Source organism: Dolichospermum lemmermannii CS-548 (genome assembly GCF_028330815.1).
GTDB lineage: Bacteria > Cyanobacteriota > Cyanobacteriia > Cyanobacteriales > Nostocaceae > Dolichospermum > Dolichospermum lemmermannii.
On record NZ_JAQMTJ010000289.1, the window covers coordinates 1 to 55270 of the forward strand.

A 55270-nucleotide genomic window follows, 5' to 3' on the forward strand; every position below is an offset into this window, starting at 1 on the left:
GACTACTGTACGGGCGAAGCATTTGGAGAAATATTTTTGGCAATGACCGATAATTTATCTTCCAAATGCTTCGCCCCTACTGACAACGGACAACTGTACGGGCGAAGCATTTGGAGAAATATTTTTGGCAATGACCGATAATTTATCTTCCAAATGCTTCGCCCCTACTGACAACTGACAACTGACAACTGACAACTGACCAAAATTGCTATGACCGGAAAGGAATTACGCCAACTGTTGATTGATAAATGGGGACAACCTTATGATGTCCAGTTTCGCCGCACCCAGGGCAAAATATTTCTACAAATCATGTGGAAATATTTTGGACAGGCCTCTTTCCCTTTAAGCGAAACAGATTACCAAGATCATCTTGACAGCATTGCTAATTATCTCAATGCCTTAGGGGGAGTACAACAAGTGCAAACTTTCATTCTAGAAACCAAAGAGCGTCCCCGTCTTGGTAAAGCAGTTAGCATCCCCCTTGACTTAGGTGAACGCGCGTCAGAATGGATTGTTTAAAAATCAGGCAATAGGTAATAAGGTTTTATTCCTAACTCCTGACTCCCAACTCCATAACCTTAAACTGAAGATATAAAAAAATTAACGGAAATGACTAATATATCTGTTACTATCTACACTTATTGTACTAGGTCAACACGGTATTAATCAAGCTATGATTATGGGACGGTTTTAGAAGCCTGGAACGCTCTGGGTAAATTATGTTAATTTTTACGAGATGCTACGAGAACACAGTGCAGGGGACGTAAGCTGTGCGAATTCCGCTTGATTATTACCGAATTCTAGGATTACCGTTGGCGGCAAATGAGGAACAATTGCGACAGGCATACAGCGATCGCATTGTCCAATTGCCCCGACGGGAATATTCGACTACATCTATATCTTCTCGCAAGAAGCTGATTGAAGAAGCTTATATGGTTTTATTAGATACCGACGAGCGCAAAGCCTACGATCAGCTTTATCTAGCTCACGTTTATACTCCTAACAAAACTGCTGATCAAGTTCCACAACAAACCCTAACAGATAATAACTCCAAAGATCAAGATGCTCAAAGTCTCAGCATCGAAATCACCCCAGAGCGATTTGTTGGCTCTTTGTTAATCCTCCAAGAACTAGGAGAATATGAATTAGTATTAAAACTTGGTCGCCCGTACCTAGTTAATAAACCTAGTTCAGTTAGTCTGAAAACAGGTCATCGTGCTACCCAAATAGAAATTCCCGAAAACTCTGACTTACCAGATATTATCCTCACCGTCTCCCTAGCTTGCCTAGAACTAGGACGGGAAGAATGGCAACAAGGTCACTATGAAAATGCCGCCGTATCCTTAGAAACAGGTGAAGAATTATTAGCCCGAGAAGGCTTATTTCCCAGCGTCCGCGCTGAAATGACCGCTGATCTTTACAAACTGCGTCCCTACCGCATCTTGGAACTATTAGCACTACCACAAACACAAATTCCCAAACGTCGGCAAGGATTAGAATTATTACAAAGTATCTTAGAAGATCGTGGCGGTATTGATGGTACAGGCAACGATCAATCAGGATTAAATATAGATGACTTTTTACGATTTATCCAACAAATCCGCCATTATTTAACAGTTGCAGAACAGCATAAACTCTTTGAATTAGAAAGTAAACGCCCCTCAGCCGTGGCCACATATTTAGCAGTATACTCCCTAATCGCCAGAGGTTTTGCCCAACGCCAACCAGCATTAATTCGCCAAGCCAAGCAAATGTTAATGCAATTGGGCAAACGCCAAGACGTGCATTTAGAACAATCGCTTTGTGCTTTGCTAATGGGACAAACCGAAGAAGCCACCCGTGTTTTAGAACTAAGTCAAGAATATGAAGCCTTAGCTTTTATTCGGGAAAAATCCCAAGACTCACCAGACCTATTACCAGGACTGTGTTTATATAGTGAACAATGGTTACAGCAAGAAGTATTTCCCCATTTTCGGGATTTAGCAAAACAGCAAGCCTCTTTAAAAGATTACTTTGCCGATAGACAAGTACAAGCTTATCTAGAATCTTTACCTACCGATGCCCAAATTACTAATGAATGGTCAGTAATTAATCATCAATCCTTTCCCCAACCAGATATTAATAATTCTCGTTACCATACTAATAACACCACACAAACACCGCAACATCATCAACCCGTCAATCCTGAGTTACCACAAACCCAGCCTCGACCTCAACCTGAATCTACCCAAGTTTCCATACCGAGATGGAATCATCCACCAACAAATGCAAATGCGGGAAATCAAACATCACAAATACCCTCAACAGCAGCAACCCCGAACCTAATACCACATCAAACCAATGGTACTCCGACCGCAGTAACAAACCACCAGTCCCCCAAACGCAGAAGACGTAAACCTACTGCTAATAACCTTTCCCAGCGATTCATCCAGTCTCAAACTAATTTTCTCAGTAGTCTAGATCCAAAAACGCGCTTAGTTTGGCTAGTTTTGTTTTCATTGGGAGGAGTATTAATTTTTTCGTTATTAGTATCAACAACTTTTGGCTTAGTCAAAAATATCTTCTTTCCTAGTCCATCATTACAGGGAGAACAGTTAGCAATACAACTAAATCAACCACCAATCACCATTCCTAACCCTAACACCAAACCTGAATCAAGCACCGAAGAACTGACCAAGGAGACAGCAAAGGAAGTAATTGAAACTTGGTTATCTGCCAAAACCTCAGCTTTAGGGCAAAAACATGACATTGATGGTTTAAAGGAAATTTTAACAGGTGCAGTTTTATCACAATGGCAGTCAGTAGCCCAGCAAGAACAAGAAGAGAAACGCTATCGCCAATATAAACATAATCTAGAAATAGTAGCTGTTTCTAAAAAAGGTACAGATAAAGATTATGTATCTGTAGACGCTAAGGTACAAGAAGTTACCCAGTTCTATCAGAATAGTCAGCAGAAAAAGTCTTCTAATGAAAACTTGCGCGTTCGCTATGATTTGGTTCGCAAAGACGGTAAATGGCTGATTCAGCGAATGTCAGTAATTCAGAATTTTTTGTAATTGGTCAGTTGTTAGTAGGGGCGAAGCATTTGGAAGATAAATTATCGGTCATTGCCAAAAATAGTTCTCCAAATGCTTCGCCCGTACAGTTGTCAGTAGGGGCGAAGCATTTGGAAGATAAATTATCGGTCATTCCAAAAAATAGTTCTCCAAATGCTTCGCCCGTACAGTTGTCAGTTGTTCGTTGTTAAATCTACTCTTTTCCATGTTCCCTGCCCTCAATGTCATCAAACCTTGACAGTAATCCTCTATCTGAGATCACTATATTAAGATTCCATGACAAACTGATCCCCGCAAGGCTGATAACTACGTGAAATATAGTAAAACCTATCTTTAGACCCCTTGATCCCTAGATAGTTTTACTGGTTAATATTTACTTAACAACTTTTGGCAATCCCAAAGAAATGCAAAACAACGGCATAACTAGGAATTTCGATGAGTTGGTATCTTAATAAAAAACAAACAGTAAACAAATTTAAAACTGGAGACAAACCAGGAGTCAGGAATAAAAAAATCTGGGTAGATGATATTTCATCAAAATTTTTTTAACCCGGAAAAAATAATTTACCTTGTAAACTACTGGAGTCCAAATCAATGGCAAAAGAACGGCCACCGCTAGAAGAGATGACCCTACGGCAATTACGCAAAGTTGCCAGTGAATTCTGTATATCTCGCTATAGCAGAATGCGGAAATCGCAGTTATTAGCATCAATTGAAGAAGTTCAGCATAGTAAGTTCTCGCTCAGTTCATCCCCTAATCTGGAGGCACAAGAAACCGTGGAAGCAGCAAAATTTGAGTTAGGTCAAGAAGATCGGACTGGTGGTTCTCTCGCTGATGTTGATGAAGCATTAGCCGATTTACCCGCAGGTTATGGTGACAGCCGGATAGTTTTATTACCCCGTGATCCTCAATGGGCTTATACTTACTGGGATATTCCTAACGACCATAAAGAAGCACTGCGTCGTCAAGGTGGACAAACCCTAGCTTTGCGGATTTATGATGTCACTGATGTTGATCTAGATTATCAAAGTCCCCACAGTATTCAAGAATACCCTGCTGATGAACTAGCGAGAGAATGGTATTTGCCAATTCCCGTGAGCGATCGCGATTATGTGATAGATGTTGGTTATCGCACCGCTGATGGTGGTTGGTTAGTATTAGCACGTTCTGCGAGAGTACATATTCCCCCCGTCTATCCTTCCGATTGGATTGAAGATGTCTTCATCACCGTAGACTTTGAAGAAGACCTGCGTGCTAAGACCTTCTACGAACTAGTTCCCCCATCTAAGAAATTAGCAACTGCTGCTGCTGCGACTGCGGGTGGTGGAAATCCCATTTACGAACAAATCTTTGGTCTAGCAGAATCCGCTGAAGCTCAACGGGTAGCAGGTTCTATCTTCGGTTCTATGCAGCACGTTCCTGGTTCTGCTGCTCCCGAACAAGCTCTCAGTTCCTACGTTTTCCCATCTGGTGTGGGTATGTGGGCTGTTCCTACCGTATCTGGTTTAACCATGTCCGGTGTGGGAATGTCCGGTTTCTCCGCTTCTGCTGTTCCTGCACGTCCTCGCAAATTCTGGTTAGTTGCTGACGCTGAATTGATTGTTTACGGTGCAACTGAACCTGATGCAAATGTTACCATTGGTGGTCGTCCAATTAAACTCAATTCCGATGGTACATTCCGCTTCCAAATGTCCTTCCAAGATGGTTTAATTGACTATCCAATTTTAGCTGTTGCGGCTGATGGTGAACAAACCCGTTCTATTCACATGAAGTTTGAGCGGGAAACACCTTCTCGTCATACTAATACTAAAGATGAAGCTGTTCTGGAATGGCTGGCTTGACACTCCCCGGTCTAAAGACACGGGGATTCCTGGTTCAATGAGACCACTTAAACTAGACTCCTTGCGTTATCTAGCTCAGAGGTGGGACTCTCCCCAAGCGTTAACTTTCGGTCTGCCCGACCGTAGTTGCATGACTGCAAGTCCTGTTTAACTTGAAACGAGAAAGTTTCAAAATTCTGATTCGTCTAGCTCCTATAAATCTTTTACCTACTGCTAGGAGGAAGCTAGAACAATGCAGTAGAACCGCATAGATTTAATTGTCAAGGTACAGATTGCCCTTAGGCAGTTAGGTTTTTATACAGGTTGATTACCGCTCCTGTTACAAGTAGTATAACACAAGTCACTGGAGGAAGACAGCCTCTAATTGGCTTTCATCCCCGGCTTAAAAGACATTAACCCCTAAAAATTTCTAGGATTTTTAGGGGTTAATTCCGGGGTTTTCAGCCTATTTTCTTATAATATTTGTATCTGAAAATTAACCATAACTGTAATTGTTAATTTTACCCGCTATAGTATTCCTGTAGCGGGTTTTTTACTGAAAAAAATAAACAACTTTAGCTCACATTCCGACCTCAACTGTCACAATTGTTAATTACTGGAAGAAAAATATAAATTAAGCATAAAATGAGGTTTATATAGACAAAAAAGACATTTGAGCAGTCATGAATATGGAAAATCTGATTTACAAGATAGTAGAATAGGGGACAGATAAGCTGCACCTAAGAGAGGAAGGGAAATTGGAAGAACTCAGAGCGGTATTGGAACTAGCTACAGAAGAGGAACTACAGGACTTAACAGCAATTCTGTTTAGTCGCAAGTTTAACCCCTTAGATTATGTTCACACACCCGAACCCATTGCAGTACAAAGCCAAGATCGTCAAACTTGGTTAGATACAATAGAAAATCGCTTTCGTTTTTTAGCTGCTGACGGAATGACAGTATTACGGGGACGTACTGATCAAGTAACTTACAGACAAGCCCTAATTCAAGTATGCAAATATTTGAAAATTCACTATTATCAAGATCTAACAACAATTGATTTAGAAGCAGAAGTATTTTTGCATCTCTTAGGAAAGGTTTGGAAAAAACTACCAAAACAGGAAAAACAACAACTAACTATTAATGTTCAACATCAATTAGCACAATCAAAACTTAAACAACCATTACCATTATCATTGCAACGTGATCCTTTAGGATTAATATTTAAAGGTGGTAGTGCCTTGGCTGTAACGTCTGTAATCCAACCTTTTGTTCTCCAACAAATCGCCCGTCAATTTGCTATTCATTTAGCTACTTATCAAGTAGCGAAAGAAGCCACAATTACAGGTACAGGATTAGCAACCAAACAGTTTCAAAACTATGTAGCTTTACAAATGTCCCGTCGAGGTATGACTATGAGTGCAGCCCGTTATGGTGCGGTTCGCAGTGCGTTTGCTTTGGTCGGTCCAGTCATGTGGGCTTGGTTTTTTGCTGATTTAGGTTGGAGAGCGATCGCCACAAACTATGGCAGAATTATTCCTTGTGTCTTCACCCTCGCGCAAATTCGTCTTACCCGTACAGAATGTTGGGAAATAGCTTAAATAAAACTTTTTATCATCCAAATTCCCGCTTACAAACCCCTTGGAATTGGTTGCAATTTGGACTATTATCTTGCCCCCTGAGTCCATTTTTGGGCGGTATTTCTATCGTCGTGGCATCATTGTTAACTTGGCGAAAACAATCGCGGCTTATTAGCAATCGGCCAATTCACAAGGGATTTGCTCTTTTGAGTATCTTACTACTCATTACTACCGGATTTGCCTATCATAAATTAGATGCTTTTTTAGGTTTATTCAACTTCATCCCCTTCTTTTTCTTTTTTACAGGACTAACTTCCCTGATGCAAACACCCAACCAATTACGACAAATTTCTTGGATCATCGTGTTTGGTTCTGTACCTGTTTTAATCATCGGTTTTGGGCAATTATTTCTCGGTTGGAATTTCCGATTTCAGGTTTTATGGATTGTCTTTGATTGGATAGTTGCACCAGAAAAATCATTATCAGGACGCATGGCTTCTAACTTCATGCACCCAAATACCTTAGCCGCATACTTAGTAACTATCTTTATTTTGGGTTTAGGTTTATTGCTAGAAAACTATCACAAACTCAAGCAAAAAAATCGCCTGATTATCTTCTTAACAATTACGGTATTTGCTAATTTTATCGCCTTGATATTAACCAATTCTCGCAATGGTTGGGGAATAACTATTTTTGCCTGTTTAGTTTATGCTTTATATCAAGGTTGGCAATTAATTGTTGCTGCTGTTGTCAGTATTACAAGTTGTTTTTTCTTAGCAGCTTTTGCACCTTCACCTATTGCCCAATTTTTCCGCCTTTTTGTTCCCTACGGCATTTGGGCGCGGTTAAATGATGATATGTTTCCTGATAGACCGCTGGAATTAATGCGGAAAACTCAATGGGAATTTGCCTGGAATTTAACTCAGCAACATCCTTTAACTGGTTCAGGTTTACGCAGTTTTAGTGGACTTTATAAAACCCAAATGCAAATTGATGTCAACCATCCCCATAACCTATTTTTAATGCTGTCTGCGGAAACTGGGTTAATTACTACTTTGCTATTTTGTGGTTTGCTGGCTTGGATATTAATTGCAGCTAGTCAAATTTTATTTAAGAATAAGAATAAGAATAAGAATAAGAATAAGATCCCCGACTTCTTAAAGAAGTCGGGGATCTCTGCATCTATAGAACCAGAAAATCGCCTAATCTTCTTTAGTTATCTGATCACCTTTATAGGGTGGATATTATTTAATACCGTTGATGTCACCACATTTGATATTCGGTTGAATACTCTCTCTTGGGTTTTTGTTGCTGCATTGTGCGGAGTTATGTATGAATATCAATCACGTCAAACAAGTAGGTAGACTGGGGAAAACCCAAATGTGTAAAGCAATCTTAACAAGAGGATTAGTTTTGAGGGAAGGGGTAATTAACAATTATTAATTACCCCTTTCCCCATTAAAGCAGGTGACTAAGCAGCAAAATTTTCAGCGACAAAATCCCAGTTCACCAAATTATCTAAGAAATTCTTGATGAATCCAGGACGAGCATTTTTGAAGTCAATGTAATATGCGTGTTCCCAAACATCAATGGTAAGCAATGCTTTTTTACCATGTGCAAGGGGGTTTTCGGCGTTAGGGGTTTTCATTACCTTGAGTGTGCCACCATCATCAACCAACCAAGCCCAACCACTACCGAATTGAGTTGCAGCAGCAGTGGAAAATTCCTCTTTGAATTTCTCAAAGCTACCAAAATCCTGTTCAATTTTAGCAGCTAACGCGCCCGTAGGTGCGCCGCCACCTGCTGGTTTCAAGCAATTCCAGAAGAAAGAGTGATTCCAAACTTGAGCCGCATTGTTGAAGATTCCAGCCTTAGCAGAGTCACCAAAAGCAATTTGAATTACTTCTTCCAAAGACTTATTAGCTAATTCTGTACCATCAACAAGCTTATTCAAATTATCTACATAAGCTTTATGATGCTTACCATAGTGATATTCAAAGGTTTCCGCTTTCATGCCATAGGATTCTAAAGCATCAGAAGCAAAAGGTAAAGCTAGTTGGGTAAATGCCATTGTGTGAGATCTCCTCTCTTTACTGTTTTCTAGTTGAAAGCTATTGCCAGAGCTAGGCAAATTACAGGTTTCGTATTCAGGAATTTTATACAAAACTTAACATTGTTATTCTACTACCAAACTGAAAATTCCCAGCAATTAGTTTATAAATAAAGCAAATTTCATCTATTTAGACCAAACTCCTAACTTCCCTCTGTTGCCTCTGCACCTGAAGCGTGAGAAAAAAGCCCAGTCTAAAATATATAATGATCAACTCAGACTAATATCCGTCTCAAGATAGATGAATCAATCTGCAAATAGTTTAGGATGTAGTTCAAAGCACTAAAATCTAATAATGGTGAGTCCGTCGGCACTCACCACCATTTTCAACTCAAAAATTCCCGAATTACCAATGGGATAGCCGTTGATTGTAGTGGCTAATAATTTGTGCTGCTACTTCAGAAGCTGTTAAACCATCAGTTTGTAATTCAATCGCATCAGCCGCTTTTTGCAAGGGGGAAACCTTGCGATTGCTGTCTTTCAAGTCCCGTTCAGCAATGTCCCGTTCTAGTTGTTCTAAACTAACTGCGGGTTGGTTCTGCTTTTGAAAGTCTTGCTGACGACGACGCGCTCTTTCACCCACAGAGGCGGTTAAGAAGATTTTAATTTCCGCATCTGGGAAAACATGAGTGCCAATGTCCCGACCTTCGGCCACTAAACCGCCACGTTGTCCCCAGCTTTGCTGTTGTTGAACCAATGCTTGACGCACAGTGCTTTGAGCAGCGATCGCTGATACTTGAGAAGTGACTTCAACTGTGCGAATTTTCTGAGTGACATCAATGTCATTAATCTGGACTCTGACGGGAGATTGCAGGCTTTGACTGGGAGTCAGTTCAATTTTACACCCAGCAACTAATTCAGTAACAGCACAATCATCATCAATGGCAATTCCCTGTTCCAGCACTAGCCAAGTAATCGCCCGGTACATAGCGCCCGTATCTAAATAGACTAAACCTAATTGATGTGCCACTTGGCGAGCGACGGTAGATTTACCAGCACCAGCCGGACCATCAATAGCAATGATTGGTTGGCGTAGTCCGTCGTTGCCATCGCGCAAAATCGTATTGTCAATTAACCGTGTAGAACCAAGACGAGCAGCGATCGCCAACATTCCTTCATCCTCAACTTTTTCTAAAAACATCAACGTATTCGGTTCAACCAATTCAATATATTCCAAGCTGATATTGCTAACTTTTGCGATTTCTTGCCGCGCTAATGCTATGAGTTCACCACTGTCACGAACGCCAGCCCGAAACGCCGCCTCAGCTTGCCGTAAACCTTTAAATAACACCGTTGCTTGCTCTTTTTCTGTAGCCGTCAAATATTGATTACGAGAACTTAAAGCCAAGCCGGACAATTCCCGCACTGTAGGACAAGCAACAATTTCTACTGGCAAATTTAAATCAGCTACTAACCGTTTAATAATTGCTAGTTGTTGACCATCCTTTTGTCCAAAGTAAGCTCGGTCAGGTTGTACCAAATTAAAAAGCTTGGTAACAATCGTTGCCACACCTTGAAAATGACCCGGCCGAAAATTACCACACAAGCTAGATATCATATCAGATGGCGGGATCACTTGTGTCACCTGAGTTGCTGCTATATTCTTCCCAGGGACACCAATTTCCTCCGGAGTTGGGGCAAAAATCACATCAACTCCCGCCTGTTCACAAAATTGTCGGTCTTGCTCTAGAGTGCGGGGATAGCGTTGATAGTCCTCATTTGGTCCAAATTGCAGGGGATTGACAAAAATACTGACAATCACCGTCGAATTTTCCTGTTTAGCCCGTTCAATTAAACTTAAATGACCTTGATGTAAACCCCCCATAGTTGGCACTAAACCAACTGCTGTGGGAGACCAACTGGTTTGTTCATCAAGTCCGAGATCCTCTGGTAGCCTAAGATGGCTTGGCCAGCGACGGCGATTTAAATAGCAGCGTAAGGCTACAACTTTTGTCAGCACACGCACAAAATACCCCTAGTTCCAATAATCCTTTCCCCCGTTAGTGTATATCTGATAGCGCAGCGTGGCGCAAAGGATAATTGGGGGATAAGAGGGACGAACCAGGGGAATTTAATAGTGAAGAGCGAAAAGAGAGTAGGAATTAGGAAACGGGTTATTTTCCTAAAACCTCAAGACTGACTTGAGCAACGCCACTGCCGATCATGCCTAATAGCCGGGCAGCACCAGCGGAAAGGTCAATAATTCGACCTCGGATGTAGGGACCTCTGTCATTGATTCGCACGACGACAGAGCGACCATTCCGGGTGTTAGTGACACGGATTTTTGTCCCCATGGGTAAACTCCGGTGAGCCGCAGTTAATCCTTCGGGATTATATCTTTCACCACTGGCGGTTTTATTGCCAGAGCCATCATATCCGTACCAAGAAGCTATCCCTTGAAAACTGAGATTGATATTTCCAAAGGCAATCTTTTGCGGTAGGTTGGCTCTGGAGACTGATCTATCTACTGGTAAGTTGGCAATTGCTTGAATAGGAGATGCGTTACCTATAAGTCGCCGCAGTCTATTAGTTGCTTGTAAGGCATCTTGGGCAAGATTTTTGGTACTATCTGCTAATATTGTGACTTTATTGACTTCTACCAGTTCTTGACCGTCAATAGTAATGGTGTAGCGATCTGCCGACGGTTGTTGAACGATGAAGCCTGGCTTTTGGGCTTTATTGTTAATTGTGGAGTTATCTCCTGTTTTCCAACTGACGGTAATCTTGCTTGCGTCTACATTTTTTTCGATCAGTTCATTGATTCTAGCGGCTATAACACTAGCTTTTTGAACTGGATCATTGTCAATAGACCTAACTTTTTTGTTAAAATTGACTACATTCCCAGTATTGCTAAAACTGGTAACTTTGGCGGAGTTGGTAGCAGTCCGCGGGTAAGAATTTAAATTCTCGCCATTGCCGATTACTCCAACTTTTGTTTTGCTGTTAGTAACTGGGTTAGAACCCAAAAAGGTGAGAACAGGAATATCCCGAATATAAAGAGTTGCTGCTTGTAAGCCGCGAATACTGTGAGGATGAATTCTGGTAATCACAGGATTGGAAATGGGGCTTTCTGTCTGGGATTGGTACTCTCCTACTTTGACTGCATCATTCGCAGATGATGCTTGGCTAGTTGGGGAAATTCCCGCACTGGTTTGAGTTCGACCAACTGAGGGTAGACCCAAAACAGCTAGAAATACGGCAACTGTAGTCCACAAATGTCTTTGATTCATGCGTCCGATTTTAAAGCGACTATAGAACTTAAGTTTTATTTAGCTAGTACATCACGGCGTAAATAAAGCAACCATATTCAATCGCCAAAAAGCTTACTGTATATTAGTTTTGACTTTTGACTTTTGACTTTTGACTTCCGCCCTGCGGTACTAGGGTTTTTCACTTGATGAATAGTGATCCCCTTTGGAAACTCGAACCCGTTCCGCTTTCACTTTGCGTTTTGTAACTCGAATACATTAGCATGAATTTTTGGGCTTGGGGATCAGGGTTTTAGCGGAAGTCTGAAAGAAATACTTAAATTTACGGTTGAGTTTGAGCTTGTAAACCGTGTTCAAGTCAGGATTTTGGCTATGTAACGTTTTTTTGGAAAATTTCCAGATTTTCTTAGGGAAACCTCATGTTGGCTGATCACATAATTCAACGGTTACTCCCTAACATTTATCCTCAGTAGTTGTAAATTATTAAGTATTCAAAAATGATCAAGTCAATTTGCGTTTAGATAAAATTTTACTTTCAATAATTTGATTGTTAGAAGCTAAAATTAGCGCAAAAACAATCTCTCTAAAGATTTTATTTGCAAAATACTTTGGTTGTTTCGCTCAAGGATGATAGTTTTTGACCTACATTTTAAATAAGTAAATACTATTAAGTATTTAACTTTATAAGTTTTAATTACTACAATAATTACTCAAGCAATAAAAGTGATTTATCTCCAATAAGTATTTATTCTTATCCTGAGATAAATAATTAATGAGACAATGAAAAGAGTGGCAAGCGCGTATATATGAGCATTTTAGGTATAAGAAACTACCCTATAGTAGCTTTTACCGTAATAACCCCAGCAATCAATTTTGTATCAATCAATCAGCCCCATCTTTAAGCCAGAAAATCCAGAAATATTACCACCAGCACTTTTAGACATTCTCAAAGAATTGTATTCCCAGTATAAATCCCTGAAAGATGGTGTAGTAGCCAACTATATTCCCAAACTTACCAAATTAAATCCTGATTTATTGATGATTTGTAGCGTTAGTTGTGGATTTTCGTCAAATTTACAGTTTACCTTATGAATATATTTCAAAACACGCTACAGAATTGGGTTCTCGATGCCGGTTAAAATCTCCTTTTTCTCAAGCATTTGCTAAATTATTTATTACCTCCTATTCTTTGCTCCTTTTTCTTAAAATATACCCAGATACCCGACTTCTTAACGAAGTCAGATACCTTATTTCTCAATTTACAATTTCTGCAATAATTCCTGAGTTAACTGCATAAATGCCTTAGAACCGGCTGTATTCGGACTTAGTAAGGAAACTGGCATAAAACTATCAACAGCTTTGGCAACATTAACATCAACGGGGATTTGAGCTTTACAGATTTTATCTACTCCAAAATCTTCAACAACTCGGTGCATTACCTGTTTATAATATCTGCCATTCAGGAGATTGGCATTAGACATACTAAAGACTATTCCCAACATTTTAATATCTATTTTAGCTTCGTGTTCATGACTTTCTTTTAATTGGGCAATGCGTCTTTCTAAAAGTTGAATTCCGACTACAGATAAGGGTTCTGGTCTAGCTGGAAGAATGTAGAAATCACTAGTGGCTAAAGCACTCCGAGTCAAGAGATTATAACCGGGAGCGCAATCTAAAAGAATAAAATCATATTCATCCCGGATAGGTTCTAAAATATCTCTAATTAAGACCCTTTCAAAGCGATTCCAGATGGTTTCAAAATCCTGTTCTCCTAATGCTACTGATTGATTATGCAGCATTTCTGAAACCACAAATTCATCATATAAGTCTATATCTCCCGGTAATAAATTTAATTCGGTCAGGTTACAAACTTGAGGTTGAATGATGTCCCCAATGGTAAATTTTGCTTCTGGTTCAGGGTTGATAATTTGATCTAGTAAATATCTAAATGTCTTTCTTTGTTTGCGACGTTTGGCAAAATCTACTGGTGACATTAAACTTAGCGTGGCACTAATTTGACTATCTAAATCTAAGACAAGTACCTTTTTTCCGTGATTTTTGGCTAAACAAGTAGCTATATTCACGGTAATGGTGGTTTTACCGACTCCACCTTTCATGTTTGCGGTTGCAATTACATATCCCATTTTTAATTCCCCTACTGACGCTTTCCCAATGATATAGCGTTCATATTATCTAATAGATTTTAACTTTGGTTATGTTATTTAGATCCCCGACTTCTTAGAGAAGTCGGGGATCTTTTTTTTAAGGTAGTTTAATACTCTGTGCTAATAAGCTTTGAAGACGTTGTCCGTGCGAACCACCTTGGTAAACTAAATCACCTTTGCCTAATAAATAGGCTGCTGTTGTTTCTTTTCCACCCAGAATAATACATGAATCTGCTTGGCTGGAGGTACGCAGGGCGACTCGTCCAGGTAGGTTAGAACGGATAATTGGGGTGACAATACTGGCTTCTGGGCGTTGTGTGGAAATAATTAGATGAATACCTGCGGCTCTTGCCATTGCGCCTAAACGTTTGATACTTTGTTCTAAGATGGTGCGAATTTCTTTTTCTGCCATAAAATCAGCATATTCATCAAATATACAGACAATACGCGGTAAAGCTGGGGAAGAACGTTGATTATAGGTGGTTAAATCTGCACATTTAGCTTTTTCAAATTTCTGATAACGAGATTCCATTTCTGCAACTAGTTCCTGCATTAATTCTACGGCGCGATCGCTATCTTTGACAACTGGTGCATATAACCATGACATTTGTTCAAATTCGGGAAATGTTACCCGCTTAGGGTCCACTAAAGCAATTTTTAAATATTGGGGAGAATGACGATAGATTAAACTGAGAAGTAAGGATCTCAAAAATTCACTTTTTCCGCTTCCTGTTGTTCCCCCAACCAAAAAATGACAGGTATTCGGATCTGATAGATCAGCCTCTAACAACTTCCCATCAATACCCACTCCAATGGCAATTTTTACGGGTGCTGTTGGGGGTAAAAATTGCTTTTGAATAAAATCTTCAAATTTGGCAATTTGTCTATCTTGACGGGGCAAATCAATACTTACATAACCAGCTTGGGGAGCAATTAAAGGCGGATATTCTAACCCTAATTGTACTTGTAAATCAGCGGATAATCTGAGAATTGAAGGAACTTTCACACCTAAATGTGGTTTAATTTTCACCCGAATAAATGCCGGACTTACATCAGCACCATAATAATCTACATTAACCTTAAAAGATTCTAGAATTGCCACTAAAGATGCGCCAATTTCATCAGCATTAATAAATGTATCTTTCTGACTTTTAAAAGTATCTGAAAAACCTCTCTCCAAACCTCTCTCCTGCAAGGAGAGAGGCTTTGAATTCTCCCCCTTCCCTCGTAGGGAAGGGGGTTGGGGGGTTAGGTTTCGTGTTGGGTTTTCCAAATAATGTGAAAAGTCAGATATATCTTCTTGTTTTTTAGCAGGTGCTATAAAATCTGAATTTTCATCAATTTCAATAACTTGATTTGGCGGTGAATCAGATTCAACATTAAAAAAAGTTTGACATTTTTGTTGTTGGGGACAAATTTCACATAAATGAGGTTCAGTTGTCATTGGTGGTGGGTTAGGATTTGGAGATTCCCAACTTAACCAGTTTTGCATTTGTAATAATTTATAGGGAATTAATTGATGAACCGTATTTTCTAACTGTTCCCAAGAATATTTGTACTCTTTAAATTCTGGTAAAACACAATAAACAGCAGAATCAACAGGTGCTTTTTTCTGCTTCCACAACATATAACTATAAAGAGAAACTTGCGCTAATTGTGCTGCTGAATCTACAGATTGATAGGTTTTAAACTCCACCATACAAAGGCGTTTAAGTTCAAAATTAAAAACCAGACAATCAAACTCACCTCTAATTAATTGTTTTGTCCCATTGGGTAAATCAAAGTAATATTCTAAATTGTGTTCTCCAGAAATAAAAGTATTAGAAATAACCGTTTCTGCACTGCAATAACGACGATTAATTACTAACAATTCAGTAAACTTTTTAATTAATCCTTGTAAACCTTGCCAAACTTGTAGCAGTAGAGAGGCTTTACTCGCGTCTTTTGCAATTGCATTTTGTAAATAGGGAAAGAACTTAATTTTATAGAATAGTTGTTGAATTTCCAACGTAATTACATCTACCTTTAATTGTGTTGCAGATGGATTTAATAAAGTTTTAAATCTGGGTTCAATCAGGAATAAATTAATAAAATCATCTGCTAATTTATGGAAAACATTACCAACACCCCCAAGAGTATCTTTAGGAGAGAATATTGCTTTACAATTAAAATGGTGATTGAGATAAAATAGTCGGGGACATTCAAAAGCTAATCTAACTTTCGTCGGAGTTAAAGAGGAATTTTCAGATTTGTGATTCACCATATTAAATACACGACTGATAACATCAGGATTGGATATTTCAAGCAAGCGATAATGAACAGCAGCTAAATAAACTGTATCCATTGCTGCATAGTTTAACTGTTTTTGAGTCAGGGGACGTTTTCCCCAATCACTGCTTCCTTCTTCTGCGTCTACATTGGAAAAATTGCAGAGTTCAGCAGCTAGGGTTTTTAGTTTTAAGTTGGTAGTTTGTAAGACTTCTTTGGTGATTTTTCTCGCTATTTTGAAGGTACAAGTGACATTTTGCGCTAGTTCTTTTCCTAGATATTTTAAATCAAAACCAGCATTATGAAAAACTTTTTCAATTTGGGAATTAACCATGATTTGGTTAATGAAATATACAGCCAAATCAGGTTTATCTAAAACATCAAAAATATAAGCAAATTCACCAGTTAAGTCTGTATGATCAGCCAATACCTGAATTAGTGCTAATTTTGGTTTATCGGTATACCAATCAGCAATTTCCGTATCTATCCATAGAGTTTTAGATAGGGACAGTTGGAAAATTTGCTGGTAAATTTCGGTAGGTTGTGTCAGGTAGTGCATTGGCTGATCATCTTATAAAAAACAAGTGAATTTAAGCAATTAAACAAATTAATTGATCTGGTAATTTAGCTTTTGGGTTCATAATCTTAACTTTCTTTTCTTGACATAATAGATCAATTAAATATTGAATATCAGTTTCTTTCACATCAGGAAATTGACTAACTGCTTGTGAAATTAAAGTAGGTACTCCCATAAATGCTTGAGTTTTGACTAGATTTAATAGGAAATCTTTAACAGGTCTTAAATCTTTTCTGCCATTTCCAGTTGTACTTGGTGGTTTATCTGATTTAGCAACAATATCTAAATCCTGTAATAAAGTACATTGATTCAATATCTCAGATTCATTAATTAAAGTTTCTAGTCTTTGTAAATTAATCGTTTTCCCACCAATTACCAATTCTTGAGATTTGGCAGAATTTACCAAACTTTGATATGTTGCCAAGTAGTGAATAGAAGACAGACTTGGTTTAATATGAACATGATTAGTATTCGTAAAAATCTGTCTATAGAGTTGATTTCCCGCCATGTTTGGTTTTCCTAAATCTCCACCACGAATTAAGTACATAGTTTGACAGAGATTTTTTTGAATGGCTATTTGACAAGCATTCATTACATGATAAAAACTAGTCATATTTGAGTCTTCTGTCCAAACTATACCCAATTTTTGCCGATTTGTAGGATGTTGATAACTCAAGGAATAACTAGCATACTTTCCGCTTAAAAGTTTAGTCTTAACTCCCTGTATTTTTAAAGTAGATATAGACTGCTGCAACATCTGAATTAAATCAGGTGATGATAACAAAGAAATCTTGGTAATTTTCCCCTGACTTTTTGTATATTCGTGCTGCCATAATAATTCAAATTCTGCTTGAGTTGTATCTTGATTATCTTGATGTCGTGGTGGAACAATAATTATAGGTTTAGGAACAGTTTTTTCATTGGGTGTTGTCACCTTTATTTGTATTGTAACTGGTTCGGGCTTTGGTTTTTCATCTTCATCTAATAACGAACCTTTATATTTTTGATATTCATCACGACCTAGAGTTAGTGCATTTCTAGGCATAGTTTTACCACCAGGATAGGTTTTCTCTAAAATTTCCCGATTTAGGGGAAAAATAGGAGATTCAGGTCTAGGATTTGCTAGTTGATGTAATGGCTGAAGTTGATAAGCCCAAAGTGCTTCTGCCTGTTCTATAGTAATAGGTTTTAACTGAATTGTTTTATGTATTCCGGCTTTATCTGCTGGCAGAATTCGATCAAAATGCCGTTTTAATGTGTTTGTAATAACGCTGATAATCACCAAAAAATTTTTTAAATTATCTCCATGAATTGTGGTGTTGACATTAAAAAAAGGTTGTATATCCAGAAAACCTTCTGGTAACTGGGGCATAGTATCTAAATTGTCAAAACATAAAACAATTGGTTGGGTTTGTGTAGAAATTCTGCCAAAGTTGGCTAAGATATTTTTTGCAGCATCTTCTGTATCAATGCAAGTTTTGACCTTGATTTCTTTCATGGAATCTTCATTTAAGTCATCACCACGCAGCCATTCACAAGCTAAATCATATAATTCTGGATTTGCGAGATCATGTAGCACTCCAAAAAATATATCAGGGTTATAAATACCTGCTTTTTTATAACTATCCTTGAGGTGTTTGATAAATTTTTGCCGATTACTTTGTAATGCTTCCCAAAAATTATCATTAAATATTCGTTGTTTGATATCACTTCTTGTAAACGCCGTTAAACTTTTTAGCCACAACATTAACTGTGATTCTTTTTCACCTTCGGGAACTTGAATTAAACTATCAACAGTACGACGTAAAATATGCCGCCAGATATTGCTACTATCAGGCCAGTTGCAGAGAATATAGGCGAAAAAGGCTTTCGGGTTAAGAGTACGTTTAAGCCGACCTAATAAATAACTTTTGCCAGAACCAGACTCACCAGCTAATAAAACTGTGCGGCTACGATGATCTTTACCTACTAAATCAAGTAAACCTTCAATTTCTATGATTGCGTTTTTATGAATTGACTCAACCATGAGTTTTGAATCTTGTTCTTCAGCCCAAAAATTAGTGGGCTTTAAATTGATCATGTCAAAAGGGTTGACCTCGCGTTTAATAATGTCGTTAATGTCTGTCATAGATATGGGTGAGTGAGAGGAGGAAGTAATGAAAAAATGAAAAATATTGGGAATACTGTTAATTAACTATGAGAAAAAACAGTTGTCCACCAATATTTTGAGGAATTCCCGCGTCAATTTGTTCTGGTGTATAAGCACTGACTTCTTGTAGGGTACTAAAATCAATTTTGTCACTTTTTTGCAACCTATACAAAGCCTGATCTAAATCATCTCGTAATAAAGGCGGTTGTAACTTTTGCCGTAAATGGAAAATTGGTAAATAATTCTCTGTACCCAATTCCCGATCTAATTTCTTGATAGTCTCTAAAATTTCTTCATCACTGATATTGCTAGTAATATCAGAATATGATTCTACATGATCAGGAGTAGAAACTTGTTCTGACTTAAACCGCAAATTCTTCCGTAAAAACCGCACATAATTACCCAGCAAATTAAAGTCTATATTTGCTTTTCCTTCGGGATTATATTCATCCCGCAAAACCTCAATTCCTCTTTCCGTTAACCAAACTTCTGCTTTAAGTCTTTTCATCTTGATTTCAATAGCAATCAAACCCCGTTCACTCAAGGTTTTTAAGATTGCGTCTCGTTCATCTGATTTTAGCGATGAAACTTTGATTTCACTGGGGGCTATTTTTCCAGAACTCTTACCTATCTTCTCCAGTACCTTGAGTTCTTTATCATCAATAGGTAATTGTGCCGAGTCGAGTTTCAGTAGTGCTTGACCAGGAGGTAAAATCTTGACTGTGGAAATTTCGCGGGAATAGTCTACATATTCCAGTTCCCCCAAATCTCGACAAATTTTGTTTTTCTCACTTTTAAAACTATCAAAAATGCTGGAACTCAAGCCAGTACGATAATTGGGACATCCCAACAGTTTTAAGATGAACTTTAACTCTTTCGTTTCCATACGGTTAGTCTTGCTGTATTCGATACTTGACTACTTTAGCGCGAATCACAAAAAAATAACACACAGTTTCTATATTAACTCTAATAAGAGCGATTCTTCACTAAAAACTCAAAATATTATCCAAGTTTTCACTGATTACTTTTTAAATAAAAGACGGATTTTTTCTAGAGTTTTTCTACAAGCTTCCATGACATCAAAAAATTGGGAAGACTTGGATCTTCTATCCATTGGACTTTTTTAGAAAAATTTTATACAGATATTAAATAAATTCCACCATATAGCGAGATTTATATGTATCATCTTTTAGATGACCAGATCATTCTATCTTTGACATTTTCTACCCATTCACAAAAGTTTAACTATTCATATTTGCACATTCTTTACCGGAAATTCACTGTATCAATTTATCAGAGATAAAATCATGAGTAATTACCTCCACTGTCCACGCACTTGTCTACTGCAAAAACCAGAAAACAATAATCAAATACCAGAACAGGGATTATGTGATTTTTGTTGGAATGAATATTGTTTTTGTTGGTCTGAATACTGTTTAAACGAATGGTATGAACTGCAAATAAAACATGACAATCTCAAAAGTAAACATCATACCAAAGACAAAGAATAAAATAGACCTTATAGCCTGCAATTAATATCTTTCTTCCTTTGCGCCTTTGCGTGAGAAAAAAATATAGGGTAGAATAAAAACCTACCCTAATCAACAATTTGCTAAAATAAAATTCCACTCATCTTGAGACAAAGGTATTACCTCTATTTCCATACCAAAACAATCACAAGCTGCGGCTATTAAAGCCTTAATTATTGTTTCTTGATTGATAGTTTCTGGAAATTGGATAGGATGAAAAAACTCTTGATTAAATACCTTTCCAAACAACTCCGGATCTGGATTTAACCGCATAGAACCATGTTGAAGAATTGCGTCACCTTTCCGTAATTGGGCGCTACCAATCAGTTTATAACCATCTGCTAAAACTAAATCTGCACCTGTGGCTGTTCCAAAACAATTAGGATTGTGAATATAACCGCGTCCAGCTTGACCATAGTACAATTCTATATCGAGCGATCGCCATCCTTGAATCAAAAACTCACAAATCTGCCCATACACATCTAACCGATTTCCCCTCAGTCCAGACGTGACCACAGAGTAAGTTAAATCACCTTGATGTAAAACAGCCCTCCCACCTGTAGGACGGCGCACCAAAGCCAATTTTTCACCTTTCCACCTTAAATTTTGCCAAAATTCGGGATATTGACGTTGATGATAACCTAAAGAAATTGCGGGTGGCGACCAAGTATAAAAACGTAAAGTTGGCGGATGTTTTCCCGACTCATGCTGTGCTAATAACCAGCGGTCTATAGCCATCTGGATATCACCAGCGGCTGCTAAAATCGGAATAAGTCGCCACACCTGCTGATCCGGCATTAAATATCACATCCCTAAACTAAAATTCTGGAAACTTAAACTGTACCAAACTCAGATTGCAGATATTCATCATTATCATCAGCAATACTAGCAACGATAGTAATGATCCGAGAAACTTCCCCTGGTGACAACTCCGCTAAAGTGCGTGTAGAAATCACAACCACCTGATTATCAATAATCCCGAACCGGGCTTCAAAGGTACTCACACAATTCATCTCTAACAAATATCGGGTCAATTTTGGTTCATTTTTAGCCGGTAACTTCAGCACCGCAGACCAAACCGTAATTGTATCTTCATCAGTAATTCCCGTCAATTGCACAAATACTTCTATACTGCCATATTGGAATTTCCACAGATATCCACCCTCAGCAGCATGACTAACCATTGCACTTTGATCTTGTGCTAGACTATCAATCACATTTTCAATTACTTCCACATGGTTTGGGGTTGTGGTGTCTTCAATAAGTTCAGTCAACAACTCATCTGGAGACTGGGCTTCTAGGTAGCTTGCCATACAGATTTTTCTCTAAAAAATATAGTTACTGCTTTAATCTACTATTATGCTACCAAAAATGCCAGCATCTACTTCGTGTATTGTTCAAAGTCGAGATATCAGCCATACATTCGCCATTTTTTGCAGCTTGGGTTAAGAAACAGCGCAACTCAACGCATTTATTGAATTATGGTTTATGTCTCTGACACGCTACTGCGAACAACCTAACCTACAAATCAAAGCTTTTTTCAATTTGGTGAAGGTATTGATTAAAAGATGAGAAAGTATTGATCAAGATCACAGCCATACTGATTAGTATGACATAGGCTCAAGTTATTATTGTATATGTCAATTTCCTAATTATTTTTTCCCGGTTTCAGGCGTTTACATCCAGAACCATTAGATGTAAGTTACCTTTAACCTCATTGGCTGTCAACATCAAGTAAAGATATTAGAATTTATTATCTAACTCTCTACTGTACCTCATTAATAAAAGACAAACAAAACCCTATTTTGTCCATATTACATCATTCAATGCCTACTATCGGTTACATAAGCTACCAATTTCAGTTAAAATAGGCTATCAAAAACAGTTTATTTAGGGGTAGCACAAAAATTACTCGCCGGTTTGATGTTAAAAGATGTAAAAATGATGGCAGAGGAACAATTTACTGATTTACAGCATCAAGGGATACAAAACGATCAGTTAAATTGTGAGTTGCCGAATGTACAGCGATTGATCAAAACTCAAGTTGACAAATTGGGGTGCTATCTGTTAAAAGGTTCTAGAATGTGCCGTAAAAACCCGAAAAAAACCCGAAAACTTTTTTGAGATTTTTCCGGATTAGTCAAAAAATCTGCGATTAGTGTTACACTGATTTTAATAAGCACTATGAATATTAAACTTGATCACAGCACTCCATGTCATTTAACTTCCTTCTTTAGCCTACTGATGAAGGAAGGTATTTCCCCTAATCAAATCGTTTTGGGAATTGTTCAATTAGCCACCCAGACTCATGAATTAGACGGAATGATGGCATCAGCCGATTGTTTACGGTTGCTACTGGTACTGATGCCAGCAGAAACCTGTGCTAAAGGCGTTTCTCAGTATATATCATCTTTAGCAGCGGAAGGCGTTACTACTTTAATGTTATTAGATGCCTTGAGTCTAGCTTGCTATGTTTGTGGACAATCAGATGAAGCTAACCTAGTTCACTTGACTTACAAGAGATTACAAGCTGATGCTATTATCTCCCAAATGCTTCGTGATTAAGCCCTAAAATATTAATTTTTCATCCTTTTTTCAAAATCCAACTATTTTCAAGTTAACTTGTACTCAGACATGGCAATCATGGCAATTTTGTACTGAATCATTCCGTTTATTCATTAGGCAACCAGTCAATTCAATTAATTTATATTTTCTTTGCGATCCTTAGCCAATAGCTGTTAGCAGTGGCTAGAATTGGAATGTCGCCATATTTATGGTCAGTTTGACAGCACCGCATCTACCACTTTTGATCTGGTCTAGAAGTCTCTAGCACTGGGAAAATCCTGACATCAATAACTTTTCAGCTTTCTTATTTACCCTGTTGATATTCAATTAAAGCTCTAAACTAAAATAGTTATCTGCCAAATTGCCAAAATATTAGATCATTGCCGAAACATTTCTGGAATTCTCTGTTTTGCATAGATAGCGAGCATTTAGTTTCCAGTATCTCTACTGTTTTGTTGATTATTGGCTATAGAAAAATTTTTGACATTAAAAAGCGCCTGGGAGTGTTGCCGTGTTTCCACCCCAGACGCTTTTTAAATTTTCTCCTCACACACAAATATAACTTATCACTCTTTTCTTCAAATGGCAAGTACCTGAGACAACAATTTTGGAAATTGTTTGAAAGAGGGAACAGAGAATATTTTTCTTCCCCATGACAACTGTACGGGCGAAGCATTTGGAGAACTATTTTTTGTAATGACCGATAATTTATCTTTCAAATGCTTCGCCCCTACTGACAACTGACTAATGTAAAAAGTGCCTGACACCAGTGACAACCATGAGTAAACCCAGTTCATTAGCGGCTTTGATAGAGTCTTTATCTTTGAGACTTCCCCCTGGTTGGACAATGGCAGTAATTCCGGCTGCTGCTGCGGCTCTGACGGTATCATCGAAGGGGAAGAAGCCGTCACTAGCGAGAAATGCTCCTTGGGCTTTTTCTCCAGCTTGTTCGATAGCGATTTTGGTTGAACCGACGCGGTTCATTTGTCCAGCCCCTACACCCAAGGTTGTGCGATCGCTCGCTATGACGATAGCATTGGATTTAACGTGTTTGCAAACTTTCCAGGCAAATAGTAATTCCGCTAACTCACTGGGGGTGGGTTGACGCTCCGTGACAACTTGCCATTGACTAGGATCAGCAATGATATCATCAGCAGATTGGACTAAAAACCCACCTGCTACTACTTTCACAGTTTCTTTTGGTCCAGTCAATAAATCTGGTAAAATCAAAACTCGGACATTACCTTTTTTAGTTAAAATTTCCTGGGCTGCTTCGTCACAACCAGGAGCAACCACGCACTCTAGGAATGTCTTCGTTAATTCCGTCGCTGTGGCTGCATCAATAGGACGGTTTAAAGCGACAATTCCGCCAAAAGCAGAGGTAGAATCAGCATTAAAAGCTTTTTGATAAGCGTCAAAAATTTCTGCTGCTTCCGCAGTTCCACAGGGATTAGTATGTTTGATAATTGTTGCTGCGGGACTATCTGTAAATTCAGAAATTATCCGCCGTGCAGCTTCCAAATCTACCAAATTATTGTAGCTAAGTTCCTTCCCTTGCAGTTTGGTGGCCGCAGCCCAACCTGTAGCTTCATTTCCTGTTTGATACCATGCTGCGGGTTGGTGAGGATTTTCCCCATAACGCAAAGATTGGAGTTGTGTACCGGAAATAGTAAATTCTTGGGTTTGTGTGCCAGCTAAATAGGCAGCAATGGCATGATCATAACTAGCAGTATGCAAAAATCCTTTTAACGCGCATTTTTGGCGAAACTCTAAAGATGCTGCTCCATTTTGGCGTAATTCTTGCAAATACTCACCATATTGGTCAGGATTACATAATACCGTCAAATGGGCGTAATTTTTGGATGAAGCCCTTAACATTGCCGGGCCACCAATATCAATTTGTTCCACTGCGTCAGCTAGGGTAACTCCTGATTTAGCAATAGTTTCCGCAAAAGGATAAAGATTCACAACTACCAAATCAATGGGTCGAATTTGATTATTTTCCAAATCTGTTATATCTTGTTCCACATCCCGCCGTGCTAAAATACCGCCATGAATGCGAGGATGAAGAGTTTTCACCCGACCGCCTAAAATTTCCGGTGAACCTGTATAATCAGAAACTTTTGTAACTGGTATGCCAGCATCTTTCAGGGTTTTGGCTGTTCCCCCACTGCTGATGATATCAAAACCAAATTCCTCAACTAAACTCCGGGCTAAATCGCCTACACCAGTTTTATTAGATACACTCAGCAGGGCTAAACGCGCCATAATTTCCCAGATTCCTTTGGACTAAATTGCTTTCTGTGATGAACATTCTACCGAAAGGATGTTAAAAATTAAAAATTAAAAAAAATATAATTAAGATCCAGGTTTAAAATAGTCGAGAAAGCGATCGCCTGAATCTGCTCTAATTAATGCAACAACTACATCAGGTAAAGCAGTGAAACTGGGATAAACTAAATAGCGTGATTCCCAACGCGGACGAAATTTATCTTTGTACGCGTGTAAACCTTTAAAGTTATAAAATCTATTTAAATGTTGATAAAGATAGCGTAAAACTCGTTCTAATCGCGGTGATTCTCGGTTTTTTCCCACTCCAGCTAAAGCAGATAGTCCAAAATTAAAACCTTCACAACCTTGCTCTTTAAAATACTGAAGCATGGACACAAATAAGAAGTCCATCGTTCCATTTTCTATAGACGGACGATGACGCATTAAATCAATGGTAACTTCATTAAGTTGAAATCCAGGAACAATATTGGCAAAGGCAACAATTTTACCTTCAGAATTATATACTACGGCAATTTGGTACTGCCGCAAGTAAGTTTCATCAAACCAACCTAGAGAAAACTGTTTTTCTGAACCTTGCACCATTTTCAGCCATTCATCACTGACAGGTTTTAATTGGTGTAATAAGTCATTTGTAATTGGTGGTTGATAGAATTGGATTTTATATCCGAGTTTAGTTAAACGATTGATTGAGGGACGAAAATTTTTACCAGCTTTACCTTGCAAAGTAAAAGTTTTTAAATCAATTATCGCTTCTTCTCCAATCTTAATTGCCTGAAATCCTAAAGATTTGTAAAGTTCAAGATCATCAGGTAAAGTTTGGTAAAAGGCAGGATACCAGTCATTTCGTAGACAAAACTGCTGGAAACCAATAATTGTTTCTTGTCTGTCTGCAATTGGTCCAATGGGGTCTCCTAGAGCGATCGCACCTCTACCTTTAGGAACATAAGCAATCATACTCTGACCTGAAGGACTAAAATAATAAGTTTTATCACTTAAAAGTGTAAAAACTGCTAAAGAAGAATGTCCATATTCCTCTACAATTGCTTGAGCTTTTTGTGCTTCTTTTAAGGTAGCAGGATCAGGCAAAAATACAGGTTGCAATAGCATTAATACGGCAAAACTAATCGTACTAGCTGCAATTATATATATGGAATTTGCAAAAAATATGGCAAACTGAGTTCTTGGTTCTAATCCCCAATTATCTTCGGTAAAAAACATAGCGAGAGTCTGAAGTATAGCTGTAGGTAAACTAAAATTATGGGAAAACTTGTTATCCAATAAATAAAATCCAATTGTTCCATAGGCCAAAGTAAATAGCACCGCACCTATTAATATCCTCACTCCCCGTGCAATTGAAGGACGGTCAGATTTAGCGGTGAAAATATGACGCATGAAAACTAATTGGATTAGCAAAATTCCACATAAAATACTTTCTTCATAGTCCCAACCTTTCAATAAATGACTGACTATAGAAATAATTAGTAACCCAATAGTCAGCAACCAAGCTGCTTTTTTTCGGCGTAATAAATTAGTGGCTAACGTTAACAGAATAAATCCTATTAATGCTGCAAAAATATGACCACTCTGACGAATTTCAAATGGTAAAAATTGTTTAAGCCAATGATTTCTTTCGGGTAAACTAGGTGTAACAGCTGATAACAAATTTACTACTCCAACTAAAGCAGTAAGTGCAGATACACTCCACAAAGCAAAATGAGTTTTCAAGTGATTATTCATTAGTTATTTATCAACATCTATTGAGGAATTTTATACTGTTTTCCTACATAGGTAAAGGAATTTTTTTACCCACAATAGCAAAATTTAAAATACTCCACTTCATTAATATAATTTGTAATTACCCCATTTAGACTATTCGCTATTCTCCAACAAATACCTGGGGTTTTGCTTTGCTCAACCCAACCTACAACAAAAATGGCGAAGGTATTTTACTAAGGTAAAATATAAAAACGTCCAGAACAACTAAAAAAGTTGGGAAATGTGTACTGGATTAACACGCGGTATACTGTATCTGCATTAATTCTTAACTCAATTACTCATGACTCCAACATTAGATTTTATTAGGGTTTCTCCACCAAAAAACCAAACACCAGACGCTTTAATCGTCACTCTACATGGTTGGGGTGCAAATGCCCAAGATGTGGCATCTTTAATCCCTCATGTCAATTTACCTGATTACGAATTTTTACTCCCCAATGCCCCCTATCCTTATCCTTATGCTGATACAGGGAGGGCATGGTATGACCTGCGGACGGAAAATATGTATGATGGATTAAATGAAAGTAAACAACTACTGATGGATTGGTTGCTCTCTTTAGAAAGTAATACAGGTGTACCGTTATCACGCACAATTTTGAGCGGATTTTCTCAAGGTGGGGCGATGACTTTAGATGTAGGATTAAGCTTACCCTTGGCTGGATTAGTCGTGATAAGTGGCTATTTACATCCTACTGTGGCAACGCTGAATCAAGGCAATTTTCCGCCGACATTAATCATGCACGGGACACAGGATCAAGTTGTTCCTCTCCAAGCTGCAATTAAGTCGAGAGATGTGGCACAATCTCTAGGAGTAGCAGTGGAATATCATGAATTTGCCATGGGACATGAAATTAATTTCCAAATGCTAGAAGTGCTACGAACTTTTGTTGTCAACACAATTGGTCAGCTTTAGTTACAGAATTTTTACAAATTCCGGTGAAATTCACAAGAATTTTTACAAATTTAATGCTCGTTAATGAGTAAGATAGTAAAGGTGGAATCAACTCCACCCTCAGCTGAATGTAAGCGCTGCAAAAGGGAGGGGCAAGCATTATGAAAACTCTAAGCATTTCCAAAACAGAAATTTCTGCTATGACAGCGACAGAGGTACAGGATTTGGCTACACGTCTGGAATTAGATAATTATAGTAATGCTTTTGAGGGTTTAAATGATTGGCATCTATTGCGGGCGATCGCTTTTCAGCGTCCAGAGTTAGTTGAAGCCTATATCCACCTCTTAGATTTAGAAGCTTACGACGAAGCCTAACACCGCAGGGCGGAATTAAAAATTAATAATTAAAAATTAAAAAAGCAGATTACACAAGCTTTTGCAAATTTTTAATGGTTGGTTTACTTGCGCCGTTGTGTACCAGGGATTTTAGATTGGGTGGGACGGGCTAAAATCAAAGGTAATCGGAATTTTGCCCCAAAATGCCATCATTTACAAATCTCAAATCTAAACGGGTTATTATCTGTGTAGGCGGTGGTATAGCCGCCTATAAAGTCTGTGAATTGGTATCTACACTGTTCAAATCGGGTCTAGAAGTGCGAGTTATTCTCACTAAATCTGCCCAAGAATTTATTACTCCTTTAACTTTATCTACTTTATCCCGTCATCAAGCTTATACAGATGATAACTTTTGGCAGCCAATTTATGCCCGTCCCTTGCATATTGAGTTGGGTGAATGGGCTGATTTAATTGTAATTGCGCCTTTAACTGCTAATACTTTAGCGAAGTTAGCTTATGGTATGGCAGACAATTTATTAACAAATACTATTCTCGCCTCTACCTGTCCCGTGTTGTTAGCACCTGCGATGAATACGGATATGTGGGAACAGGTGGCGGTACAAAGAAATTGGGGGCAGTTATTGACAGATGGTAGATTTTATGGTATGGAAATTGGTTCTGGTTTATTGGCGTGCGATCGCATTGGTGCTGGTAGAATGGCAGAAGCGGCAGAAATATTTGTTTATATTCAATCTTTATTACACACCCAAGGCAAGAGAGATTTAGCGGGGAAAGAGGTTTTAATCAGTGCTGGGGGAACGCGAGAATATTTAGATCCGGTGCGATTTATTGGCAATCCCTCCACTGGTAAAATGGGTTTAGCCTTGGCACAGGCAGCACTGCACAGAGGGGCAAAGGTAATATTACTCCATTGTCCTGCGAATTGGGAAGTACCTTTGGGAGTAGAAGCAATTCCCGTGATTAGTGCAGAGGAAATGCAGCAGGTAATGTTCAAGCATTTAGCCAATGCAGATATAATTATCATGTCAGCCGCAGTTGCAGACGTAAAGCCTAGAGATTATAGTAGCGAAAAATTGCCCAAGCGATCGCTTCCTGAAAATTTACCTCTAGCAGCAGTACCAGATATTGTCGCTGAAATTGGAAATCGTAAACAACCCCATCAATATTTAATTGGTTTTGCAGCACAAACTGGAGATATTATTACTCCAGCGAAAGAGAAATTGCAAAGAAAGAAATTAGATGCAATTGTCGCAAATCCTATTGATAAAGTTGACAGTGGTTTTGGGAGTGATCATAATCAAGCGGTGTTTTTAGATAAAGAAGGGAGAGAGTTAGAAATTCCGACTTGTTCTAAATTGGAAATGGCGCATTATTTGTTTGATTTTGTTGTTTAATGGAATGAAATTCTATCGTTATGCCAACCACTACAGAATTAATTACTACTTAAATAAATCTCTACATTTCGAGTGTTCCATGTAGCAATCCCAATTCCAAAAAAATCTTGATCTTCCGTCCATATTGGACAATTTAAAGACAGAGAAAGCGCAACTATTGTCCAGTCTTTTATATCTCTTTCTTGTATTCGCCGTTTAGCATCATACTCATATTCACTATAAATTTCATCAGCTATTGGTATGACTACCTTTGTTAGTTTCTCAATAGCATCTAAGAATGGATCTAAAGGAAGATTCCGTTTTTGTAAAATTTTGGGTAAATGCTCGTTTAACTCATCATAGCAACAAGCGGGAGTAACAAAACTACAGTTATAATTGTATTTGTCTAATAAGTTGGGAACACGTTCTGCTAATATTGCCCTAATCAGAATATTAGTATCCAGAACAATTAACTTTCTCATCGTTATATTTTACTTTCTCTAGCATTCTGGAAATCAGCAAATAATTCATCTTCACTAATACCGCTTGTTTCTAGTAATTGTTTGATTTTTTGGACTGCTGCTTGTAAAGCCATTAAATCTTGTTTTTGAGGAGTAGGTTGTGTTGGTATGTAGTAACCTATTGGTACTCCATGAGAAGTAATTGCGATTGGTTCAGACGTTTGTTGTGTGTACTTATGTAAATTAGCCCGAAATTCTTTGATTCCTACAGATTGGATGTCCATAATAGTGAATTGACAAATTGTGTACACTTGAGTACACTATAACATAAACTTTGAGTTGTTGATAATAATCAAGGGGTGTTTTTAGATAGGTTAGGAAGAGAGGTAGAAGTTCCGGCTTGTTCCAAGTTGGAAATGGCGCATTATTTGTTTGATTTTGTTGTTTAATGGAATAGAATCACATTTTTATTTTGACTAGGCTTTTTGAATATGACAGTGCATTTACCTCAAATTGGTATCCCTAGCTGTATGAGGGCAATATCATTACTTGAAGAGTATCCACAAAATATTGTGGGTAGTTTTTGGGTAATGTGTGGTGTGTATGGATTTAATAATAAACCAATTCCTAATTGGTGGATTGATATGGTTTCAGCACAAGATATTATTAATGGCTTTAAACAAGGTTTATTTAATGGACAATACAAAAATCCTCTATACGTAGGGTTTTGTATTATTGTTGTTGCAGATTCATCAAATCCTGTTCATTTATCTTATGTAATTGAAACCCTCAGAATGTTGGGAGCAGAAGGAATTGAGTTATTAAGAATCATGGCACAAAATAATATAGTTGTTGAGACAGAAGTTAGTTATCCTCAGCAGTTTTTAAATTATCGTTATGGTGAAGAAAATCCTAATTATCAATATCTTAGAGAAACACTAGATCATTGGTCTATTCAGGTCTGGGAAGATTACTGTAGTTATTTGATGTCTCATCATGGTAGAGAGATGTTTTACGACTATTGCAAGAAAATTAATGCTGTTAAAGATGAAGTCCAAGCTACTGTAGAGAAAGGTACTAAACTTCTAGTTTTAACAGAAGGTGAAACTGATCCAATTTATATTAAAACTGCCTTAGCATTACTAGGAGAAAAAGAAATTTTAGCACAAGTTGATATTGAATGGGTAGGAATTTCTATAGATAAAGGAAAAAGTATAAATACTGGTGATGGTGGTTTAAAAAATACCAGAGATGTTCTGCTTTCTAACCCTAAATTCTTAACTAGAAAAGTATTATTAATTTATGACTGTGATACCGATAAATCTAATGAAAATCATGAATTATTGAAAATCAGAAAAATCCCTCAACAAAAGAATCGAAAAGTCAAAAAAGGAATTGAAAATCTATTTCCTGATCATTTATTTACAGAAGAATTTTATTTACCAAAAACAAAATATGGAGATTATGGAGAAAAAAACCAAATTCAAGAATTTCAAAAAATGAAATTTTGTAAATGGATTTGTGAACAAAGAAAACAGGCTGATGATTTTGTTGATTTTAAGATAATTATTGAATTTATCAAAGATTGTTTAGGAACAGTTACTTATTAGAAGAGCCTTTCAAAACTATCTCTTGTTATAGACTAGAAGTAGATATGATTTCCAAATTAATCTTTTTCTTCCTTTGCGTCTTTGCTCCTTTGCGTCTTTGCGCGAAACACTAAATTTAACAACCCAAAATCGTATAACCAATGAAAAAAATATCTCTAAAATCGCACCGTCAAACTAAAAAACTAGGATTTTTAGCAACTATGATGGCCGTGAGTATGATTGCATTCTTCATGCTATCATTCCCCTTAAATGCTCAAATTCCTAAATCCACAGAATTACGGGGAGTATGGTTAACAAATATTGATAGTGATGTTTTATTTGAGAGTAATCGCCTAAAACAAAGTTTACGAACATTACAACAACTCAACTTTAACACCGTTTATCCCGCCGTCTGGAATTGGGGATATACCCTTTATCCTAGCAAAGTCGCAGCCAAAGTCATTGGTAAAGCAGTAGACCCTACCCCCGGACTGCAAAAGCGAGATATGCTCAAAGAAATAGTCACCGAGGGACATAAACAAAATTTAACAGTAATTCCCTGGTTTGAATTTGGCTTTATGGCTCCTGCTGATTCCCTCCTTGCTAAAAATCGTCCTAATTGGTTGACAAACCGCAGAGATGGCACAAAAATAGTTAAAGAAGGCATCCATAACCGAGTTTGGTTAAATCCCTTTCGTCCCGAAGTGCAACAATTTATCCAAGATTTAATTATAGAAATAGTTAAAAACTATAATATTGATGGGATTCAATTTGATGATCATTTCGGCTTACCATCAGAACTAGGATATGATACCTACACCATAGCATTATACAAAAAAGAACACCAAGGAAAACTTCCCCCCGCAGACTTCAAAGATCCAGAATGGGTAAATTGGAGAGCGAACAAAATCACCGACTTTATGAAACGAGTCTTTACAGCAATTAAAGCAAATAAAAAAGATTGTATCGTTTCCGTTGCGCCTAATCCCCAGCGTTTTTCCTACGAATACTTCCTTGCAGATTGGCAGAAATGGGAAAGAATGGGAATAATTGAAGATTTAGTTTTACAGATTTATCGAAATGATTTAAACGTCTTTATCAGCGAATTAGAATATCCCGAAGTCAAACAAGCCCAAACTCATATTCCCGTCAGCATTGGCATTTTAAGTGGGTTAAAAAATCGTACAGTTCCCATGGAACAAATCAAAACCCAAATAGAAAAAGTACGAGAGCGAAAATTTGCTGGTATTTCCTTCTTCTTCTACGAAACCCTCTGGAACATGAGCCAAGAAAAACCCCAACAACGCCAACAAACATGGCAAAAAATATTCCCCACACCCACAAACTACCCCAACCTATTAGCAGATTGGAAACCCTAGAAAATTGGTAAAGAAAATCTGGCGTTGCAGAATTAAAGGATGAAAGTGAAAAATTTAAAAGCATAAACTTTGCGCCTTTGCTCCTTTGCGCCTTTGCGCGAAACATAATTCTATGCAACGCCAAAATTCCTAACTACCGATACCCAAACGCCCAGCCAAAGCCGGAGTCAAAGGTAAAAGAGTAGCAATCATTAAAAACAAAGCCAAAAGACATAAAGCCGCCCTAGCATCATCTGGTTCACTGATTTCATTCAAACTAGGACGTTCTAAATCCCGTTGTAAAAACAAAATCACAATTGCCCAATACATAGCCAGAGGATTACCTAATGATACGATAGCCAGTAAAACTATCGTCGCAAAAGTGGTTCTCCCTGCGGTTTTGCGTCCATAAATCGCTTGCACAATCCTCCCCCCGTCTAATTGTCCAGCGGGCATTAAATTCAAAGCTGTTATCACTAATCCTAACCAACCAACAATTACCAAAGGATGAATATTCACCAACGGAGATTGTAAAGCCGAACCGAGGACAACCCGTGCCAAGCTACCGACTAAAATTGAACCTTGGAAAAACTGATTGGGTAATTGAAATAAACTGCCTGGGTGGGACAGTAGCAATCCTATTACCAGTAATAGTAGGGAAGTAATCCCCCCAAAAGCCGGTCCAGCCAAAGCAATATCAAATAAAGCATTCCGGCTAGGGACAAGGGACTCAAACCGAGTAATTGCCCCAAAAGAACCAATTTGCACCGCTGGTAAAAAGAATGGCCAACTTAATTTGACTTGGTGACGACGCGCTAATAGCCAATGTCCAACTTCGTGAGAGATCAAAATTACCAATAAACCCAAGGCAATAGGTAAGGTTTCTGCAAAGCGTTCGGGGTTACTGAATAAATCGAAATTCTGTAATATACCCCCCACTTCTAAGCTGGTAGCGATAGTTGCTATCAACAAGATCACCGCAAAAGCTTTTTGTGCTAACTGGGTGCGTTGGGGGTCTGTGCGGCTAGGGAGAACAATCATCACAGGTTTACTGTCAGTATCTTCTACCAAAAACAGCCGATATTTATCATCTAACCGTTCTTGTAAAGTTTTCGTCAGTCGGTTGTGAACGGTTTCTGGTTCTCCGCGCAAGTTGCCTTTAAAAACTACTCCTTCTTGGTAGGGAATAGTTTCGGTGGCAAAAAATGTGTCAATGCCAAAAATGCCTCTAATTAGGCTTAAATCTGCTTCAGGTATGGGGGTTGGTGCTAATTGCAGTTCTGATACTACGACTGAACTGTCTTTATCACCTTCGCTTGCAGTTTGGGCAGCGAGTCGCTCTGTTGCCCGTTGTTTGAGAATAGCATCTTGTCCCGCGTCCCGTAATTTTCTACCCAGGAAAATATACAATCCAGCGGAAGCTACAACTAAGAACAAGATACCAACGATGTTGATATAAATCCCAGCGGCAAATAATCCAAAGAACAAAAGCCAGGGAGTCATTAAAACGAGGGATTGTAACCAGGCTAAGATGCCTAGTTTACCAAAAGGTCTGGCGCGATAAAAGCCCCAGCCTAAAATGCCGGACGCTATCAGCACAATGGCTGCAATTATAGGAGTTTCCGATGAAGTCAACATCTCTAAACCTTTGCTATTGAGACCGAAGCTAGTACCGCAGTGCGGAATTAAAAATTAAAAATTAAAAATTAAAAAAGCAGATTACACAAGCTTTTGTCAAATTTTTAATGGTTGATTGACTTACGCCGTTGTGTACTAGTACAAGTCTGTTTTTCTATATATTTTACCATTTTTGAGGATAAAATCAATAAATAAGTTGATTTGTTTTCTGCTCAAATTGCGCTATGTTGTGGTGACACTACACGCAGTTATCAGGCTTTAAGTAATATTCTTTTGCCAAAGAATTGACAAAGTGCAATTTTTATGATTTGAAAATTCGCTACAAAAGGAGAGTGTTAAAGTTCTGATGCTGTTTCAGGGGCAATAATTTCTCCAGCACCCAGTTTTAAGATTATATCCTGATCGGTAATCAATTCTTTGAGTTCTTTAACTTGCAAATTCATTTTTTCACAAGCTTGGCGTAATTCTTGAGCAAATGTATTAATATCATCCCCATAACCACACTGACACGCAGCGGTTTCTATTCCCTGGTTAGCGTTTGCTCTAGCACAATCTACTAATTCTGTATCATGTAATGGTTTTGGAGATGCCATAAGTGGATTTTTTAGTATTTATCTATTTCCATTTTGCGATTATCTTAGTTATTAAATATTTATTCATCTCTCTTTAGTCTGAATTTTTTAGTAATTAATATGGCATTTGTTTGTGTGGCGGACTGTATTTTTTTAAACTAACCGCAGAGGCGCAGAGGTCGCAGAGGTGGAGAATGAAGAGATGGAGATTTTTATATTTAACAAAACGATACATTTACAATCTTTATTTGCACTCTCTCTTGGGGTATATATTAGGTAAGGAAGTAGTATGGGTATGGGGATATGGTGACACTAAATATTGATGATTTTCAGGAAGTTGATAAATTTCGGAGTTTACAATTAACTTTACGCGATCGCTGGAAAACTAGCGAGTTATTCGATAATAGTGAAGCGGATATTTTAATTATTCCTTCTTTGAGTATAGATCAGCGGGAATTGCTCAAGGTGGAAGGCTGTGAGCATTATGAGGAAAGGTTACTTTTTTCGTTAATGCGGTTACGAAATCCCCGCACTAGGTTAATTTATGTGACTTCAATGCCGCTTCATCCTAGCATTATTGACTATTATCTGCAATTACTTCCGGGTATTCCTTTTTCTCATGCTCGTCATCGGTTATTATTACTTTCTACTTATGATTCTTCTTTAAAACCTCTGAGTCAAAAAATATTGGAACGTCCTCGCTTATTAGAAAGAATTCACAAGGCTTTGCGGTTAGATAAGGCTTTTATGGTCTGTTATAATTCTACTTTTTGGGAATCGGAATTATCTCTAAAGTTGGGTGTACCTTTATATGCTGCTGCACCAGATTTACAAATTTGGGGAACAAAAAGCGGCAGCAGACAAATTTTCAAAGAAAGTGATGTCCCTCTTCCCGACGGTAGTGAGTTAGTCAGAAATACCAAGGATCTAGCCAATGCTGCGGCTGATTTGTGGGAACGTCAACCCACATTACAAAGAATGGTAATTAAGTTGAATGAAGGGTTTTCAGGAGAGGGAAATGCACTCTTAGATTTAAGACAAATAATGGATTTTGCACCGGGAAAAGCTGATCATATTCACAGGGTAGCAGCTATTAGCGATCGCTTTCTAAATTTACGCTTTCAATCTTTACAAGAAACTTGGGCAAATTTTTCCCAACGCATTCCCGAATTAGGGGCAATTGTTGAAGCTTTTATCGAAGGAGAAATCAAAAATTCTCCCAGTGTTCAAGGCAGAATTACACCCAATGGAGAGGTAGAAATTATTTCTACCCATGACCAAATTTTAGGCGGTCCAGACGGACAAATTTATATAGGTTGTCGTTTTCCTGCGGATGAAAACTATCGCTGTGAATTACAGGAATTAGGTTTAAGAGTTGGCAAAAAATTAGCAGAGAAAGGAGCTTTGGAAAGATTTGCAGTTGACTTTGTGACTGTTGATAAAGGTGATGGTAAATGGGATATTCAAGCCATTGAAATTAATCTTCGTAAAGGGGGAACAACTCACCCATTTATGACTTTAAAATTCCTCACTAATGGTCGTTATGATTTATCCACGGGTTTATTTTATAGTCAACAAGGTAGACCAAAATATTATATTGCCACAGACAATTTGCAAAAAGCTAGTTATCAGGGATTATTACCTAATGATTTAATGGATATTATCGCCCACCATAGACTACATTTTGATAGTGGCACGGAAACAGGTACGGTATTTCATCTCATGGGTTGCCTTTCCCAGTTTGGTAAATTGGGATTAACAAGTATTGGTGATTCTCCCCAAGAAGCGGAAGATATTTATCACAAAGTTATTGAAGTTCTTGATCAAGAAACTAGCGGTGATTATACTAATCGTGCTATGTTTTCTGATGACAATTTTCCTCTAACTGGAGATGGATATAGTTGTTAAAATTTTGAGGTGCTATGTTACAAATATCACAAATGTATAAGGAATTGAACTTACCTAAGTATTTTATAGTTGTATTATGGTTTTTATTATCACTGATGGGAGTGGTAATGTTGTTGGGAACGTTCCAACCTGCTAACACTAATAATCCCTTAGAAACAAGCAATACCGTAGTATTACATGACCAACAAGAACAATATAAACTGGGAAAATCTGTAGAAATTTTCCAAGATCCAACCCAACAGTTAACAATAGCAGATGTTAGTCAACAGCCACAAAAATTTACCCCCAGTCAAACAGATATCCCGAATATGGGCTTCTCTAAATCTGCAATTTGGGCTAAGGTAAAGTTACAAAATCATAGCACTGTCACCTCAGAATGGTATCTTCAAGGCGCACCTAATAATGTGGATCAGGTGGAATTATATATTCCTCAAGGAAATACCTGGATTAAAAAACAAATTGGTCGCTTACTGCCTTTTTCTAATCGTGAACTGTCAGATCGTAAGCTTATATTTATCCTCCCTTTAGCTGTAGATGAAGAAAAGACTATTTATTTGCGATATACCAGTCAGGGAACTATAGCCATTGATGTCATTCTCTGGACACCTCTTGCTTACTATAAAAGTAGTTCTACCCAGCAACTATTACTGGGTGGATTTTATGGGATTTTATTGAGTTCTGTAATCATAAATTTACTGCTGTTTTGCTTATTAAAAGATGTTGTTTACCAATACTACGTTCTTTTCCTAATTGGTCTGACTGGTCAGTTTTTTATCAGATATGGTTTGGCCTTCCAATATCTATGGCCAGAATTTCCTGGATATAACATTCCTGTTTTATTAATATTTCTATGCATTATTCTAGTAGGCTGTTCCAGCTTCTTTCTCTCATTTTTGCAAGTGCGTGTTTATAGTTATCAACTCTACAAACTCATGAACTGGTTTCGCTGGACTAGTGTGGGATATACTTTATTTAATTGGTATTTTCCTATTCGTAATAGAATCATTATTATTATGTTGTTGTTGATAATTATGTCTATAGTGATTATTTATGCTAGTTTCTACATCTGGTCTAAAGGTTTTACTCCGGCTCGATTTGCTATTTTAGCATTTAGCTGCTTTTTATTAGGTATAGCTATGTTGTGTGCTACCTACCTTGGTTGGTTATCTGTCAATCCATTGACTGAAGAATTTATTCGTCTTCAAGTAATTGGCTTATTATTTTTTTTAGCCATAGCTTTAAGCGATCATATTAATTTACTGAAAGAACAACGCAACGAACTAGCATCAGAACAACAAAAACTAGCCATGATAGTGGAAAATAGTTCAGAATTTATTACTATTACTAATCTTAATGGAGAAACAATTTTTATGAATGATGCGGCGAAGAAAATGATCGGTTTAATTAGTGAAAATTATGATTCAGAAATAAATATATTGGATTATCTTTGTCCAGAGGAGCGAAATTTATTTGAATCAGAGATTTTGCCAACTGTATTAGAAATAGGAAGTTGGGAAGGAGAATTAAAATTTTGTAACTTGAAAACAGGAACAATCATTTATAGTATCGCTTATTTTTTATTAATCAAGGATCAGCTAACAGCAAAAACCACTAGTCTAGCATCTATTATTAGGGATATATCTCCAATTAAACAAGCTAAAAATGAGATAATTGAGGCACTAGAAAAACAAAAGGCTATTAGCGAAATGAAATCGCGCTTTATGACAATGTCATCCCATGAGTTTCGCACACCTCTAACCATTATCTCCTCATCTACAAGCATTTTACAAAACTTTGGCGATCGCCTCACTTCAGAAAATAAACAGGGACACCTAGAGACTATCCAAGAAACTATTACTCGGATGATTCAACTTCTAGACGATGTCCTCACTATCAACCGCACCGAAGCTGAAAAAATAGAATTTAACCCAGAATTAAGTGATATAATTGCTTTCTGTCATGATCTCAAAAAGAAAATAGAAACTACTTGTCAGCACCATACCATTGACTTTTCTTGGAACTTAGGCGCAGGAGTTGCAGACAGTTCTCTAATTGTTAATTTTGATCAAAAACTCTTGCATCAGATTCTGACTAATTTACTGACTAATGCCATTAAATACTCACCTGGAAAAACTTTAGTTGATTTTAATTTAACAAAAGAAAATGACAAACTGATCTTTAAAATCACCGATAGTGGCATCGGTATTCCTGAAAAAGATCAGGTTAATTTATTTGCATCTTTTTATAGAGCCTCTAACGTCGGTTCGATTTCTGGCACAGGTTTGGGATTATCCATAGTGAAAAAATGTGTAGATTTGCACAAAGGCAAAATTATCTTAGATAGTCAAGTAGGACAAGGAACAACATTTACAGTAATTATTCCCTGGGAATAGTAAAAACTTATTAACCGCTTAATTGCACTTCAATAATTAAGATTAACGCTAACAATACAAATACACTATGCTAATCATGTGTTAACATTAAGCATAGGTTGAGCATTATGGAAAATAGTTAATAACTTGATTTTAAATGCTCCAAAGCCGATAATTAGTAGTTGTGAGAATTGATTGAGTATTTTTGATATTTTAATCTTTAAAAGCCTTAATGGACGGTTGCTTCTCGGTTCACTGCATAAATCCCCATTGTCAACGTCCCTATCCTCAACCCTGGGGAAACAAATTCTGTAACAGTTGTGGCGCACCGCTGCATCTGTTAAATCGCTATTTCTCTCTTAAACCTCTCGGTGCGGGAGGATTTGCCCAAATTTACACAATTTGGGATGAAAAGACACAGACAGAAAAAGTGCTGAAGGTGCTGGTAGAAACCTCACCTAAGGCGCTGGAATTATTCAAGCAAGAAGCGGAAGTTTTAAGTAGTTTCCGTAACTCTGGCGTACCTACAGTTGATGCTGACGGATATTTTCAAATTAATTTGGTTAACCCTAAACCCCATCAATTACCATGTTTGGTGATGGAAAAGATTAATGGCTACACTTTAGAGGAAGTATTAATAAATTCTCCTCAAGGTTGTTCCGAAGATTTGGTAATAGGTTGGTTTATTCAAGCTGTACAGATTTTACAGGAATTACATAAACGCCAAATTATTCACCGAGATATAAAACCTTCTAATTTAATGTTGCGTACTTCTACACCCGCAACCCCTGGGAAGGATGATAAATTGGTGCTAATTGATTTTGGCGGCGCTAAACAATTTAGTGGTTCAGTTTTGCGATCGCATTCCACCTCTACACGCTTGTACTCCTCCGGTTATAGTCCTTACGAACAAATTCGCGGTGGTAATGTTGGCCCAGCCGCAGATTTTTATGCTTTAGGACGGACTATAATTCAACTACTAACAGGTAAGTATCCGCCAGACTTAGAAGATAGTCTGACAGGTAAATTACGCTGGCGTAATTACCGACAGATTAAATCAGATTTAGCGGATTTAATTGATGAGATGGTACAGGATGATGCAAAATTGCGTCCAGCGAATGCAGTTATTATTCATAAGCGATTAATCAAGATTGCTTCTTTACGTCCACACAAGGGGTTATTGATCAGCGCAGGTTATTTTGTCGTCACATCAATTACTGATATTACTCAATTCATAAGTAATACTACTGTATTTATAATTGAGGGAATATATAAATTTTTATTAGCTTGTTTGGCGACTATTTGGGTGATGATTCTGACAAGTATATGCGCCGGAATCGGGACTATAATTGGTTTTGTCCTGGCTTACCATACCAGTTTAGGCGATCGCTGGCTAGAATTACTAACCTATCCATTACCAACATTAGTCCAAAAACAACCTTATATAGCCGCAGAAAGTATAGTTTATGGTTTTGCAGGTTTGGGAACAGGTTGGGGATTAACCTTATCAGGGTGTTTTGGGCAAAAGCGGCGGTTTCTGATCACAGCTTTAATGGGCTTAATTGGCTACAGTTTAGGCTGGATAGCTTGTCAATTCATCACCACTCCAAATCCGGCGGAAAGCTTAGTCACATGGATTTTAATCTCACTTCCCCTCTTAACCCTCGGCTTAGGTCTTCGCAGTCATCAAATCGCTTATGCTGTCATTGCAGGTTTAGGAAGCGCCAACCTCATAGCCATTTTCGTGGGTTTAGGATTGGGACTGCATTTATTCCATTTTTCCAGTCAACCACAAGGGTTTGATGTATTTTCACCCATAGGTTTTTTTAGTTTAGTGAGTATCTTAATTAGTTTTTCCTTGAGTATAAGCTATTACCTAGTTGTCCCTTGCTTACGCTGGTTAGGTTGGCGATAACAATTAAAAATTCTTGAAACCCTTGTAGAGACGTTCCATGGAACGTCTCTACGATCTTTTTAGGAGATGTCTTTTGTAATCCCCCTAGTGGAATATTTTTATTTTTATATAAGATTCCTACGGGCAAAAACAATACTAAAATAAAGATAATACCCTAAAACACAGCTTTTTGCCCAGTTTATCACTAATATGAGTAATACCAATTTTTGGAAACCTGCTTACCAGCGATTCAAACCAGAAGAACCTCTGGCTACATCTGAAGAGTTGCAAAATTTCTACGTCCCCAGAGATAATAGTCCTGTAGACCAGCTTGTTAGTTTATTGGAAATGGAAGATGATCCAGTAAAATTTTTACTTGCAGGTCATCGAGGAGGCGGTAAAACTACTGAACTGCGACGACTAGAACAAAAATTAGGAAATACACATACTGTTATTTGGATAGATACCCAAACAGCGTTAGATAGATATAACATTGGCTATGCTGAAGTTGTAGTTTTGATTGGTTTGCAAATTGCACAGCAAGCTATTAAATCTAATTGGTTATTTAAAAAAGATAAATTATTAACAAGATTACAGGACGCACTCAAGACAGTAGTTTATCAAGATAAAGGTACTCATACTGAAGGTTTGGGAATGCCAGAATTTATCGAAAAAGCAGGATTAATTCTCAAACGTGGCTTAACTAGAGAAATAACTAAAACCGTTAATGTCCGTCCAAAATTAACGGAAATTATTGATAGCGTTAATGAGATTATTATCGCTGCTGAAAAAGAAAATAACCAAAAACTATTTATCATTGTTGATGGACTAGATAGACATGATTTAGTTACAGCTTTGGATATGTTTTCTAGTTCATTGCTGACAGAATTAAGCTGTCATATTATCTATGCAATTCCCATTGCTTTGCGATATTCGCCGAACTTTAGACAACCAATGGAAAGCTTTCAAAAATGTTTAGATTTGAATAATCCTCCCGTTTTTGAATGTGATAATAATCTATGTCCTACAAATAACCCTGATCATATAGGCAGACAAACTCTCGTGAATATAATTAATAAACGTCTCGATAGCTTAGGCTATGATTATCAAGGTTTATTTACACCTGATGCCTTAGAACTGATTTGTGAAAAAAGCGGTGGTGTGATTCGAGATTTAGTGAGATTAGCGCGGACTGCTTGTGAAATCGGACTGCGAAAAAAATTGAAGTTAGTAGATTTGGACACTGCAAAATCAGCAGTGCAAGAAGTCCGCAGAGAATATAATTTAGATGATTATCAATATCCCGAAATTCATTCAGTACATATTACTGGAAAGTTAACCTCTAAAACCCACAGTTTACCACAAAAAGGCGAATTTATTATTTGTGATGAGCTTTTACAAAACAAACTCGTTTTGGGTTATTACAATTCTAGACAAAAATCTTGGTTTGATATTAATCCTATTTTGATAGAGGATTTACAACGTTGGCAAGAAGCTAACAATTTTCTGTAAAAACGTGACTATTTTGGAAAGATTACTAATTATCAACTGGTACTAACTATGCTTTCTGATGACTCCAATTATATTTTGACCGAAGCTGATAAAGAAGAATTAGAAAAATTAGTCAGTGTATTAGAACTTTCTGATGGCACAACAATTATTTTTGCGATTACTCCAGAGAGTAGTCCTCAACATTTAGTAGTAAAACAGCTAAAAGAAGATTTAGCAAATAGCGAAGAAAATTTTAGCTTTCATAACTTTTTTTATAGTGAAAATTCTTTTCATAACTTCTTATATAGTTTAGATGAAAATGTGCAACCAGAGCGCAAATTAATTATGGCATTTGGTCTTGATCAATTGCCTACAGATAGATTAGTTAGAGAAATGCAGCGTTTAAACTTAGGACGAGAAGAGTTATTTGGTAGAAACTTAATATTAATTTTTTGGTTAAATCAAATAAACTTTCTAGATGAATTTCGTCAGCGTGCGCCGGATTTTTGGGATTGGCGAGAAAAGGTAGTACAATTTGAAACTCGTAATCCTTTACTTTATATTTATTTAGAATGGCTAATTGCTGAAAATTCCTATCTCAAAATGAGTGGTGTAATGCAAGTAAATCGTCAAGTTGATATTTTCCTTGACCAGATTTATGTTTCCCTGCAAGCACAACGACGACAAGAAATCATTGATACTTCTGAAACTAGAGAAATTGAAGCAGTAACTGTTTTAAAATCTCCCTCTAATTTTAGTAGAGGTAAAGGAACAGGAATTGATTTCGATGATAGGGATGAAACTGAATATTATCAACCTGTACGAGAAAAAATCACATCTATTTCTAGTACCAAAACCATTACAGAAAAGGTTGAATTATCCCAAGCAGTGCGACAAAATGCTTACAGCGTAATTTTAGGCGCTCCTGGTGCGGGTAAAACTACTCTTTTACGTTATTTAGCTCTGCATTTTGCCACAGCTAAAAGGGATGATCAAGAAACGGTAATTGGTGGGGAAGCAAAGGAAGATTTAGGAAAAACTCTCCTGCCTATTTTCTTTCGTATTGCTGATTATGCAGAGAAATTAAAACTACAACCAAATTTAACTTTAACTGAATATCTACGGCAATTTTATCGTCACTGGGAAGCTCATTTTCAAACACAAGGAGAAATGGGAACTGAGGTAGCAGCATTTTTATTAGATGCTATGCATCAGGGAAAATGCTTAATGTTATTAGATGGTTTAGATGAAGTATTTGACCAAGAAAGCCGGAGACAAATTGTAGAATCTATTAATCAGTTTGTTAATGAATTTTCCCATAATAAATATGTAATTACTAGCCGCATTGCTGGTTATCGTGATGTACAACTAAGTAGCCGTTTTGCTGAATATATGATTGAAGATATGAGCAGCGAAAAGGTAGAACAGTTTTTATATCGCTGGTGTCGCACAGTAGAAAAAGCACAACAACCAGATGCTAATGAAGAACAAATAGAAAGAAAAGGAAATGAGCAAGCAGCAAATATTTTAAACGCAATTCAAGAAAATGAAGGTGTGAAGCGTTTAACAGCAAATCCCCTATTGTTAACTATTTTGGCACTGATTCACCGCAATGGGGAACGTTTACCTAACCGTCGGGTGAGGTTATATGAGTTAGCAGTGCAAACTTTGATAGAAGATTGGCAACTTAGTAAAAAATTACCAGATGCGCCAAAAGTCGTATTAAGAGAAACTGAAGTAGTAGAACTTTTAGCACCTTTAGCATATTGGATGCACGAAGAAAAGCCTTCTGGTTTAGTAACAGAAACGGAAGTGCAACAGCAACTAGCAACCAAAATGGCAGAACTAAATGATGCTGAACCAGAATCAGATTTAGTGCGTCAAGCTGTAGGAGAATTTCTGCGGAAAGTGAGGGAAACAACAGGTTTATTTGTGGAACGCGCACCTGGTGTTTATGGTTTTATGCACCTGACTTTTGAAGAATATTTTGCGGCTCGTTATATTGCAGATAATGACCAAAGTAAAATTCAAGAACTAATTCAACAACATCTCCATGAACCACGCTGGAATGAGCCAATTTTGTTGTCTTTAGGGTATTACGGAATTCATTCTCCTGGACAAGTTAAGAAATTAATAGATCAATTATTTAGCAATTTACAAGATTATCAACCTGCACTACAACATGGTGAGATAAAAATAAAAACCTCTGCTGATAATACAATTATTATTTACTTAAAAGCAGAAGATGATTCAGCAGAAATATTAAAAAATATAGAATTTAATTTGCAAGATTTATTTTTTGCAGGACAAGTTATTGCTGAAGTTGAAGTTAGTAATATTTTCCGCAAAAATGTTATTGAAAAATTAGTTATTACTTACATTGGTATAGATGATGATTTTGACAATGATCTAATTAAGCAACTCCTGCGAACACTACGAAAAATTGAACTATTTTATCAGAAAGGTGAAGTCATAGCCAAATTAACAGAAGTAGCTAATGATGTAAGCCTATCTCCAGAAATGCAGATTAAAGCAAAAACAGCTATTTTGTATGTTGCTTGCGGTCAATCAGTAGGATTAGATAATTATGTAACAAAAATTGTTAATCAATTAGAATCTTCGCTTTTTGATAGTATTAGAAATTTGGTAAAAGAACTGGGTGAAGAAATGACACCTAACCTAGAAATTAGCCGTCAATTTCATAATCATGATGAAAGTTATAAAATGGCATTAATTTTTATCACTGCGATGTCTTATGTCAGAAAAGAAAATTATGATAAAGCTATTACAATTTTTGAAGATATAGACCAAAAATCAAATAATAGTCTTAAATCATTTATTTATTGGTCTTTGGCTATATGTTATGAAGAGAAAGAAAATTATGATAAAGCTAATGAATATTATGATAAATGCAAAATAGCTGATGATAATCTATCAAATACATCATTTATTTTTTGGAGAAATTGGGGTTGGTGTCAGAAATCAAACAGCAAACATGAACAATCACTTGATTACTACCAAAATGCACTAAATATTATTAATAAAATTCAACATTTCAAATATAAAGCAAGCTGTCTTTTCAGTATAGGCAGAGTTTATCAAGATTGGGGTAAATACGAACAGGCAATCAGTTACCACGAACAAAGTCGGGAACTTTATCAACAATTAGGTAAAGAGAAAGATGTAGCTGATTTGTGGTATAATTTGGCTGATTGCTATAGAGAATGGGGAAAATATCAACAAGCTGTTGATTGTGAAAACCAAGATTTAGCTATTCGTCAGCAGTTGGATGACCAAGATAGAATTGCTCTTGCTTACTTTCAGCTAGGAACGATTTATCAAGGTTGGGGTAAATACGAACAGGCAATAACTTACTACGAAAAAAGTCTGGAACTTTATCAACAGTTAGGTAAAGAAGAAATTTTATGTAACTTGTGGTATTTGCTGGCTTATTGCTATAAAGAATGGGGAAAATATCAACAAGCTGTTGATTGTGAAAACCAAGATTTAGCTATTCATCAGCAGTTGGATGATCAAGTTAATATTGCCCGCGCTGACAATATGCTAGGAAGGATTTATCAAGGTTGGGGAAAATACGAACAAGCAATAAGTTACCACGAACAAAGCCGGGAACTTTATCAACAATTAGGTAAAGATGAAAATGTTGCTAATTTGTGGTATTGGCTGGCTGATTGCTATAGAGAATGGGGAAAATATCAACAAGCTGTTGATTGTGAAAACCAAGATTTAGCTATTCATCAGCAGTTGGATGATCAAGTTAATATTGCCCGCGCTAACAATATGCTAGGAAGGATTTATCAAGGTTGGGGAAAATATGAACAAGCAATAAGTTACCACGAACAAAGCCGGGAACTTTATCAACAATTAGGTAAAGATGAAAATGTCGCTGATTTGTGGTATTGGATAGCTGATTGCTATAAAGAACTAGGAAAATATCAGCAAGCTGTTGATTGTGAAAACCAAGATTTAGCTATTCGTCAGCAGTTGGATGACCAAGTTAATATTGCTGATGCTTATAAGCAGCTAGGAAGGATTTATCAAGGTTGGGGTAAATACGAACAGGCAATCAGTTACTACGAACAAAGTCGGGAACTTTATCAACAATTAGGTAAAGAAAAAAATGCAGCTAATCAGTGGTATAATTTGGCTGATTGCTATAGAGAATGGGGAAAATATCAACAAGCTGTTGATTGTGAAAACCAAAATTTAGCTATCCGTCAACAATTAGATGACCAAGTTAATATTGCTGATGCTTATTTTCAGCTAGGAAGGATTTATCAAGGTTGGGGTAAATACGAACAAGCAATAAATTACCACGAACAAAGTCGGGAACTTTATCAACAATTAGGTAAAGAGAAAGATGTCGCTGATTTGTGGTATAACCTAGCTGTTTGCTATAGAGAATGGGGAAAATATCAACAAGCTGTTGATTGTGAAAATCAAGATTTAGCTATTCGTCAGCAGTTGGATGACCAAGTTAATATTGCTGATGCTTATAGGCAACTAGGAAGAATTTATCAAGGTTGGGGTAAATATGAACAAGCGATAAATTACCACGAACAAAGCCGGGATATTTATCAACAATTGGGTAAGGAAAAAGATGTAGCTACACGGTTACGACAAATTGCTAACTGTCAAGTTTTATTAGCCAAAAATACCGCAAACACAACAGAAGTTACTGAATTACTGAAACAAGCTGAAAAAAATATCCACCAAGCTATAGAAATCAATACTCTAGGACAATATCAAGAAAATCTTGTTTACGATTACACTAAACTCAGTTTACTTTACTCAGCACATCTACATCTTTTACCTGTTGATAACTCTTCAATACAGGAAAAAATTGCTTTATTTGAGGAATCCTATCACAAAGGCTTAACTTATTTTGATGAACTGGGACAAATAGTAGATAAAGCCGAAGAAGCTTTAGATATAGCTCGTGTTTACCTAGAGGTAGAAGTTCTAGAAAATCTTAACCGAAGCGAAGAAATGGCTCAAGAATGTTTACAAGTCTTTCAAGATTACAACCGCCAAAAATTGACAGCTTCAGCATACAAGCTGTTAGGGAAAATTTACCTGAAACGGACACAGCAAAATCAGCCTGATAATCAAGTTATTGCTCATCAGTTTTTAACTCAGAGTTTGCAAATCTATCAAGATTTAGATTTACAGGAAAAAGCTGGAGAGATAAGCATGATCCTGGATAATGTATAATTCATTACTTATGATTATCAATAGACACTTGGTGAAAATTAAATGTGTGTGGTTTGAAACCCTTGTAGAGACGTTCCATGGAACGTCTCTACTTTTTTACCAGATGTCTAATTATCAGTTCCCCAAAACACAGATACCCCTGGTTCATTTTTGTTGTGAACCAGAGGTATCTCATAATTGGTAGACTATAAATCTTTCGGTATACTGAAGTTGAAACCAATATACACTCTTTATTCCCATTTGCATAGTTCTGTAATAACAATTTATTTAAGTTTTGTATACTTTTAATTATTTCTTTATATTTAAGATTAATTAAGCCAGCAAATATCCTGTTTTTATTCCCTTGCATTAGCAGCATTTTGGTGATAAATACCGCCTAAATTAGCTAATTCGGCACTTAATGATCGGAAATTAAGTTATTCTGAAGCTTATTTGCAAAAAATATGGAAACATTGAATATGGAACGTACTATTTCATTTTTAGGCATTTGTGTTTTCATCGGTATATGCTACGCCCTGTCCGAGAATCGTCAAGCTGTGCGTTGGCGTACAGTTGCTTGGGGGTTAGGGTGGGAATTTATTTTGGCTATAGTCATTCTCAAAACGGCTTGGGGTTTGAACTTATTTAAATCCTTGGGAAATATTGTTGGTAACTTTTTGGCTTTTTCTGATGTTGGTGCAAAATTCGTCTTTGGTGAAAACTTCAAAGATCATCTGTTTGCTTTTCAAATTCTCCCCACAATTATCTTTTTCTCATCATTTATCAGTATTCTTTATTACTATGGCATTTTGCAAAGAGTTGTCAATGCCCTGGCATGGTTGATGATGAAAACCATGAAAACATCAGGTTCTGAATCTTTGTCCTGTGCGGGAAATATCTTCTTAGGACCAACAGAGGCAGCACTCATGGTCAAACCTTACCTAGCAAACATGACAAAATCGGAATTGCACGCCGTCATGACTGGTGGTTTTGCTACCATTGCTGGGGGTGTACTAGGTGCTTATTTGTCCTTTGGAATTCCGCCAGAACATTTAATTGCGGCTTTTTTCATGACTTCCCCTGTTTCTCTAATAGTATCTAAAATCATGTATCCAGAAACAGAAGTATCGGAAACTACTGGAACAGTGAATATAGAGATCAAAAGTAATTATGTTAATGTTCTTGATGCTGCGACTTCTGGGGCAATTGATGGCGTAAAATTAGCGGTTAATGTTGGAGTCATAATAATTGCTTTTTTGAGTTTATTAGCCGCTGTCAATGCCAGTTTAAGTTGGTTGGGAACGTTGGCAGGTTATCCGCAATTATCCTTAGATGGGATGTTATCTTTAATTATGTTTCCCGTAGCCTGGTTAATGGGTATACCTTGGGCTGACTGTGGACAAGTTGGGGCATTATTAGGTAAAAAGACGATTCTTAATGAATTTATCGCCTATTTGGATTTAGGAGAAATGATTAAGAAACAAGAAATTTCTCAACGTTCAGCTATTATTACTACCTATGCCTTATGTAATTTTGCTAATATTGGCTCAATTGGCATTACTATTGGTGGGATGACAGGAATAGCACCCAACCGTCAACAAGACTTAGCCCGTATGGGTGTAAGAACTATGATTGGTGGATTATTAGCGGGTTTTATTACTGCGGGAATTGCAGGAATTTTAATTTAATAATATAAAATGATGCCTTGCTGTTGTCCTAAGGGAACAGGGAACAGTTGTTACCAAAACTGTAACGATTGAGGATTTATGAATCTGTGGATGAGATAGTGAACAATTAGTACATTAGCAACGTCTTTTGCAATAGACACCCGAAAATCTGGAGTAATTGAGGTAAAAGGATGAATTCTATCACAACCAATTTTCTGCAACGACGTTATGGAGTAAGTTTGGGCAGACGTTATGTTTTAGCAGCCGCTAGTGTTATGCTATTAGGTGCGTTTGCTTATTCCTCGATAGATAACAGCAATAACGTTTTTACTAGATCTCATCTACCCAATACAGAACTAGGCTTTTTACCGGACGATAATCTACTTTGAGAGCAGTATGGCGGATGAGTATGTCATGAAATACTCAAAGAATTATTAGGCTCTATTTTTGGAGATGCTTCTGGTGTCATAGGTGTGGCTATATCATCCAGAGAAGAGTCTTCTGGATCAAAACTCAGTGCTGAGGGACGAATAGCGCTGATGATGCTTTTAATGACAACAGCGCAGGGGACAGCCACAATTACTCCTAAAAGTCCGCCAATTCTCGCTCCAGTTAAGACAGAAATTAAAATCCAAACGGGGTTTAAACCCGTAAAACTGCCTAAAATTCGGGGTGCAATCAGATTCTCGAGAATTTGCTGCACAATTACGGCAGCTATTAAGACCCTCACCCCCATAGAAACATCTTGGAGTGAAACCAAAGAAGTTGTCAAAGCGATACCCACAGAACCGCCAAAGGGAATAAGTGCCATGACTCCAATAGTTAACCCAAATAATAGACCAAAGGGAACTTTCAGCCATAAAAAGGTAGGAATCAGCGCGGAAGCCATGCAGGTTGATAAAATTAATTGGGTGATAAAAAAGTTTTGAAAGCTTAAACGGACTGTTTTGGAAAAGGGAGCGCGAAATTTAGAAGGTAGCCATTCTACTAAACTTTGCCAAAGTTCACCGCCATGCTGTAATAAATAAAACGTTAATACCATTGTTAGTAGGAAATCCAACAAACTGGTAACAGTGATCACGGCTAGATTTAGCACCTGTCCAGCTATGGACTGTAATTGTCCTTTGACGCGATCATTGATTTGTGCGGCTAAAGCATCTAAGTTAATGGGTAAACCTACACTTTCTGCCTTGCCATTGAGTATCATTAATTGTGAACGTCCTGAATCAATTAAGTCTGGTAAACGCGCCACCAGTTGTTGGGCTTGAGTCAGGGCGAGAGGAAACAGAGTGACACCTAGAGCTAATAAAATGGATAATGCTAACAAAAATACGAGGATGGCTACTTGCTCTCGTTTTGCTCCGTGATTTTCCATCCAACTTACGGGATAGTTGAGTAAAAATGCTATTACCGAAGCTCCGACTAAAATAACGATCAGGGAGTGAAAATAATTGAAAATTGCGGCAATAGCCCAACCATTGAGAACTAATAACGGTGCAAGTAGCGCGATCGCTAAGTATCTCGCTATAGGTGTCAATGTTTGCCACCAATTGAGTAGCTTACGTGTTTGCATTTTTAGGTAATTACACTATAGAACTAAATTAATTTCTTCTTGACAAAGTATTAATCCCATGGAAGTTGGTCATCGGTAATTGAAATTGTTAATTGCCCCTACCTAATTAGCAACTTAGGTTATTATCTCTAACTTAATGACTATTATTCACCATCTCTAGTTTATGATCACATCAACCACTATGGATAAATTGCCAGCAAAAGATACAGATATCTCAAAAACACAACTTATTTTATATTTGATTCCCATTATCGGCTTTTTTCCCTCGCTGTGGACTCTCTACCAGCGTCAGGGTAGCCGGCAACAAGTTACTGCCAGCCGTTTATCTATTACCTTGGCCTTTATCTGGATGTTAGGTTATTTATTGTTAACTACTGGAGCAGCAACAGATTTTTTGACACTGCGCTTGTTAATTCTCAATAGTTTTCTGACTTCTGGTTACTTTTTAGTCAGTGTTTGGTTGATTTTCCGGGTCATTCAAGGCAAATCTTCCCGTTTACCAGGATTTAGCAACTTGGCAGAGCGACTATGGCATAAGTATTAAATAGCAAATCGGAAAATCATAGAAATTATCGCAGCCCGTTACAGATTGCCGGAAGTATAAATTTGAAATCAAAATCTCAAGATTAATAAAAAGGCTTTCACCCCTAACTCCTGGTTTGTGAATTCTGTTGTATATTCCGAGGTTTATTATAGCAAATTTGATGAGAAGTTAGCTATTATAGTCTGATTTGTTTGGGATGTATTGAGTCGGCAAATTTACTTTATTTAAAATCGTAGGTGAGAGGAAGTCTGTGACTAGTCAAAAAACATCAGCAGCACAACAAAGAGCCGCAAAAGCTAAATATAAGGGGAAAGGGCAAAATTCCCGCCCATCAAAATTAGGACGGTGGCTATGGTTTGCGGTGGGTATGGGTGGGATTGCCCTAGTATCTGGACTTGCAGGGGCGTTGTTGGCGGTTTCTTGGGAAAGTACGCCTTTGCAACAAGCTCAACTCAGTCCCCAGGAGGAAGCGGTATTTGATGGGGATAGTATTTCTGGCAATGGGTTACAATTTTCCCAACTAACTCGTCCTGTTAATATCCTGCTAATGGGGATGAGCGTACTGCCTCCAGATGTCCAAAACCCCCCTTCTGACAGCAAAAATCTGAGTTATTTACCCCAAATTAATTCTTTTGACGGTCTTTCTGATGTCATGCTGTTGATCAAGTTTGATCCAGAGACAAAAAAAATAGTCATGCTCTCTGTGCCTAGAGATACCCGCACAGAAATTGAAGGGTATGGAGTGAAAAAAATTAATGCGGCTAATGCAGAGGGTGGACCAGCGTTAACGGCGAAAACCGTTAGTAATCTTTTAGGTGGAGTAGGAATTGATCGCTATATTCGTATTAATGTTTTGGGCGTTAGTAAGCTAATTGAAGCTTTGGGCGGAGTGAATATTTATGTCCCCAAAAACATGAAATATCGGGATGATTCCCAGCATTTATACATTAATTTAAAAGCGGGTCAACAACATCTCAATGGTGAACAGGCATTGCAATTACTCCGCTATCGTCATGATGAACTGGGAGATATTGGTCGAATTCAGCGCCAGCAAATGGTGTTGCGGTCTTTAATTGAACAGACTCTGAACCCGACAACCATCACGAAATTACCAGACATTCTCAATGTTGTTAAGGAAAATATTGATACTAACTTATCTGTGGAGGAATTAGTAGCGCTGGTTGGTTTTGGCTCAAAAATCAATCGCTCGAATATGCAAATGTTAATGCTACCTGGACGCTTTAGCGACAATCATGAGTTTGATGCCAGCTACTGGGTTCCAGATGGGCGGAATATTGCTAAAGTAATGACGCAGCATTTTGGTTTAGAAGCGAAGACGGCAGAAATATCATTTGCTGAACCTAGTCATCTGCGTGTATCTATTCAGGATAGTACAGGGAACAATCGCTCTCAATTGCGTCCCCTAATTAGAACATTGGAAAAAGCTGGATATAAAAATATCTTTGTCTCCAAACCCGGGGGACAACCCCTGGATATAACTCACATTGTGGCACAACAAGGAGATGGAGATAGTGCCGAATCAGTCCGTAGTCTCTTGGGATTTGGGGAAGTACGCGTAGAAAGCACTGGTAATATCGGTTCAGATATTACTATCCAGGTAGGAAAGGATTGGTTTCAAAACCAGGCTATTTTCCAAAACTCCACCAGTCCGTAAGCCCTATTGATTACAAACATCTTTACTGAACTTAAAATTTCACAAAAGTCAGCAGTTATGGATTAGAGTCCAAAGAGACAAAATCAGCAATTATCCTCAAGAATGAATCATTAAAAGCAAAGTTGGATTCCGTTCTTCTTGCCAAAATTATGATTGTTTGATCTTGATGAATAAATCTTCATACTCTTTCATGACTGCTGGAGGTAAGGGGAGTATAAATTCACTTTTGGCCAGAATTTCAGCATCAGTTAAGAATAAATTCTGTAACTGTTTCTGAATATCCCCTACGACCATAGCATTGTCCACAGGAGAATTGCTTTTAGTTAGTAAGGCAATTTGTTTAGAGGTATTGGGTTGTAAACAAAAATCTAACCATTGATATGCTAAACCATCATTACTAACACCTGTGGGACTTACCCATAAATCAGTCCAAATTGCTGTTCCTGATTGGGGAACAACTGCGGCAAATTTTTGATAACGACTGATTACCGGAATAATATCATGAGACCAACCAACTGCTAACCAAGTATCCCCAGTAATTAATGGTTCTAGATAGTTTTGAGAATCATAGAATTTGACTTGTTGATTTAATGCTTGTAATTCTGGTTTTAGTGCGGAAATTTGCTTGATATTTTCCGTGTTATAAGATTTTCCTAATTTCTTCAAAACTAAACCAATTACTTCTCTGGGATGATTAAGTAAAGAAATCCGATTTTGTAATTCACTTCGCCATAAATCACTCCAATCTGTTGGTTTCCAACCTAATTCTTGAAACTTTTCTTGATTATAAATAATTACTGTATTCCCCCACCGATAAGGAACACCCCAAATTTTACCTTCTTGATCACGCTTAATTAGTTGTTGCCATTTTTCATTTAAGTTAGCTAAATTTTTGATATTTGTTGTTGCTAATGGTTGAATTAGTTTTTGATCAATTGCTGCTTGTAACCAATAATCTCCCAAGGTAACTAAATTAGCAGTCGGTGATTTTTGATTTTGATTAAATGGTAAATAACGAGTCCATTCTTGCTGATTATTAGTTGGCGGTTGTTGCCAAGTCTGTAATAATTTAAATAACTCCTGAAGCTGATTCACTGGGGTAAATTTCAATTTTCCCCCTTGAGTTACAGTTTTCCGAAACTGATTAACTACCTGACCAGGAATAGAATTTTTTAATAGCTGTACATTTAAGGGGGGTTGCTGGTTTGTTCCGCATCCTGTGATCAATTGAGAAAGTGTTAAGGTACTTATACCCAATAAAAAAGATCGTCTGTCCATTGATTTTACAGTTGGTGAATATAGCCATCCTCAATCATAGCTTGAGTTTGATGGGGCAATTTTACATATTGAGCTAGAAAATTTACCGCTTGCATCAGCACTGAAACAGAACAAATGCGTTGGGTTGTGCTGTCGCTTAACCCAACCTGCAAAAAATGGCTAAGGTATTGAAACAAGTTGACACTCTCAGGGAGCCAAGCCACTGAGATTCTACTGACAGAATTAAATTAAGAGTTTAGCTCAATCTAATCTCGCTGCGACCGTCAAACGCCGCCTAAACGCTCAAAACAACTGCCAATCAAGGTGTCGAAATTGCGC

41 protein-coding genes are annotated in these 55270 nt (G+C 37.5%); 23 read left to right on the forward strand and 18 right to left on the reverse strand.

Features of this window, described 5'->3' with window-relative positions:
- Positions 1-210: 210 nt before the first annotated feature.
- The 6 genes from PN450_RS19940 to PN450_RS19965 all read left to right on the forward strand — a co-directional run bounded on the left by PN450_RS19940 (position 211) and on the right by PN450_RS19965 (position 7821).
- Positions 211-519, forward strand: coding sequence for a DUF3067 family protein (locus tag PN450_RS19940; RefSeq protein ID WP_148761330.1), 309 nt, complete (start codon positions 211-213; stop codon positions 517-519).
- Between the two features lie 251 nt (positions 520-770).
- A complete protein-coding gene (locus PN450_RS19945) occupies positions 771-3056 on the forward strand; it encodes an IMS domain-containing protein (RefSeq protein WP_271837324.1) in 2286 nt (761 codons plus the stop codon).
- Positions 3057-3064: 8 nt separating this feature from the next.
- The gene (locus PN450_RS19950) at positions 3065-3247 is read left to right on the forward strand and encodes a hypothetical protein (protein ID WP_271837325.1); all 183 of its coding nucleotides are present in this window, start codon (positions 3065-3067) and stop codon (positions 3245-3247) included.
- Positions 3248-3650: 403 nt separating this feature from the next.
- On the forward strand, positions 3651-4898 hold the full coding sequence (locus PN450_RS19955; protein ID WP_015078572.1) for a DUF4912 domain-containing protein: 1248 nt from the start codon (positions 3651-3653) through the stop codon (positions 4896-4898).
- 737 nt (positions 4899-5635) lie between these two features.
- Positions 5636-6478: a YaaW family protein gene (locus PN450_RS19960; protein WP_015078571.1), complete on the forward strand. Its 843-nt coding sequence runs from the start codon at positions 5636-5638 to the stop codon at positions 6476-6478.
- Positions 6460-7821 carry an O-antigen ligase family protein gene (locus PN450_RS19965; protein ID WP_271837326.1) on the forward strand — a complete coding sequence of 454 codons (1362 nt, stop codon included), beginning with the start codon at positions 6460-6462 and terminating at the stop codon, positions 7819-7821. Before PN450_RS19960 ends, PN450_RS19965 begins: the two co-directional genes overlap by 19 nt.
- Positions 7822-7928: 107 nt before the next feature.
- On the opposite strand, the gene sodB is transcribed toward PN450_RS19965, so the two are convergent.
- From sodB to PN450_RS19980, 3 genes are all read right to left on the reverse strand, one after another.
- The gene (gene sodB, locus PN450_RS19970; protein ID WP_148761320.1) at positions 7929-8528 is read right to left on the reverse strand and encodes a superoxide dismutase [Fe]; all 600 of its coding nucleotides are present in this window, start codon (positions 8526-8528) and stop codon (positions 7929-7931) included.
- A gap of 385 nt (positions 8529-8913) precedes the next feature.
- Positions 8914-10533, reverse strand: a complete 1620-nt coding sequence (locus tag PN450_RS19975; RefSeq protein ID WP_271837327.1) for a bifunctional pantoate--beta-alanine ligase/(d)CMP kinase — start codon at positions 10531-10533, stop codon at positions 8914-8916.
- 148 nt (positions 10534-10681) lie between these two features.
- Positions 10682-11797, reverse strand: coding sequence for a septal ring lytic transglycosylase RlpA family protein (locus PN450_RS19980; RefSeq protein ID WP_271837328.1), 1116 nt, complete (start codon positions 11795-11797; stop codon positions 10682-10684).
- A gap of 852 nt (positions 11798-12649) precedes the next feature.
- On the opposite strand from PN450_RS19980, the gene PN450_RS19985 reads away from it, so the two are divergent.
- Positions 12650-12868 carry a hypothetical protein gene (locus tag PN450_RS19985; RefSeq protein ID WP_334311503.1) on the forward strand — a complete coding sequence of 73 codons (219 nt, stop codon included), beginning with the start codon at positions 12650-12652 and terminating at the stop codon, positions 12866-12868.
- 167 nt (positions 12869-13035) lie between these two features.
- On the opposite strand, the gene PN450_RS19990 is transcribed toward PN450_RS19985, so the two are convergent.
- The 4 genes from PN450_RS19990 to PN450_RS20005 form a co-directional block, all read right to left on the reverse strand.
- Entirely contained in the window at positions 13036-13920 is an 885-nt protein-coding gene (locus PN450_RS19990) for a ParA family protein (protein ID WP_148761314.1), read from the reverse strand.
- A 118-nt stretch (positions 13921-14038) separates the two neighbouring features.
- Positions 14039-16768, reverse strand: a complete 2730-nt coding sequence (locus tag PN450_RS19995; protein WP_271837329.1) for a DNA translocase FtsK — start codon at positions 16766-16768, stop codon at positions 14039-14041.
- Positions 16769-16799: 31 nt separating this feature from the next.
- Positions 16800-18914, reverse strand: coding sequence for an ATP-binding protein (locus PN450_RS20000; RefSeq protein WP_271837330.1), 2115 nt, complete (start codon positions 18912-18914; stop codon positions 16800-16802).
- A 58-nt stretch (positions 18915-18972) separates the two neighbouring features.
- On the reverse strand, positions 18973-19821 hold the full coding sequence (locus tag PN450_RS20005; RefSeq protein ID WP_271837331.1) for a transcription factor RcaD: 849 nt from the start codon (positions 19819-19821) through the stop codon (positions 18973-18975).
- 421 nt (positions 19822-20242) lie between these two features.
- Between PN450_RS20005 and PN450_RS20010 the strand changes: the two genes are divergently transcribed.
- Positions 20243-20446 carry a hypothetical protein gene (locus PN450_RS20010; RefSeq protein WP_271837332.1) on the forward strand — a complete coding sequence of 68 codons (204 nt, stop codon included), beginning with the start codon at positions 20243-20245 and terminating at the stop codon, positions 20444-20446.
- 90 nt (positions 20447-20536) lie between these two features.
- Here the strand turns inward: PN450_RS20010 and PN450_RS20015 are convergent, their stop codons facing one another.
- Together PN450_RS20015 and PN450_RS20020 are read right to left on the reverse strand one after the other, a co-directional pair.
- Positions 20537-21262: a lipoate--protein ligase family protein gene (locus tag PN450_RS20015; protein WP_271837333.1), complete on the reverse strand. Its 726-nt coding sequence runs from the start codon at positions 21260-21262 to the stop codon at positions 20537-20539.
- 35 nt (positions 21263-21297) lie between these two features.
- Positions 21298-21777, reverse strand: coding sequence for a YbjN domain-containing protein (locus PN450_RS20020; protein WP_015078557.1), 480 nt, complete (start codon positions 21775-21777; stop codon positions 21298-21300).
- Positions 21778-22648: 871 nt separating this feature from the next.
- Between PN450_RS20020 and PN450_RS20025 the strand changes: the two genes are divergently transcribed.
- A complete protein-coding gene (locus tag PN450_RS20025; RefSeq protein ID WP_015078555.1) occupies positions 22649-23029 on the forward strand; it encodes a hypothetical protein in 381 nt (126 codons plus the stop codon).
- A 578-nt stretch (positions 23030-23607) separates the two neighbouring features.
- Here the strand turns inward: PN450_RS20025 and PN450_RS20030 are convergent.
- The 3 genes from PN450_RS20030 to PN450_RS20040 form a co-directional block, all read right to left on the reverse strand.
- On the reverse strand, positions 23608-23769 hold the full coding sequence (locus tag PN450_RS20030; RefSeq protein WP_271837334.1) for a hypothetical protein: 162 nt from the start codon (positions 23767-23769) through the stop codon (positions 23608-23610).
- 4 nt (positions 23770-23773) lie between these two features.
- On the reverse strand, positions 23774-25297 hold the full coding sequence (purH, locus tag PN450_RS20035) for a bifunctional phosphoribosylaminoimidazolecarboxamide formyltransferase/IMP cyclohydrolase (RefSeq protein ID WP_271837335.1): 1524 nt from the start codon (positions 25295-25297) through the stop codon (positions 23774-23776).
- A gap of 90 nt (positions 25298-25387) precedes the next feature.
- Positions 25388-27058, reverse strand: coding sequence for a phosphatidylglycerol lysyltransferase domain-containing protein (locus tag PN450_RS20040; protein WP_271837336.1), 1671 nt, complete (start codon positions 27056-27058; stop codon positions 25388-25390).
- Positions 27059-27377: 319 nt separating this feature from the next.
- Here PN450_RS20040 and PN450_RS20045 point away from each other — a divergent pair, with 319 nt between their 5' ends.
- From PN450_RS20045 to coaBC, 3 genes are all read left to right on the forward strand, one after another.
- Complete coding sequence (locus PN450_RS20045; RefSeq protein WP_271837337.1) at positions 27378-28010, forward strand: alpha/beta hydrolase; 633 nt, start codon at positions 27378-27380, stop codon at positions 28008-28010.
- A gap of 140 nt (positions 28011-28150) precedes the next feature.
- Positions 28151-28363, forward strand: a complete 213-nt coding sequence (gene isiD, locus PN450_RS20050; RefSeq protein WP_148761297.1) for a protein IsiD — start codon at positions 28151-28153, stop codon at positions 28361-28363.
- 164 nt (positions 28364-28527) lie between these two features.
- Complete coding sequence (gene coaBC, locus PN450_RS20055) at positions 28528-29739, forward strand: bifunctional phosphopantothenoylcysteine decarboxylase/phosphopantothenate--cysteine ligase CoaBC (protein ID WP_271837338.1); 1212 nt, start codon at positions 28528-28530, stop codon at positions 29737-29739.
- Positions 29740-29777: 38 nt separating this feature from the next.
- On the opposite strand, the gene PN450_RS20060 is transcribed toward coaBC, so the two are convergent.
- Both PN450_RS20060 and PN450_RS20065 read right to left on the reverse strand, forming a co-directional pair.
- The gene (locus PN450_RS20060; protein WP_271837339.1) at positions 29778-30200 is read right to left on the reverse strand and encodes a PIN domain-containing protein; all 423 of its coding nucleotides are present in this window, start codon (positions 30198-30200) and stop codon (positions 29778-29780) included.
- Between the two features lie 2 nt (positions 30201-30202).
- Positions 30203-30463: a type II toxin-antitoxin system Phd/YefM family antitoxin gene (locus tag PN450_RS20065; RefSeq protein ID WP_271837340.1), complete on the reverse strand. Its 261-nt coding sequence runs from the start codon at positions 30461-30463 to the stop codon at positions 30203-30205.
- 207 nt (positions 30464-30670) lie between these two features.
- Here PN450_RS20065 and PN450_RS20070 point away from each other — a divergent pair, with 207 nt between their 5' ends.
- On the forward strand, positions 30671-31789 hold the full coding sequence (locus PN450_RS20070) for a hypothetical protein (protein WP_271837341.1): 1119 nt from the start codon (positions 30671-30673) through the stop codon (positions 31787-31789).
- A gap of 140 nt (positions 31790-31929) precedes the next feature.
- On the forward strand, positions 31930-33147 hold the full coding sequence (locus PN450_RS20075; RefSeq protein WP_148761287.1) for a glycoside hydrolase family 10-like protein: 1218 nt from the start codon (positions 31930-31932) through the stop codon (positions 33145-33147).
- A gap of 129 nt (positions 33148-33276) precedes the next feature.
- Here the strand turns inward: PN450_RS20075 and PN450_RS20080 are convergent, their stop codons facing one another.
- Positions 33277-34764 (reverse strand): site-2 protease family protein, encoded by a 1488-nt coding sequence (locus PN450_RS20080; RefSeq protein ID WP_271837342.1) that lies wholly within the window; start codon positions 34762-34764, stop codon positions 33277-33279.
- Positions 34765-35099: 335 nt separating this feature from the next.
- On the reverse strand, positions 35100-35357 hold the full coding sequence (locus PN450_RS20085) for a hypothetical protein (protein WP_271837344.1): 258 nt from the start codon (positions 35355-35357) through the stop codon (positions 35100-35102).
- Between the two features lie 282 nt (positions 35358-35639).
- On the opposite strand from PN450_RS20085, the gene PN450_RS20090 reads away from it, so the two are divergent.
- The 7 genes from PN450_RS20090 to PN450_RS20120 all read left to right on the forward strand — a co-directional run bounded on the left by PN450_RS20090 (position 35640) and on the right by PN450_RS20120 (position 50271).
- Positions 35640-37244 carry a peptide ligase PGM1-related protein gene (locus PN450_RS20090; RefSeq protein WP_271837346.1) on the forward strand — a complete coding sequence of 535 codons (1605 nt, stop codon included), beginning with the start codon at positions 35640-35642 and terminating at the stop codon, positions 37242-37244.
- Positions 37245-37258: 14 nt separating this feature from the next.
- Positions 37259-39637 carry a 7TM-DISM domain-containing protein gene (locus tag PN450_RS20095; protein WP_271837347.1) on the forward strand — a complete coding sequence of 793 codons (2379 nt, stop codon included), beginning with the start codon at positions 37259-37261 and terminating at the stop codon, positions 39635-39637.
- 211 nt (positions 39638-39848) lie between these two features.
- Positions 39849-41531, forward strand: coding sequence for a serine/threonine-protein kinase (locus PN450_RS20100; protein WP_271837349.1), 1683 nt, complete (start codon positions 39849-39851; stop codon positions 41529-41531).
- Positions 41532-41720: 189 nt separating this feature from the next.
- Positions 41721-43022, forward strand: coding sequence for a P-loop NTPase fold protein (locus tag PN450_RS20105; protein WP_271837350.1), 1302 nt, complete (start codon positions 41721-41723; stop codon positions 43020-43022).
- 48 nt (positions 43023-43070) lie between these two features.
- Complete coding sequence (locus PN450_RS20110) at positions 43071-48236, forward strand: tetratricopeptide repeat protein (protein ID WP_271837351.1); 5166 nt, start codon at positions 43071-43073, stop codon at positions 48234-48236.
- 458 nt (positions 48237-48694) lie between these two features.
- Complete coding sequence (locus PN450_RS20115) at positions 48695-49903, forward strand: NupC/NupG family nucleoside CNT transporter (protein WP_271837353.1); 1209 nt, start codon at positions 48695-48697, stop codon at positions 49901-49903.
- Positions 49904-50073: 170 nt separating this feature from the next.
- Positions 50074-50271, forward strand: coding sequence for a proteinase inhibitor I4 serpin (locus tag PN450_RS20120; RefSeq protein ID WP_271837354.1), 198 nt, complete (start codon positions 50074-50076; stop codon positions 50269-50271).
- A gap of 23 nt (positions 50272-50294) precedes the next feature.
- On the opposite strand, the gene PN450_RS20125 is transcribed toward PN450_RS20120, so the two are convergent.
- The gene (locus PN450_RS20125) at positions 50295-51455 is read right to left on the reverse strand and encodes an AI-2E family transporter (RefSeq protein WP_168695981.1); all 1161 of its coding nucleotides are present in this window, start codon (positions 51453-51455) and stop codon (positions 50295-50297) included.
- Between the two features lie 181 nt (positions 51456-51636).
- Here PN450_RS20125 and PN450_RS20130 point away from each other — a divergent pair, with 181 nt between their 5' ends.
- Positions 51637-51999 (forward strand): hypothetical protein, encoded by a 363-nt coding sequence (locus PN450_RS20130; protein WP_210422356.1) that lies wholly within the window; start codon positions 51637-51639, stop codon positions 51997-51999.
- A gap of 250 nt (positions 52000-52249) precedes the next feature.
- Positions 52250-53674, forward strand: a complete 1425-nt coding sequence (locus PN450_RS20135; protein ID WP_271837355.1) for an LCP family protein — start codon at positions 52250-52252, stop codon at positions 53672-53674.
- Positions 53675-53821: 147 nt separating this feature from the next.
- Here the strand turns inward: PN450_RS20135 and PN450_RS20140 are convergent, their stop codons facing one another.
- On the reverse strand, positions 53822-54952 hold the full coding sequence (locus PN450_RS20140; protein ID WP_271837356.1) for an extracellular solute-binding protein: 1131 nt from the start codon (positions 54950-54952) through the stop codon (positions 53822-53824).
- Positions 54953-55270: the final 318 nt, after the last annotated feature.

Excerpts from the sequence above, each read along its gene's own strand:
- PN450_RS20140 (WP_271837356.1), bottom strand. The coding sequence starts at position 54,952 with ATGGACAGACGATCTTTTTTATTGGGTATAAGTACCTTAACACTTTCT.
- PN450_RS20000 (WP_271837330.1), bottom strand. The coding sequence starts at position 18,914 with ATGACAGACATTAACGACATTATTAAACGCGAGGTCAACCCTTTTGAC.
- PN450_RS20105 (WP_271837350.1), top strand. The coding sequence starts at position 41,721 with ATGAGTAATACCAATTTTTGGAAACCTGCTTACCAGCGATTCAAACCA.
- PN450_RS19940 (WP_148761330.1), top strand. The coding sequence starts at position 211 with ATGACCGGAAAGGAATTACGCCAACTGTTGATTGATAAATGGGGACAA.
- PN450_RS20065 (WP_271837340.1), bottom strand. The coding sequence starts at position 30,463 with ATGGACATCCAATCTGTAGGAATCAAAGAATTTCGGGCTAATTTACAT.
- PN450_RS19955 (WP_015078572.1), top strand. The coding sequence starts at position 3,651 with ATGGCAAAAGAACGGCCACCGCTAGAAGAGATGACCCTACGGCAATTA.
- sodB (WP_148761320.1), bottom strand. The coding sequence starts at position 8,528 with ATGGCATTTACCCAACTAGCTTTACCTTTTGCTTCTGATGCTTTAGAA.
- PN450_RS20080 (WP_271837342.1), bottom strand. The coding sequence starts at position 34,764 with ATGTTGACTTCATCGGAAACTCCTATAATTGCAGCCATTGTGCTGATA.
- PN450_RS20025 (WP_015078555.1), top strand. The coding sequence starts at position 22,649 with ATGAATATTAAACTTGATCACAGCACTCCATGTCATTTAACTTCCTTC.
- PN450_RS20130 (WP_210422356.1), top strand. The coding sequence starts at position 51,637 with ATGGATAAATTGCCAGCAAAAGATACAGATATCTCAAAAACACAACTT.
- coaBC (WP_271837338.1), top strand. The coding sequence starts at position 28,528 with ATGCCATCATTTACAAATCTCAAATCTAAACGGGTTATTATCTGTGTA.
- PN450_RS20020 (WP_015078557.1), bottom strand. The coding sequence starts at position 21,777 with ATGGCAAGCTACCTAGAAGCCCAGTCTCCAGATGAGTTGTTGACTGAA.
- PN450_RS20100 (WP_271837349.1), top strand. The coding sequence starts at position 39,849 with ATGGACGGTTGCTTCTCGGTTCACTGCATAAATCCCCATTGTCAACGT.
- PN450_RS20125 (WP_168695981.1), bottom strand. The coding sequence starts at position 51,455 with ATGCAAACACGTAAGCTACTCAATTGGTGGCAAACATTGACACCTATA.
- PN450_RS20040 (WP_271837336.1), bottom strand. The coding sequence starts at position 27,058 with ATGAATAATCACTTGAAAACTCATTTTGCTTTGTGGAGTGTATCTGCA.
- PN450_RS20045 (WP_271837337.1), top strand. The coding sequence starts at position 27,378 with ATGACTCCAACATTAGATTTTATTAGGGTTTCTCCACCAAAAAACCAA.
- isiD (WP_148761297.1), top strand. The coding sequence starts at position 28,151 with ATGAAAACTCTAAGCATTTCCAAAACAGAAATTTCTGCTATGACAGCG.
- PN450_RS19965 (WP_271837326.1), top strand. The coding sequence starts at position 6,460 with ATGTTGGGAAATAGCTTAAATAAAACTTTTTATCATCCAAATTCCCGC.
- PN450_RS20060 (WP_271837339.1), bottom strand. The coding sequence starts at position 30,200 with ATGAGAAAGTTAATTGTTCTGGATACTAATATTCTGATTAGGGCAATA.
- PN450_RS20005 (WP_271837331.1), bottom strand. The coding sequence starts at position 19,821 with ATGGAAACGAAAGAGTTAAAGTTCATCTTAAAACTGTTGGGATGTCCC.
- PN450_RS20090 (WP_271837346.1), top strand. The coding sequence starts at position 35,640 with ATGGTGACACTAAATATTGATGATTTTCAGGAAGTTGATAAATTTCGG.
- PN450_RS20070 (WP_271837341.1), top strand. The coding sequence starts at position 30,671 with ATGACAGTGCATTTACCTCAAATTGGTATCCCTAGCTGTATGAGGGCA.
- PN450_RS20075 (WP_148761287.1), top strand. The coding sequence starts at position 31,930 with ATGAAAAAAATATCTCTAAAATCGCACCGTCAAACTAAAAAACTAGGA.
- PN450_RS20110 (WP_271837351.1), top strand. The coding sequence starts at position 43,071 with ATGCTTTCTGATGACTCCAATTATATTTTGACCGAAGCTGATAAAGAA.
- PN450_RS19990 (WP_148761314.1), bottom strand. The coding sequence starts at position 13,920 with ATGGGATATGTAATTGCAACCGCAAACATGAAAGGTGGAGTCGGTAAA.
- PN450_RS20095 (WP_271837347.1), top strand. The coding sequence starts at position 37,259 with ATGTTACAAATATCACAAATGTATAAGGAATTGAACTTACCTAAGTAT.
- PN450_RS20015 (WP_271837333.1), bottom strand. The coding sequence starts at position 21,262 with ATGCCGGATCAGCAGGTGTGGCGACTTATTCCGATTTTAGCAGCCGCT.
- purH (WP_271837335.1), bottom strand. The coding sequence starts at position 25,297 with ATGGCGCGTTTAGCCCTGCTGAGTGTATCTAATAAAACTGGTGTAGGC.
- PN450_RS20120 (WP_271837354.1), top strand. The coding sequence starts at position 50,074 with ATGAATTCTATCACAACCAATTTTCTGCAACGACGTTATGGAGTAAGT.
- PN450_RS19995 (WP_271837329.1), bottom strand. The coding sequence starts at position 16,768 with ATGCACTACCTGACACAACCTACCGAAATTTACCAGCAAATTTTCCAA.
- PN450_RS19980 (WP_271837328.1), bottom strand. The coding sequence starts at position 11,797 with ATGAATCAAAGACATTTGTGGACTACAGTTGCCGTATTTCTAGCTGTT.
- PN450_RS20010 (WP_271837332.1), top strand. The coding sequence starts at position 20,243 with ATGAGTAATTACCTCCACTGTCCACGCACTTGTCTACTGCAAAAACCA.
- PN450_RS20115 (WP_271837353.1), top strand. The coding sequence starts at position 48,695 with ATGGAACGTACTATTTCATTTTTAGGCATTTGTGTTTTCATCGGTATA.
- PN450_RS20085 (WP_271837344.1), bottom strand. The coding sequence starts at position 35,357 with ATGGCATCTCCAAAACCATTACATGATACAGAATTAGTAGATTGTGCT.